This is a genomic window from Nonomuraea sp. NPDC050663, assembly GCF_044456985.1.
Lineage (GTDB): Bacteria > Actinomycetota > Actinomycetes > Streptosporangiales > Streptosporangiaceae > Nonomuraea.
On record NZ_JBITGL010000013.1, the window covers coordinates 1 to 56490 of the forward strand.

The window sequence follows — 56490 nt, forward strand, 5'->3', positions numbered from 1 at the left end:
AGGGCTTTCTGGTTCAGGGGTAGATGTCGCAATCCACACCGAACCCGGAAGCCCTTCCTCATGCCAAAACGATCATCCCCTGTACTCAACCTCTGGGTCAGTACACCTAGCCACTGGAGCGAGGGGACCTGGCAGCCGGAGCTACGCCATGAACTCCCCCACCAGCTCGGCGAACTCCTCCGGGCTCACCACCCGCACCTGAAGCTCCTCGGCCTTGGCCCGCTTCGACCCTGCCTTCTCCCCCGCCACCAGCAGCGAGGTCTTGGCCGAGACGCTGGACGACGCCTTGCCCCCGGCCCGCTCGATCAGCTCGTTGACCTGGTTGCGCGACAGCTCCTCCAGTGGCCCCGACATCGCGCCGGTGACCACCACGGACATGCCCGTCAGCGGCAACTCCGGCGCCGACGTCGCGGACCCGGACGGGTCGACGCCGGGCTCGGTCATGTTGACCCCTGCCGCGACCAGCTTGTCGATGAGCGGCGCCAGCTCGGCGAGCTCGGCGACGACGACCGGCGCCTTCTCGGGGCCGATGCCCTCGACCTGCTGGATGGCCAGGGCGTCGGCGGCGCGGATGGCCTGCATGGTGCCGAAGTGGCGGGCGATGCGGCGGCTCATGGAGCGTCCGGTGCCGCGCACGCCGAGGGCGCAGAAGACGCGGCTGAGCGGCTGGGCCTTGGCGCGCTCGAAGGCGGCCAGCAGGTTGTCGGTGCTGACCGCGCCCATGCGCTCCAGGCCGAGAAGCTGGTCGCGGGTGAGGTAGAAGAGGTCGGCGAAGTCGGCGATCATCCCGGCGTCGAGCAGTTGCTTGATGCGGTTGTCGGCCAGGCCCTCGATGTCGAGCTGGTCGCGTCCGGCGGCGTAGCTGATGGAGGCGATGGCGCGGCAGGCGCGCCCGCGCACGCAGCGCCAGCGCTCCTGCGACATGTCGATGGCGTCACCGCAGGAAGGACAGACGGAAGGGATCGGGATGGGCTGCTCGTCGCCGGTGCGCAGGTGAACCACCGGCGCCTCGACACGCGGGATCACGTCGCCCGCCTTGTAGACGGTGACGGAGTCGCCGAGCATCAGGCCGCGCCGGGTGATGTCGGCGACGTTGTGGAGGGTGGCGTAGGTGACGACGCTGCCGTCGAGCTCGACCGGCTCCAGCACGGCGCGCGGCGCGATGATGCCAGTGCGGCCGGTGTTCCACTCGACGCCGACCAGCTTGGTGATCTTCTCGGTGGCAGGCAGCTTGTAGGCGACCGCCCAGCGCGGGGCGCGTGAGCTGAAGCCCGCCACGGCCTGGTCGGCGGCGAGGTCGCACTTGACGACGATGCCGTCGATGCCGAACTCCAGCTCCGGCCGGGCCGCGGCGATCTCGTCGACGCGCTTCTGGACCTGCTCCAGGGTCTCGGCGACGATGCCGGCGACCGGGGTCACCTCGGTGGTCTGCACGCCCTGGCCGGACACCCAGGCCATGACCTCGCTGTGCGGCAGCTCGCGCAGCCGCGTGGCCAGCTCGGAGGAGTCGTCGGGCGCGGGCAGCGCGCCGTAGCCGAAGAAGGTCAGCTCGCAGACGTAGGGCCGCTCGCGGGTGCGCAGCGTGCCCGCGGCGGCGCTGCGCGGGTTGGCGAAGGTGGTGCCGTCGTGGGCCTGGCGCTTGGCGCACGCCTCGTCGAACTGGGCGGCCGTCATCATGACCTCGCCCCGCAGCTCGACGGTGACCGCGTCGGCCAGCCGGTCGGGCAAACCGACGATGGTGCCCATCGCGTGGCTGACGTCTTCGCCCGCGACGCCGTCGCCGCGGGTGACGAGCTGGACCAGCCGCCCGCGCCGGTAGCGGGCCGAGATGGCCAGGCCGTCGAGCTTGGGCTCCACGCTCCACGCGGTGACCGGACGGCCGATGCGCCGCTCCAGCGAGGCCGCCCAGTCGGCCAGTTGGTCAGCCCCGAAGACGTTGTCGAGGCTGAGCATCGGCACGGTGTGGGGCACATCGCCGACGACCGCGCCGCCCGCGACCTTGCCCGTCGGAGACTGCGGCAGGACCTGGTCGGGGTGCTCGCCCTCGTAGGCCTCGATGCCGCGCACCAGGCGGTCGTAGGAGTCGTCGTCGAGCGTCGAGGTGCCGTCGGCGTAGTAGGCCGCCGCGGAGTCGAGGGCGAGCTGAACCGCCTCGGCGTAGGCGGTCTCGTCGGCGATCACAGTGCTGGGAGGCGCGTCCGTCATAAGGCCATCATGCCTGGTGGCACCGACAATTCCGGATCACCGTACGGCTAGCGGCACAGGCAGAACGGGTGACCCACCGGGTCGAGGTAGACGCGCCATTCGTCGTCCTCGCTCGGCTGGACCTCGTGCTTGCGCGCACCGAGCTCCAGCGCCCGCTTCTCCGCCTCCTCCATGTCGTCGACCGCGAGGTCGAGGTGGAACTGCTGCGGGCGTTCGTCGTCCGGCCAGTCGGGCGGCCGGTACCCGGACACCTGCTGGAAGGCCAGGCGCATCGAGCCGTCGGACACCACGGCCCACTCGGCGTCGCCCTTCAGCTCCCAGCCGAGCAGTTCGGCGTAGAACCGGCCCAGGGCCAGGGTGTCCGGACAGTCGAGCACCGTGCTACGGAAACGGACGATTCCCGGCATGATTGACTCCTCTCATGGCTGTCAATTCCTTCATGGTCCCCCTCGGCACGCCCGCCCCCGACTTCCATCTGACGGCGATCGACGGCGGCAGTGTGAGCCTGTCCGATCTCAAGGGCTCACCGGCCACTTTGATCATCTTCCTGTCGAACCACTGCCCCTACGTCAAGCGCATCGAGAACGGCCTGGGACAGCTGGCGGCCGACTACGGCTCGCGTGTCTCAGTTGTCGCCATCTGCAGCAACGATCACGTCCGCTACCCCGACGACGACGCCACACACCTGGCGGAGCAGGCTCGGCGGGCCGGGTTCGGCTTCTCGTACCTCCTGGACGACACCCAGGAGGTGGCCAAGGCCTACCGGGCGGCGTGCACGCCCGACTTCTTCCTCTACGACGCCGACCTCAGGCTCGCCTACCGCGGCGAGTTCGACGACGCGCGGCCGTCCAACGACGTGCCGGTGACCGGAGCGTCCCTGCGCGCGGCGATCGACGCGCTACTGGAGGGCCGTCCCGTCGAGGGGCCGCAGAACCCGTCACTCGGTTGCGGCATCAAGTGGAAGCCGGGCAACGAGCCCGCCTGACAACGCCAGGACCAGTTCCGACGGCTCGGCGCCCTGCCACTCGGCGACCAGGCGCCTGCCCCGCTCGTCCGGTTCGAAGGGGTCGCGGCCCAGCGGCCCGAACCTGCCGGCGTCCTCCAGCTGCTGGACGAGCGGGTCGTCCTCGGGCAGGCTCTCGGCGTAGCAGGCCGCGTCCAGCAGGGCCAGTGCGCGGCGCGCGTTGCGGCCCTCGTCGTTCGGCTCGACCCGGTCGAGGCTGCGCCGTGCCTGTCCGCGCAGGTAGTCGGCCAGCAGTTGGGTCCTACTGATACTCACGGCAACATATCTTCACTCAAAGTGACGCGGGATGGCGGGCGGATGGGAAAGATGGAACCCGGAAACCAGCAGGAAACCGGCATGCTGGATGATTTAGCCATGACCGCTTTCGACGACCTGCTGGCCGCCAACGCGGACTACGCGCGCGACTTCCTCGACTCGGGCCTTCCTGGCAAGGCCGCACGGGGCCTGGCCGTGGTCACCTGCATGGACTCCCGCATCGACCCCCTCGGCCTCCTCGGGCTCAAGCCCGGCGACGCCAAGATCCTGCGCAACGCCGGCGCCAGGGTCACCGACGACGTGCTGCGCACGCTCGTGCTGGCCGTCTACCTGCTCGGCGTCGAGCGGGTGCTGGTGATGCCGCACACCGACTGCGGCATGGCCAAGGTCTCCGACTCCGACGTGTACGAGCTGACCCAGAGCCACGGGGTCGACACGCGGAGCCTGGAGTTCCACACCGTGCCCGACCAGAACGCCGCGCTGCTGCACGACCTCACCCGCATCCGCACCAGCCCCTTCCTGCCGAAGGACATGCCGGTCGGCGGCGCTATCTACGACGTGCGCTCCGGGAAGCTGCTTCCGGTCGACGTCTGATCGGCCGGATCGGCCGGGAGCCTCAGCACGAAGCAGGCTCCCGGCCCCTGCTCGGCGACCTCCAGGGTGCCGCCGTGGGCGTGGGCGATGCGGCGGGCGATCGGCAGGCCGAGTCCGGTGCCGCTCCTGTCGCGGCTGCGGGAGGCCGCCAGCCTGACGAAGCGCTGGAAGATCCGTTCCCTGTCCTCGGGCGCGATCCCGATGCCGTCGTCGGAGACGGTCAGGACGGCCTGGCCGTCCTGTTGCCCCACCATGACGGTGATCACGCTCCGGGCGTGACGCTCGGCGTTGTCGAGCAGGTTGTTCAGCAGCCGGGCCAGTTGCACGTCGTCCCCGTCGACCACGGCCTCGGACAGGACGCGCCGCACCTCCACCCGCCGCTGCCGGGACGCCAGCTCCCGGCGGACCAGGGCTGACAGCTCGACCGCCTCCCGGGCCCCGCCGTCCTCCGCGTCGAGCCGGGCCAGGTGCAGCAGGTCGGCGACGATCGCGTGCAGGCGGGTGAGGCCGGCCCGCATCGCCTCGCCCGAGGTCACCCAGTCGACGTCCTCGGGGTGGTCCAGGGCGTCCTCCAGCTCCAGTTGCATGGCGGCGATCGGGGTGCGCAGGTCGTGGGAGACGTCGGCGGTGAACCGGCGCTGCTGCTCGACCGCCTCCTCCAGCCGGTCGAGGGTCTCGTTGACCGTCGTGGCCAGCCGTCCGACCTCGTCGCGGCCGCCCTCGGGCACCCGGCGGGACAGATCGGTCACGGTGATCTCGGCCAGGTCGCGGCGGATCGCCTCGACACCGCGCAGCCGCCGTCCCATCCACCACCAGACGATCGCGCCGCTGACCGCGGCGACCAGGGCCGTCCACACGGCCAGCGCCGCGACGAGCGGGCCGCTGATGTACGGCGGGGGCACGGGCGAGAAGGTGTAGAGGCTCACCGTACGGCCCGCGAAGGGGATGCGCTGCGCGTCGACCTCCAGGGCGGACGCGGGGTGGAACGCCGAGGGCGCCAGCTCGAAGGTACGGGTCTGGGCCGTGGGCCGCCCTCTGCCGGGGACACCGGAGAAGGGGGCCTTGCCACGCAGTTCGGGACTGGCGGCGAGCACCCGCCCCGAGTCGTCGACGATCTGGGCGAACGACCGGTATTCGCGCAGCCGCAGGTCGAGTGAGCGGCCGTGGTTGATCCTTTCGAGCACGGACGTCGAGGCGCGCACGCCGTCGCGTACGGCCTCCGCCACCATCTCGTGACGCGCGCCCTGGACGAAGACCGCGCACAGGACCACGCCGGCGACGGCCATGACCGCCGCCGCCAGGATGGCCGCCTGAGCTCTGATACTTCGTTTCACAGACGCAGGATGCCCGAGGGGAGAGCCGATTCCAGTCATCCGAATATCTACTTACTGCTACGACTAAAGTCGGATCCCGCTGGAAAAATGATCACTATGGCGACGGGGAGACGGTGGTGGCCACGGCCGCTCGACGTACTGCTGTCCGCCGGATGCGTCATGTTCAGCCTGGTCGAGACCCTCAATCCGAGCGCTGACGCTCTCATCGGGGGGGGCTGGGGCCTCTTCCTCGTCGCGGCGGCTGCTGTCGTGCTGCTCTTCCGGCGGCGTTGGCCGCTCACCGTCGCCGTGATCGCCAGTGCCGTCTACGCCGTGGCCTACGGGCCGCCGATCCTCATCCTCGGCCTGTTCTCCGCCGGGCGTTACACCGGCTCCGTGCCCAAGGTGTCGGCGATCGCGGCGTTCGCGATCATCCTCGACCTGGCGGTGTGGAGCACCTACCCCTCGATCGTGCCGCTGTCAGCGGAGGTGCTGTACACGGTCACCTTCGTGGTCGCGGCCGCCGCCGGGGGAATCGTCTCGTGGCGCTACGTGGCCGCCACCCACGAGCGGGAGCAGGCGCTGCGGGCCGAGCGGGAACGCATGGTCGCCCTCGCCAGGGGAGAGGAGCGCGAGCGCATGGCCGAGGAGGTGCGCGACGTGGTCGCCCACAAGGTGAGCCTCATGGTCGTGGACGCCGGAGCGCTCGAGGTGTCGGCTGCCAGGGGCGCCGGCTGGGTCACCCAGATGGCCGTCCGGATCAGGCACACCGGCCAGGACGCGCTGGCGGAGCTGCGCCAGTTCGCGGGCACGCTCGACGCGGGACCCGCGCCGCTCTCGCCCCAGCTGGGCATCGGCGACATCGAGGCGACCGTGGAGCGGCTGCGCGAGTCGGGCCTGAGCGTCGGCCTCCGCACGGCCGGCGAGCCGCGGACCGTGCCGGCCATGGTCGAGCGCGCCGCCTACCGCGTCGCCGCGGAGGGGTGCTCCGTCATCCTGATCAATCAGCCCCAGGCCCACGTCGAGGTCGTCCTCTCGTACGAGCAGGACCACCTCGTCGTCGCGGTCACCCACACCAATCCCAGGCCGCGGCCCCGGCGCGACGGGGCCTGGCTGGCCGCACTCGCCGAACGGGTGTCTCTCGTCGGCGGCACGTTCCGGACCGTCCGCCGGCCGGACAACGGCCTCGGCATCGAGGCGACCTTTCCGTACAGGAGGACTCCGTCATGATCCGCTTGCTGCTCGTGGACGACGAGGCGCTGGTCCGTCACGGGTTGCGCACCATCCTGGAGTCCGATCCCGACATCGTGGTCGTGGACGAGGCGACCAACGGGGTGGAAGCCGTCGAGATGACCGCCCGCCACCGGCCCGACGTCGTGCTCACCGACATCCGCATGCCCAAGGCGGACGGCCTGGCCACGACCCGCGAACTGACCGGGCTGCCGAATCCACCCAAGGTGATCGTGCTGACCACTTTCGACCTCGACGAGTACATCTACGACGCGCTCAAGGCGGGAGCGGTCGGTTTCCTCCTGAAAGACACGCCGCCCGCCGATCTCATTCAGGGGGTCAAAACCGTCGCGGCGGGCAATGCGATGCTCTCGCCCTGCGTGACGATGCGCGTCATCAACGAATTCGCCGACCAGTCGGTCACCGACGTCCCGGAGGACATCCGCCGGCGTTTCGACACCCTCACCGAACGGGAGCGCGAGGTGCTGCGGCTCGTCACCCGAGGCCTGGCCAACGGCGACATCGCCCAGGAGCTCTACATGAGCGAGGCGACCGTGAAAACGCACGTCAGCCACGTCCTGTACAAACTCGGCGTGGGAAACCGGGTGCAGGCCGCCATTTGGTCCTACCGCCTCGGCGTGTGACTACGACTTTCGAATGAGGCGGGAATACCCGGTCGGCCGAGCGATTCGGCGGCGACCGGGTGATTGGCTTTTCCCATGCTCTTCAGAAAAGCCACCCCATCGACGGGAATCACGGTGACGTACGGCTCGGTCGTCGCGCTCAACGACGTCACCGCCGATGTCCGCGACCGCGAGCTGACCGCGGTCATCGGCAACGGATCGGCGGGGAAGAGCACGTTCCTGCGGTGCCTGGCCGGGCTCGAGTCCCCTGGCAGCAGGCCCGACAGGAACACGATCCTGGTGACGGGAACGCAGAGCCTTCCTCCCGGGCGCACCGTCGCCGAGTGCCTGCCCGGCACCGACGATCCGGCGTGGCGCGAGCGCGTCCTCGCGATCGCGGGCCTGGACGGTGAGCAGGACAGGACGGCTGGCTCGCTCGACGAGACCGACCGCCGCTCTCTCGAGATCGCCCGTGCCCTGTGCACGCGCCCCGGCCTGCTGGCCGTGGACCTGCCCGGATCCCCCGAGCTCTTCGCCCTGCTGGCGCGCTACGTGCGGGAGCTGGGCTGCACGATCGTCTTCGCCGCCCGCGAGGCGGCAGCCGCTCGCCCCGCCGACCGCGCGATCCTCCTGGATCTGGGTGACCAGGTGGGCGATCTCGCCCGCCCCACTCCCCGCGCGGTCGCCCGGCGCCTGGAGCGCGCCTCCCGCACCCCGAGCGTCTCCTGGATGAAGGCGCCCGTGATGATGCCCACCTGAGATCGGGACATGCCGGTCGGGAGTACCCGATAACCACTGGCTGTACATATATGATCACTTAGTGCTCGCAGCCCTCTTGATCACGCTCGACCTGCTCGTCGTCGCCCACCGCGGCGCCTCCGCCGTGGCCCCCGAGAACACGATGGCCGCCTTCCGGGCGGCTGGTACGGCAGGCGCCGACATGTACGAGCTGGACGTGCGCCAGACCAAGGACGGCCAGCTCGTCGTGGTGCACGACTCCACCCTGGCCCGCACCACCAACGTCGAGCGCCTCTACCCCGATCGGGCGCCGTGGCGGGTCAGCGACTTCACGCTCGCGGAGATCAAGCAGCTCGACGCGGGCAGCTGGTTCGGCGCCGGCTTCACCGGCCAGCGGGTGCCCACGGTGCGCGAGGCGATCGCGGCCTCGTCCGACGGTCCCGGGCTGGTGCTGGAGGTCAAGAACCCGACGACGGCCATGGACACGCCGCTGACCCAACTGCTGAACGAGCTGCCCTCCGACACCATCGTGCTCAGCTACGACTGGGCGTTCCTGCGGCGACTGCAGACCCATGCCCAGCGCGCGACGCTCGGCCCGGTGAGCCTGGCCCGGCTGCCCGCCGTGGCGGCCTTCGCCGACCTCGTCGTGGTGCGGCACGACTCGATCACCCCGGCGTTCGTCAAGCGGGCTCACAAGCTGGGGCTCAAGGTGATCAGCACGACGGTCGACCGGCCCGCCATCATGCGCCGCATGCTCGCCTCGGGCGTGGACGGCATGCTCACCAACCGGCCGCGGGTCGCCCGCAACGTGGCGGATATGAAACCCGAGTTCGAGGAGCTGCGCAACGTCATCGGCGACATGCTCGGCCGCTGACCCGCGCTCACGGGGTCAGCAGCCTCCACGCTCCCGGCACCACGGTCCAGGTGCGGCGGTTGATCTTCGCTCCGAGCTCGCCGTCCGCGTTGACCGGCACCGCCTGGCCCGAGATCGACACCTTCCTGCCGCGCAGCGCCCGGACCTCCCCCAGCCGGGTGTGCTCGCCCCTGCGCAGCCGTACGCCGAACGCCAGCCGCTGCAGAGGGCCGACCGCGAACGACACGACCACGTCCACCAGCCCGTCGCCCGGTTCGGCGCGCGGGGCCAGCGGCGTGCCGCCGCCGATGGTCCGGCCGTTGCCCAGGCCCACCATCAGCACCCTGCGCGTGCCGTCGGCGACGCACTCGCCGTCGACCGTCACCCGCAGCCGCCACCCGCGCGCCCGCACCCCCGCCACCAACGCGCCCACCCGGTAGGCGAGCCGGGACAGCACCGGCTTGAGCGCCTGGGCGCGCAGCGACGCCTCGGCGCCCACGCCCACGTGGACGGCGTTGACGACCACGCCGTCCCGGTCGTCGACCAGCAGGTCCATCGGACGCTCCTGCCCTTCGAGCACGGCCTTGACGGCGTTGTCCGGCGTGATGCCCGCCGTACGCGCCAGGTCGTTGCCGGTGCCCATGGGGATCAGCCCGATCGGCCGCGCGCCCAGCTCGCCCCGCTCGTGCAGGGTGCGCACCACGTGATGGAGGCTGCCGTCACCGCCCATGACGACAGGGATGTGATCGGGGTAACCGCCGACCTCCCCGGCGACCACCACCTCGGCGTGCGCGCGCAGCTCGCGCAGGATCTCCTCCTGCGCCTCGTCGTCCACGCCTCCGGCGGCCCGATTGCAGATGACCAGCAGCTTCATGCCCTCTGTGCTGCCCGCGCCGGACGGTTTCAGCCGTCGAGGTAGCGCAGGATCGCCAGCACGCGGCGGCTGTAGCCCGGCTCGCGCGGCAGGTCGAGCTTGTCGGTGATGGCGTTGACGTGCTTCTCCACCGTGCTCAGCGAGATGTGCAGGCGCTCGGCGACGGCCGCGTTGACGAACCCCTGGGCCAGCAGGTCGAGCACCTGGCTCTCGCGGGGACTCAGCGTGGCCAGCGGGTCGGTGTTGGTGGTCCTGGCCAGGAGCTGGCGCACCACCTCCGGGTCGACCACCGTGCCGCCCGCCCGCACCCGCTCCAGCGCGCGCAGGAACTCGGCCACCTCAGAGACCCGGTCCTTCAGCAGGTAGCCGACGCCGCCCGGACTGCCCCCGAGCAGGGCGGCGGCGTAGGTCTTCTCCACGTACTGCGACAGCAGCAGCACGCCCACCCCGGGATGGCTCTCCCGGATCTCCAGCGCCGCCCGCACACCCTCGTCGCGGTGGGAGGGCGGCATGCGCACGTCGACCACCGCCACGTCGGGCCGCTGCCGCCCGACCTCGGCCAGCAGCGCGGGCGCGTCGCCGACGGCCGCCACGACCTCGTGACCGGCGTCGTGCAGCAGCCTGACCAGGCCCTCGCGGAGCAGGACGGAGTCGTCGGCGAGGATCAGGCGCACGGGAGCCTCGCGGTGATCTCGGTCGGCCCGCCGTCCGGGCTGCGCACCGCGAACGTGCCGTCGAGCGCCAGCACCCTCCTGGCCAGCCCGGCCAGCCCGCCGCCCGCTGGGTCGGCCCCGCCGCGGCCGTTGTCGGAGACGCTCACGCTCACGGTCCGTCCCTCCTGTTCCAGGACCACCAGGATGTCATCGGCGCCGGAGTGCTTGACCGCGTTGGTGATCGCCTCGCGCACGACGAAGTAGATCGCGGTCTCGGCTTCCGAGGGAAGCCTGCCGGTGAGGCCGTGGTGGATCGTCACCGGGACCTGGGAACGTTCCGCGGCTCCCGCGAGCGCCGCTTCGAGTCCGAGCTCGTCGAGGGCGGTCGGGTAGATGCGCCACGCGACGCTGCGCAGCTCGTCCAGGAGGCGCCGGGACTCGCCGTAGGCCTCCTCGACGAGCTCTGCCGTACGGCGGAGCGTACGGTCACCGTCCAGGGCGTTCTCGGCGCCGAGTTCGTGCCTGGCGCGTCCCAGCAACATCGCCAGCGCCACGCCGCGCTGCTGCACGCCGTCGTGCAGGTCCCGCTCGATGCGGCGGCGCTCGTCGTCGACCGCCCGCACGATGCCCGCCCGGGTGCTGGTCAGCTCGGCGATCCTGAGCCGCATGAGCTCCACCTCGCCGGGCCCGAGGAAACGCCCGGCCAGCCATCGCTCGGCCGCGCCCACCACGGTCGCGCCGAGCACGACGAGCGCGATCAGCAGGCCCGCCGTCGTGAAGCCGACGGCCGCACCGCTGGTGACCACGCGGACGCCGGGCAGCATCACCCGGACGGGTTCCGACGTTCCCCTGACGAGGTCCCACACCCCTCCGGCCAGCAGCAACCCGGTGAGGAACACCGCCGCCGCGAAGCCGTACCCGGCGACCACTCCCAGCAGCCCGCGCACGGCCAGGTAGCCGTAGCCGGCGCGCCCCTGCCCCGCCTCGTGGTCGAACCACCGCCGCAGCCTCCGGCGCTCGGCGGCCAGCAGCCGGGCCAGCCCCCGCCCGGCCAGCCGCTCCACGGCGCCGCCGCCTCCCGGCAGGCGCGAGGTCAGCAGCGTCACCGGCCAGGCCACGCAGACGAAGGCGAGCTCGACAAGGCCGAGGAGCAGGCCCGAGACGACCCCGCCCACCCGGCGCATGACGATATTTCCTGACACGGGCGAGCAGTCTAGGCGTCGCGCCGGCGTAGCACGGCCAGCCCGGCGACCAGCGCCACCCCCGCCCACCCGACCAGCCACGCCAGCCCCTCACCCGCGGAGTACGGGATCGGCCCGCCGGTCAGGTTGTCGGCGCTGCCCATGAAGGCCAGCCCGGCGAACATCGGCAGCCGCATCGAGATCTCCAGCGCCACCGGCACCCCGGTCATGGCCAGCAGCAACGGCAGGCCCATGAGCATCATGAACACCACGGTCAGCGTGCCCGCCGACCCGCGCAGCGCCGCCCCCGCCCCGACGGTCATCACGCCGACCAGGGCGAAGAACACCCCGGTGGTGACCAGGTCGTGCACCAGCGCCCCCGGCTCCAGCCGGACCAGCCCTCCGAACACCTCGGTCGACAACACCACGTAGTTGACGGCGGTCGCGACCGCGCCGCTCACCACCCCCACCACGAACAGCACCGGCGCCACCACCAGCGCCTTGGCCGCCAGCACCCGCCCGCGCAGCGGCGTCGCCTGCAGCGTGGAGCGGATCGAGCCGGAAGAGTACTCCGAGGTGATCACCAGCATGGCCAGCGCGACCAGCGCGAACTGCACGAACGAGGTCGCCGACACCACCGGGCCGCTGGCCTCCACCACCTCGCGCTGCTCGGTGACCGCCGAGCCGCCCAGCGTCAGGGCCGTGAGCACCATCGACACCATCGTGGCCGCCAGGCACCACCAGGTGGAGCGCACCGACCACACCTTCACCCACTCGGACGCCACCGTGTTCCTCATGACCGCACCCCGTACTCCACGCTCGACTCCGTCAGCTCCCGGTAGGCCTGCTCCAGCGACGCCTCCCTGGTGCGCAACTCGTGCAGCCGCACCCCCGCCTCGTGCGCCAGGTCCCCCACCCGCTCGACGGCGATGCCGGTCACCTGCAGCTCGTTCTCGCCCGTCCTGGTGACCTCGCCTCCCGCCGCCGCCAGCCGTACGGCCAGCTCACCGGCGTGCGGCGTGCGCACCACGACGGCGGTCAGCGAGCTGCGCGCGATGACGTCGGGCAGCGGCGCGTCCATGATCAGCCGGCCCTTGCCGATCACCACCAGGTGGTCGGCGGTCAGCTGCATCTCGCTCATCAGGTGGCTGGAGACGAAGACGGTCCGCCCCTCGTCGGCGAGCGAGCGCATCAGCTGCCGCACCCACCGCACCCCGTCGGGGTCGAGCCCGTTGACCGGCTCGTCGAACATCAGCACCTCGGGATCGCCCAGGAGCGCCGCCGCGATGCCCAGCCGCTGGCTCATGCCCAGCGACAACGCGCCGGCCCGCTTGCCCGCCGCCGACTCCATCCCGACCATCTCCAGCACCTGCGCCACCCGCCCCGCCGCGATGCCGTTGCTGCGCGCCAGCGCGCGCAGGTGCGCCCGCCCGCTGCGTCCCGGATGCATCGCCCGCGCGTCCAGCAACGCGCCGACCGTGCGCAGCGGCTCCTTCAACCGGTGGTACGGCACGCCGCCGACCAGCGCGACGCCGCTCGTGGGCCGGTCGAGGCCGAGAATCAGCCGCATCGTCGTGGACTTGCCCGCCCCGTTCGGCCCGAGGAACCCGGTGACCGTGCCCGGCTTGATCTCCAGCGTCAGGTCGTCGACGGCGGCGCGGTCGCCGTACCTCTTGGTGAGAGCTTTGAGACTGATCACGAATGGCCACGCTAGAAGGCGGCCGGAGCGTCCACCATGGGGTGAAACCGCCGACTCTGATGGCGGAAAACCGTAATCGGAGGAGCCATGCCGACTCGGAGCTCATGGTTCGTCGGACCCCTCATCCTGCTGATCCGCCTGACCGGCGGGCTCTGGGCGATCTTCGGCGTGGCCTACGTGATCAACGGGTTCACGCAGGTCGGCGGCCACGTCACGGTGACCGTCAAACCGCTCGGCAACCAGGTCGTGATGCCCGAGCTCGCCCTTCCGGCCGGGGTGTCGCTCGAACCGCCCTCGGATCGGGTCGACCTCGTGGCGTGGGGGTCGACGCCGGCCGAGCAGTTCCTGACCCGGGCCGACACGCTCGTGATCGGACTGTGCGCCGTGGCCGGCGCCCTGCTGCTGCGATGGCTGCTCGACTCGATCCGCGAAGGGACCCCGTTCCGCGACGGCAACGCGCGGATCGTGCGGCAGCTCGCCGGGCTGCTCGCCCTGTCCGCCCTGGCGGGCGCCGCCTTCCCGATGGCGGCGGCCATGCTGGTGCTCAGCCGGATCGGGGCGACGGACAGCTTTCACGCCGACACGCCCTTCCCATACGCGGCCGTGGCGCTCGCCCTCATCATGCTCGTGCTGGCGCGGGTCTTCGAGGCCGGGGCGACATTCGTCCAAGACGGAGCTCCAGCCCCGGGTGCATGATCGTTTGTATGAGGGAGTACGACGTACGGCAAGCGCACGACCTGCACGTGACCCACGACGGCCCGGGGCAGGGGCCACCCCTGCTGCTCATCCACGGTTCCGGCGCCTCGGGCGCCTTCTGGCAGCCGATGATCCAGGCCCTGTCCGCCCGGCACCACGTCATCCGCGTCGACCTGCCCGGCTGCGGCCACTCCCCTCCCGCCCGTTCGTACGACGTGCCCCACCAGGCGGCGCGCGTGGCGGCAGTGCTCGACGACCTCGGCCTGAGCGACGTCACCGTAACCGGCCACTCCAGCGGCGGCTACGTCGCCACCTCGCTGGCCGAACAACGCCAGGACCTGGTGCGCTCGCTCGCGCTCATCAGCACGGGACCGAGCCCCGCCGCCCTGCTCCCCCAGCCGTTGCTGCTCAGGCTCCTCCTGACGCCGCCGTTCGGGCGCCTCGTCTGGTCACGGCGCTCCGACACGATGATCCGCAAGGGCGTCGAAGTGACCGCCGCGCGGCCCGTCCACCTGCCCGACGACCTCGTCGCCGACGTGCGCGGCATCACCTACCGGGCCTTCCGCGGGGTGATGGACGGCAACACCGCCTACATCACCGAGCGCGACGTCCCCGGACGGCTGGCCGCCCTCGGCATCCCCACACTCGTGATCTTCGGCGCCGCCGACCCGCGATGGGAACCCTCCTCTGCCAGGCAGTACGAGGCCGTACCCGGCGCCCGCATCGACCTGCTGCCCGGCGTCGGCCACCTGCCGATGATGGAGGCGCCCGGCCTGACCGGCGAGCTGCTCCTCGACTTCGTGACATAGAGTAGTCATGTGCTGGTAGCCGGCTCGCCGCCCGACTGGGCGCTGGTGGACATCACCGTCCCGCGCTCCTCGATCAGGCTGCCAGGGGTCGCCATGGCGGGCTTCCACCACCGCGCCCCAGCCCGCGTCGACCTGGCCATGGTCGCCCACCCATCGATCACGGTGCTCATCGACCTCAGCGAGGGCGCGGGCACCGTGTACGACACGCGGGACCGGCATGAGCGCGGCAGCGTCGTCGTCGGCCTCCTGCCCGGCGACCTGCGCGCCGGCGGGCAGGGGGCGGGCGAGTGCTTGCAGATCCGCCTGGAGCCGGTCGCCGCCGCGGCGGTGCTCGGCGGCGGCTCGGCCGAGCTCAGCGGCGAGCTCGTGCCGCTGGCGGAGCTGTGGGGGCCGGAAGCGGCCCACACGGAGGAGCGGCTGCGAGCCGCCTCCTCATGGGACGAGCGGTTCACCATCGCCGCGGCACTCCTGGCGCGCCGCCTGGCCGACCGTGACGCCGTCGACGCGCCCGTCGCCCACGTGTGGCGCCGGCTGGCGGGCAGCCGGGGGCGTGCGCGCGTCGAAGGGCTGGCGGACGAGATCGGGTGGAGCCGCAAACGGCTCTGGGCACGGTTCCGAGCGCAGCTCGGGATCGGGCCCAAGCGGGCGGCACGGCTCGTACGGTTCGACCACGCGGCCCACCTCCTCGCATCGGGGCGCCCGGCGGCGGAGGTGGCGGCCGAGAGCGGGTACGCGGACCAGTCGCACCTCAGCCGTGAGGCGCGGGTCTTCGCGGGACTGACACCCGCGGGGGTGGCGGCGGCGCCATGGCTGGCGATCGACGACGTCGCCTGGCCTCGGGTGGCGGGCGTGCCTGCCCCTGGGGGCGTGTGATCGCGCCCTCGCGCGACATACCCGACGCACTACGACCCCGCGCCTCCGGCATGCAACGACCGATCCACGCACTCCCGGCATGCAACGACCCGCCGCGAGCCCCGCGCAAGCTGAAGGCCACGCGCCGCCACAAGCGAAGTCGACGGTCAGGCGTCGATGTGGTCCCGGTCGACCTCGGCCGCGCTGTTCACGATGAACTCACGCCGAGGCGCGACGTCGCTCCCCATGAGCAGGCTGAAGATACGCTCGGCCGACTCCGCGTCCTCGATGCGCACCCGGCGCAGGATGCGGTGGCGCGGGTCCATGGTGGTCTCGGCCAGCTGGTCGGCGTCCATCTCGCCCAGGCCCTTGTAGCGCTGCACCGGGTCCTTCCAGCGCTTGCCGCGACGCTCCAGGTCGCGCAGGACCTTGTGGAGCTCCGCGTCGGAGTAGCAGTAGACGTACTTGTCCTGCCCCTTGCCCGGGTTGGTGAGCTCGATGCGGTGCAGCGGCGGGACGGCGGCGAAGACGCGGCCGGCCTCGACGAGGGGGCGCATGTAGCGGTGGAAGAGGGTGAGCAGCAGGCAGCGGATGTGAGCGCCGTCGACGTCGGCGTCGGCCATCAGGATGATCTTGCCGTAGCGGGCGGCCTCGAGGTCGAAAGAACGGCCCGAGCCGGCGCCGACGACCTGGATGATCGCGGCGCACTCGGTGTTCTTGAGCATGTCGGCGACGGACGCCTTCTGCACGTTGAGGATCTTGCCGCGGATGGGCAGCAGCGCCTGGAACTCCGAGTCGCGGGCGAGCTTTGCGGTGCCGAGGGCGGAGTCTCCCTCGACGATGAACAGCTCGCTGCGGTCGACGTCGTCGCTGCGGCAGTCGACCAGTTTCGCCGGCAGGGCGGAGTTTTCGAGGGCGCTCTTGCGCCGCTGGTTGTCGCGGTGTTCGCGGGCGGCGATGCGGGCCTTGGCGGCGGCGACGATCTTTTCGAGCACGCCGCGCAGCGGCTGCTTGAAGCCGCGCGGCGGGTTGGCGTAGAGCGCCTTGAGCTCGCGCGAGAGCACGTGGGAGACGATGCGGGTGGCCGCGGAGGTGCCGAGCACTTCCTTGGTCTGGCCTTCGAACTGGGGCTCGGGCACGCGGACCGTGACGACGGCGGTGAGGCCCTCGAGGATGTCTTCCTTGTTGACCGGGTCGTCGCCGTTCTTGAGCAGGCGGGTCTCGCGCAGCTGCTCGTTGATCGTCTTGACCAGGCCGCGCTCGAAGCCGGTGATGTGGGTGCCGCCCTTGGGGGTGGCGATCACGTTGACGAAGGAGCGGACCGTGGTGTCGTAGCCCTTGCCCCAGCGCAGCGCCACGTCGACGGTGAGCTCGCGCTCGACCTCGGTGGGGGTCATGTGGCCCTGGTCGTCGAGGACCGGGACGGTCTCGTGGAAGTGGCCCAGGCCCTGCAGCCGCAGGACGTCGCAGACGGCCTCGTCGCGGGCCAGGAAGTCGGTGAACTCCGAGATGCCGCCGTCGAAGCGGAACTCCTCGACCGTCTCGCCCTGGATGAGGACGAGGGTCAGGCCGGGAACCAGGAAGGCGGTCTGGCGCAGCCGTACGTGGATCTCGTCGACCGAGACCTCGGCGTCGGGCAGGAAGATCTGGCGGTCGGCCCAGAAACGCACGCGCGTGCCGGTGACGCCGCGCTTGGCCCGCCCGCCGTCGTGCAGGCCGGACTTCTTCTTGAACTTGGCCGAGGGGCCTTCGCCGTCGAAGACGCCGGGCACGCCGCGGCGAAAACTGATGAGGTGGACCTTGCCACCGCGGTCGACCTCGACGTCGAGCCGGGACGACAGGGCGTTGACGACCGAGGCGCCGACGCCGTGGAGACCGCCGGAGGCGGTGTAGGAGCCCGTGCCGAACTTCCCGCCCGCGTGGAGCTTGGTGTAGACGAGCTCGACGCCCGCCAGGCCGCTCTTGGGCTCGACGTCGACCGGGATGCCACGGCCGTTGTCGCGGACCTCGATGGACCCGTCGGCGTGCAGTTCCACTTCGATGCGCGTGCAGTAGCCCGCCAGTGCTTCGTCGACGCCGTTGTCGACGATCTCCCACAGACAGTGCATGAGGCCACGGCTGTCGGTGGACCCGATGTACATGCCCGGGCGCTTGCGCACCGCCTCGAGCCCTTCGAGCACCGACAGGTGACGAGCTGTGTAACCCGCCTCCACCACCGTCACATCGGCCCCTTCCAACACGGCATCGAACACCTGTGCGTAGCCTACCGTTCTTCCCGCCCGGGCGGATACAAGCTTGCCACGGCGACACGTTTGCCATGACAGAGAGCTTGATCATCATTACTTTTGGCCACATTCCGCTCTCGGCGTAGCGGAGGTGCGGTTGGGAACGTTCGCATCCGGTTAGATGTTGTCCCAAGTGACTGACGCCAGATCCTCGCTCCGGCGAGGGTGACCCGAAAGGCGATACGTGACTGGAGCACTCGCCCCCGTTAAGCCGCTGACGGCACTCGACCGTTGTGACCGCTGTGGCGCCCAGGCCTACATCCGTGCGACTCTGCCCATAGGTGGAGAGCTTCTGTTCTGCGCCCACCACGGTCGTCAGCACATAGCAGCCCTCCGCGACAAGGGAGCGGAGATCCTCGACGAATCCGCCAAACTCAGCAAGACCTCGGCCACCGCGGCCGAGGGCGAGCGCTGATCGTATAACTGCACATTGCGCCGCAGGCGGGTGACGCCGCCGGCGGCGAGTCATAGCCATACGGACACGGCGGTCCCGACCCTCGGGGCCGCCGTGTTCGCCTATGAGTCGCGGGCATGGATACGACGCGTGGCGATGGCACGTGGCCACGGGACTTGGTCGCGGGACTTCGTCGCGGGACTTCGTCGCGGGACTTCGTCGCGAGGCCCAAGCCGCGTCGGCATGATCGCGGGATCTGCGCCGCGCGCCCGCATGGTCGCGGCGTCTCGCCACGCCCGCATGATCGCTTCACCTGACCCGCCGCATAGCCGTGCCGCATAGCCGCGCCCGCATGATCGCTTCGCCTGACCCACGGCATAGCCGCGCCGCCTCACCCCACCTGGCCATTCCAGCGTCGGCTCCTCAGGGCCTCGCCATCGGCCGGTGGTGCCCTATGCCAGGCGAGTCCGTCCCTGAGTGGGCTGGTCCGCGAGCACGCGGTAGTGGTATCCGCCCTCCGGCTCGAACCCCTCCGCGCGGTACAGCGTCTGCGCGGCCGTGTTCCGCTCCACCACCACCAGGTACGCCCGCGGCACCCCCGCGTGCGCCCGCAGCCCCCTGAGCACCGCCCGTGCGAGCCCCCTCCGCCTGGCCTGAGGCAGCGTGGCCATGCCGTAGATCCCCAGCACGCCTCCGCCCTGCACCACCCCGCGCCCCACCGCGAGAGCCACGCCGTCCTCCTCGTAGGCGGCGTAAATGCTGGGCACTCCCCGCAGGATCTTCGCCACGACGGGCAGTTGCGACGGATACCTCCCATCGACCGCCCACCAGCTCTCCATCCACCCGTCCCACGGGTGGTCGGAGATCTTCAGGCTGTACGGCGAAGCGCCTGGCTCCCCCGTCGCCCACATCCCCATCGTCGGTTCCACCAGCGCGTATCCGCGGGCCGCCAGGAAGTCGTCCAGCGCCCCACCTCCGAGCGAGAAGACACAGGGCAACCCTCTGGACGTGTAAAAGGCCTCAGCGGCCAGCACAGCCTCTTCCAGGTCGTCCGGCATCCCCCGGACGAGCACCGAGTTGGCCCGCTTGGTCACGCCCTCAGCCGCCCGGAACGTCCACGGGCCGTGGTCAAGCCTCTCCAATGCGGGCCACGCTTCGTCCACAAGCAGACTCAGATCCATCCGCGCACCCTACTAAGCTCTGCGACGTGCTCATTCTGCTGCCCCCATCCGAAGGAAAGGCCCAGGCCGGGAACGGTCCCGCGCTCGGCGAGTTGTCGTTCTCCAAGCTGGAGCGGCACCGCAGGCGGGTGATCAGCGCCCTGGTCAAGGCCTCCAAGCGCCGCGACGCGCTGGAGGTGCTGGGGCTCAGCCAGGGGCAGAAGGACGAGCTCGCGAAGAACGTCGTCCTCAAGGAGGCCGCCACGCTGCCCGCCGCCGAGCTGTACACGGGGGTGCTCTACGACAACCTCGGGCTGGGCACGCTGAGCCCCGGGGCGGCGCGGCGGGCGGAGGAGCAGGTGCTGATCTTCTCCGGGCTCTGGGGGATCGTACAGGTCACCGACCGGATCCCGCCCTACCGTCTGTCGATGGGCGTCAACCTGCCGCCGCTGGGCGGGCTGGCGTCGTTCTGGCGGCCGGCGATCACCGCCGAGCTCGATCGGCTTCCGGGGCTGGTGGTCGACATGCGGTCCAGCACGTATGCGGGGGCGTGGAAGCACCAGGGGGTGGCCGTGCGGGTGTTCAGCAACGGGAAGGTCGTCAGCCACATGGCCAAGGCCACCCGGGGCGAGATCGCCCGCGCGCTGCTCGAGTCGGGCGAGGATCCCGCCACTCCGGAGGCGCTGGTGAAGCTCCTCGGCGAGCTCGGCTATGCCGTACGGCTGGACGCGAGCTCGACGAAGGTGGACGTGGAGACAGGCTGAACGGGCCGGGGCGTCCGTAGACCACGGAAAGCCGCCACCCGTCTCGAAGGCCGCCACCCGTCGAAGGCCGCCACCCGTCAAAGGCCGCGGCCCGTCGAAGGCCGCGGCCGTCGAAGGCCGCGGCCGTCGAAGGCGGCCCGTCGAAGGCGGCCGCGCACCAAAGGCGGCCGCCCGCCGCCCGCCAAACGTCGCCGCCCGCCGACAGCGACAGCGACAGCGACAGCGACAGCGACAGCGACAGCGACAGCGACAGCGACAGCGACAGCGACAGCGACAGCGACAGCGACAGCCCACCAAACCCGCAGCCCCCTGAAACAGCAAACCGCTGGAGCCCCCCGAAGGGGACCCCAGCGGCAGCGCGCTTCCTGCTCTCCTAGTCCAGGTAGTCCCGCAGGACCTGGGACCGGGACGGGTGGCGAAGCTTGGACATCGTCTTCGACTCGATCTGCCGGATCCGCTCACGGGTGACCCCGTAAACCTTGCCGATCTCGTCGAGCGTCTTGGGCTGTCCGTCGGTGAGCCCGAACCGCATCGACACGACGCCCGCCTCGCGCTCCGACAACGTGTCGAGAACGGAGTGCAACTGCTCCTGCAACAGTGTGAAGGAGACGGCGTCGGCCGGGACGATGGCCTCGGAGTCTTCGATGAGGTCACCGAACTCCGAGTCGCCTTCCTCACCCAGCGGGGTGTGGAGGGAGATGGGCTCGCGGCCGTACTTCTGGACTTCGACGACCTTCTCGGGCGTCATGTCGAGCTCGCGGGCCAGTTCTTCAGGCGTGGGCTCGCGGCCGAGGTCCTGCAGCATCTGCCGCTGGACGCGGGCCAGCTTGTTGATCACTTCGACCATGTGGACCGGGATGCGGATGGTCCGCGCCTGGTCGGCCATGGCCCGGGTGATCGCCTGGCGGATCCACCACGTGGCGTAGGTGGAGAACTTGTAGCCCTTGGTGTAGTCGAACTTCTCGACGGCGCGGATCAGACCGAGGTTGCCCTCCTGGATCAGGTCCAGGAACAGCATGCCGCGGCCGGTGTAGCGCTTGGCCAGCGAGACCACGAGGCGGAGGTTGGCCTCCAGCAGGTGGTTCTTGGCCCGGCGGCCGTCTTCGGCGATCCACTCGAGCTCGGCGCGCACGTCGACCGGCAGGTTGTCGGCCTCGCCGCTGCCCAGCTGCTCCTCGGCGAACAGGCCCGCCTCGATGCGCTTGGCCAGTTCGACCTCCTGCTCGGCGTTGAGCAGGGGGACCTTGCCGATCTGCTTCAGGTAGTCCTTCACCGGGTCGGCGGTGGCGCCGGCGGCGGCCACCTGGGCGACCGGGGCGTCATCGTCGTCGTCGGAGAGGATGAGCACCTCGTCGTCGGACTTCTCGTCGGCGGCGACGGGGGCCTCGACCTTGGGCTCGGCCTCCTCCTCCGTCTCCTCTTCGGTCTCGGTCTCGTCCTCGACGACGACCTCGTCCTCGACCTCGAGGTCTTCGAGGTCTTCGAGGTCGACCTCGCCCTCGATGTCGAGATCCTCGTCGTCTTCGTCGGAGTCCTTGCCGGCGGCCTTGGGAGCGGCGGCCGCGTTCTTGTCGGCGGGGACCGTCACGGCCTCCGCCTTGGGCGCCGCAGCCTTCTTGGCAGGCACGGCCTTCTTCGGCTTCTTGGCAGGCTCCGCCACTTCGTCAGCCCTGGCCTCCTCAGGCACGACCGCTGTCACGGTCTCGGGCTGCTGCTCCTTGGCGGCCGCTGCGATCTTGGTCTTGACGGGGGCGGCGGTGCGACGCTTTGCTGGTCCACGAGACTTCTTCGGCGGCGCCGAGTCAGCGGCGGTCAACCGGACGATGACGCCTTCCTTGCTGAGGGTCCGCAGGACCCCGGCGGCTTGCGACATCGGGATGTCGGCCTCTTCGAAGGCCTTTCTGACATCCTCAGACTCGAGGTAACCCTGCGAGCGCCCACGCTCGAGCAGTCGCTGAATGACGGGCTCGTTCAGCTCATTTGGCTTCGAGCGAGTCGAACTTGCAGGCGACACGAACACCTCTCGAACGAACGCGTGGCGACAATGGACCCAAGTGCCCGCTGGGGGGCTTGCCTCTCTACAGAGAACGCCGTGCGGAGTGCGACGGACCATCCAGCATTCTGGCACGGCTCAGCGCTCCATACGGCCACCTCCCGGCGGTTGACCTCCACCCTAGGCCGACCGGAACAGTAGTGCGTACGGAAGCGGGTCACTGATACCCGAAAGCAACCGTTATGACTGTTTCATTCAGTCACTCTTCGTCGCAGGCGGGACGTGAATTGCTAGCGCGGTCACATCATCGTCCTGCTCGTAACCGGACAACATTCGGTCAACCAGGAAATCCAACAGCATGTGCGGAGATGTCACGACTTCCGGGGGCGCTTCGCCGACAACCGCGCATAGCTCCGCGAGTCCCGCATCCAGCCCACGCTTGCGGTTTTCGACCAGTCCGTCGGAGTAGAGCACCGCCGTGTGACCCGGCGGCACGACGAACCTGAACTGCCGGCGCGAGGTCGGCCAGCCCAGAGGAGTGCCCGGCTCGGCCTCGCACAGCACCGCGGTGCCCTGGGGCGAGACCAGGACGGGCGGCGGGTGACCGGCCAGCGCCAGGGTGCCCTCGCCGGTGCCCGGCTCGACCACCATGTACGCCAACGTCGTGACCTGCTCCTCTTCCTCGGTCGCCTCGAAGACCCGGTCGAGACCGGTCAGCACCGAGGCGGGCGGAGGGTTGGTCAGCGCCAGCGCCCGCATGGCGTTGCGGATGCGGCCCATGCCGGCCGCCGCCTTGACGCCCTTGCCCATGACGTCGCCCACGACCGCCGCGACCCGCCCGTCCTGCAGGACGAACGCGTCGTACCAGTCGCCGCCGACCTGGACGTGGCGGGAGCCGCTCCTGAAGCGCTGGGCCAGCAGCAGGCCCTTGACGACCGGCAGCCGGTCGGGCAGGAGCGAGCGCTGCAGCGTCTCAGCGGTCTTGTGCTCGCGCTCGAAGAGCGTGGCCCGCTCCACGGCCAGGGCGCACTGCCCGGCCAGCGCCTCCAGGAAGACGCCGTCCTCCTGGGAGATCTTCTGCGGGCGCGTGAAGGAGAACCGCAGCGCGCCCAGCGCCCGGCCCGCGGCCAGCAGCGGCAGGCCCACCCAGGCCCGCTCATCGCTGTGGGCGAGGTAGTTGGTCAGGACCTCCTCGTCGCCGCCCGCCTCCAGCAGCTGCGCCTTCAGCGATTCCGGCGACTCGGCGAAGACCGGGCGGCGGCTGTTGACCGCCATGGTCATCACGCTGGAGTGCGACAGCGGGATCTCCTCGCCCGGCGCGCCTGGCGACTCGGGGATGCCCTCCTCGTTGACGAGCTTCAGCGAGGCACGCTCCAGGTCGAGCAGCGCCACCGCGGAGCGGTCGGCCGCCAGAGCGGTGCGCCCGACGTCGATGATGACCTGGACGACCTGCTCGACCGTCAGCGCCTCGGCGAGCTGGGCCGTGGCGCCCTGCAGGCGTGCCGTGCGCAGCGCGGCGGCGCCGAGCTGGTCGGTCAGCCGCCCGCGCATCTCCTCGGCTTCCTTCTGCGGCGTGACGTCGGAGTTGGCGCCGACCCACTCGACCACCCGGCCGTGCCGGATGATCGGCACCGCGCGCACCTCGAAGTAGCGGTAGCCGCTGGCCCGGGTGCGCACCCGGTAGTTCCACTCGAACATGGTCCGGCCGCGCAGCGCCTCGCGCCACGCCTCGTCCGTCTGCCGTCGTTCGTCTGGATGAACAGCGTCAAGCCAGCCGTGTGCCAGATATTCTTCCAAGCCCTGCCCGGTGATCGCCCGCCACTGCGGGGCGTCCTCGATCACCGCTCCGGTGGGCGAGGTGATCCACACGAGCTGCGACTGCGCCTCGACCAGCGAGCGGTAACGCTCCTCGCTGCGGCGCAGCTCCTCCTCGGTCTGGCGGCTCTCGGTGACGTCGGCGCCCACCAGCGCGACCGCCTCGAGCTCGCCCTCGGCGGAGTGCACCGGCGAGAACGACAGCGACCAGTGGCGGGTGTCGCCGTCGGACGAGCGCACGCGGACGCGGCCCTCGGTCACCGGAGCGTCAGTCTCGATCACGGCCTGGACGGCATGCGTGATCAGCTGGCTGAGGTCGGCAGCCAGCAGCTCGGTCGGCTGCTTGCCCAGCAGCCGTTCGGCGGGCACGCCGACGACGTCGGTGAACACGTCGTTCACGCGACGCACCTTGCCGTCGGCGTCGAAGAAGGCGAAGGCGAACTCCGCCTCCGACAACAGGCCCTTGAACAGGGCGGAGTCTGAGATGTCCACACCCGACTCCCGGGGACGTGGGACGGAGGTCTCGGCGCTCATGGTCGGCACCTCCGTCGCGTGCCAGGGTCTCCCACGCGGCACATCTCCAAAACCTTGTATCGGTGTAGCGCAGCTCCGGGCGACCGGATTCTGCAGTACATCATCGGTGATAGGCCGCCGCGGACGGAAGCCCCGGCCCAAATCCCGTCAACAGAAGCTGTCAAATCTGCCTACTTCGCGGCTTTCTTGGCAGCTTGCTTGGTCTCCCTGACCCTGACGAGGCTGTCGCCGTCGACCACGTCGGCCACCGAACGGAACGATCCCTGCTCGCCGTACGGCCCCGCCGCCTCGCGCCAGCCCTCGGGCTGGACCCCCAGCTGCTTGCCGAGCAGGGCCACGAAGATCTGGGCCTTCTGCTTGCCGTAGCCGGGGAGCGCGAGCAGCCGCTTCAGCAGCTCCTTGCCGTCGCCCACGCCCTCCCAGACCGCCTCGGCCCGGCCGTCGTGGTGCTCGACCAGGTAGGCGGCGAGCTCCTGGACCCGCCCCGCCATCGACTTGGGGTAGCGGTGCACCGCGGGCTTGTCGGCCATCAGCGCGGCGAACTTCTCCGGGTCGTAGGAGGCGATCTCCTCAGCGGTCAGATCGTGTCCGAGCCGCTGCGAGATGACGTACGGCCCGGCGAAGGCCTGCTCCATGGCGATCTGCTGATCGAGGAGCATGCCGACGAGTAGGGCGAGCGGGCTGCGGCCGAGCAGGTCGTCGGCCTCGGCCCGCTGGGCGAGCTGGATTCGCATGAGGTCAGCTTCCCACGAAAGGCCTGCCGAAGGTCGCCGGTGCAGCGAAGACAGACGTCACAGAGCCTTGACACTCGCCGGATAACCGATGGAATGGGAGCGCAAGTCACCCTCGCGACGGTTTACTACTAGGCCTGCAGAGGAATCTGACACCTATGCTCGCTCTGGCCACGCGCTTCCTGCGGGAACCGGTCAGTCTCAGGCTGGCCGAGGAGTTCCTGACCGTACCCGTCGACACCATCGACCGCTGTGTCGCCGACGTGTGCGCCTGCGCGGATCACCTCGGCATCGAGGCGACCGCCGACATCATCGAACGGATCGCCCGAGAGCATTTGCTGGCGATTGTGAACTCCGCACCACCTCCGCGGGCGGGCCGATAGCATCGTCACGGCACGGTTCCGCCTAAATTGCGAGAGAGTGAGGGCGTGCGCCGAAACCGAACCAACCCTGACGAAGTCTTCCAGGAGATGCTGCAGGCGGCGCGCGAACTGCTGGCCGTACGCAGCCCGCTCGATGCCGAGCTGATGGTCTCCGACATGGTCGGCGCCTGGTGGGGACGCCGGGTCAAGGGCGGAGACGTCGAGCAGGTGCTCGGCGAGGGTCTCGTCGACTACGCGGCCAAGGCGGGCACGCCGGCCTCGCTGACGCTGCTCATCTGCCTGGCCTACCTCGGCACCGCGCGCCAGGGCGCCAAGGCCGAGGGCGCCGCGTTGGCCATGATGGAGTCGGGCGTGGCCCGGCCCGGCTGGGCCGACCGCGTCGGCGCGGTCAAGCCGACCGGCTGCTACGTGTCGCGCGACGCCTACGGCGACCAGGACACCGTGTTGTGCACCTTCGCCTACTCCGGCCAGGACCGCCACGCGCTGGTGCTGGTGGTCGACTACAACATGCGCGGCATGGCCCGCGACGCCTGGGTCTCCTCCGAGGTCGAGAAACTCCTGGAGCAGGCCCGCGCCGAGGCCGAGGCCAACCCGTTGCTCACCTTCCAGGAGATCGAGCCCCAGCAGGCCAGGGCGCTGCTCGACTCGGCGATGAGGTCCACCCGCGAGTCCAAGCCGCGTCCGCCCGTCAGCGACAGCTACAGCGCCTACCACGCCTTCGCCCGCTCGCGCCTGAAGGCGCTGCCGCCCGGACGCAAGCGCCCGGCGCCGCTGCACAGCGAGGCGCCCTACAGCCGCGAGCGGCGCGCCATGCTGGCCGCCGAGTTCCTCGCCTCCGACGAGGCCGAGCACCTGTCCGACCGCTCGGCCGCCTCGCGCTGCGCCGACCACATCATCGACTACGGCATCAGCCAGGACTTCGGCCGCCCGCTGCGGGTCAGCCCCGCCAAGTGCGAGACGTTCCTGCTCACCTGGCTGCCCGCCAAGGTCATGCTCTCGCCCGAGGAGCAGGAGGCCATGCCGCACGTGCTGTCGGCCTGGTCGCGCTTCGCCGCGCGCAAGAGCGCCCTGCCCGACCGAGGGCTCAAGGCCACGCTCGACGCGATCTGGGAGGCCATGGCGACCTTCCCGGAGGCCTACCGCGATCCGGCCGCGCTGGGGCTCGACAGGGCCCTGCTGGAGCGCCTGCTGCCCGACGGCGACCTGTCGGCGCTTGCCCGTCGCCTGTTCGCCTTCCCGCCGCTGCCGGGCGCCGACGATCTCAACCCGGCCGATCCCGCCGACCGCCGGCGCCTGCTGGCCGTCGACCACGGTGGCGAGCTCGACGAGCAGCATCTGGCCTGGCACGAAGAGATCGCCACCCGGTTGTGGGAGGGCGATCCGCCGGAGATGTGGGAGGCCGCCCAGCGCCTGCTCGACCTCGGCCACGACCGCGAGGAGGTGCTGCACGTGCTGATCGAGATCGTCGAGCGCATCGGCGGCGACCCCGAGGAACTGGCCACCGCTCTCGACGACATCGCGGAGATCCCCGATGAGTTCTGAGGCGTTCTACACGCCCCTCGCCCCCGGACGTTTCCTGGCCACCGAGCACGCCCAGGGTCCCTGGGACCCCTCGATGCAGCACCTGGGCCCGGTCACCGCGCTGATCGTGCACACGCTCGGCGGCTCCGAGCTGGAGCTCTCCCGGCTCGTCGTGGAGATCTTCGCCCCCGTGCCCGTCGCCGAGCTGGAGGTGGCCACCTCCGTCGTGCGCGACGGCAAGCGCGTGCAGTGCCTGGAGGCCACCGTCTCCTCCGGCGGCCGGCCGTACGCCCGCGCCACCGCCTGGCGCATCAGGACCGAGGAGACCCCGGCCACCCCGGTCGGCGGCCCGCCGCCCCTGCCCGAGACCTCCGCGTCGTCGTGGCTGACGACCTCGTTCGGGTACGGCAGGGCGATGGACTGGCGTTTCGTCAGCGGCTCCGCCGACGAGCCAGGGCCGGCCACGGCGTGGGGCAGGGCGCGCGTCCCGCTCGTGAAGGGCTTCGAGCCGACCCCGCTGGAGCGCCTGGCGTTGTTCGCCGACAGCGGCAACGGCATCAGCTTCGCCCTCGACTTCGACCGCTACCTGTTCGCCAACATCGACCTGACGATCTCGCTGTTCCGCATGCCGGTGGGCGAGTGGATCTGCATGGACTCCGCCACCGTCATCGGCCCCACGGGCCGCGGCCTGACCCGCACGACGCTCTCCGACTCGCTGGGTGAGGTCGGTACGGCGACGCAGACCCTCTTCGTGGGTCCAAGATAGTGCCATGGCGAGCGACACCTCCAGCTTGATCATCGATCTCAACGCCGACCTCGGCGAGGGTTTCGGCATCTGGCGGCTCGGCGACGACCTGGCCCTGCTCGACGTCGTCACCAGCGCCAACGTGGCGTGCGGCTTCCACGCGGGCGACCCCGTCACGATCCGGCGCACCTGCGCGGCCGCCATCGACCGCGGGGTGACCATCGGCGCCCAGGTGTCTTACCGCGATCTGGCCCACTTCGGGCGGCGCGAGATGGAGGTCGAGCCCGAGGAGCTGTGCGCCGAGGTGCTCTACCAGCTGGCGGCCGTCGACGGCATCGCCCGCGCCATGGGCGGGCGCGTGTCCTACGTCAAGCCGCACGGCGCGCTCTACAACCGCATCGTGCGCGACCCGGTGCAGGCCGCCGCCGTCATCGACGCGGTCGCCGACTACGACCCTTCGCTGCCGGTGCTGACGCTGCCCGGCTCGGCCGTGCACGCCGTCGCGGCGGCCGAGGGCGTGCCGACCGTGTGCGAGGCGTTCGCCGACCGCGCCTACACGCCGTCGGGCACACTCGTGCCGCGCCGCGAGGCGGGCTCGGTGATCCACGCGGTCGACGAGGTCGCCGCGCGGGCCGTGCGCATGGCCGTGGCCCAGACCGTGAAGTCGGCCGACGGCGGCGACGTGCCGGTGGCGGCGCGCTCGATCTGCGTGCACGGCGACACGCCCGACGCCGTACGGCTGGCCCAGGCCGTACGAGACTCGCTGCTCGAGGCCGGTGTGGTCCTGCAGGCCTTCGCATGACCGTTCCCGCCGAGGCGATCCGGGTCGCGGGAGAGCATGGGCTCCTGGTCGAGACCGGGTCGCTCGCCCTGTCGCACCGACTCGACGCGCTGCTGCGGGCCGACCGGCCGCCGGGTGTGGTGGAGGTCGTACCCGGCCCGGCGACCGTGCTCGTGGTCGCGCCCGGGGCCGACATGCCACGGTTGCGCGGCCACCTCGCCGCCCTGCTCGCCGCCACCCCGGGCGCGGAGGCGGTCGCCGCCGTCGCCGGCACCACGGCGCCGGATCCGCGCGACGCGGTACGGCGCAGCCCGGCGCCTGATCACGGCGGGCAGGCCGTCTCCCCGTCCGCCGAGACGGTCGTCATCCCCGTCACCTACGACGGCGAGGACCTGGAGTCGGTGGCCGAGGCGGCGGGCCTGACCCCCGACGAGGTCGTCGCCCGCCACACCTCCAGCGACCTGGTCGTCGGCTGGCTCGGCTTCGCGCCCGGCTTCGCCTACCTGACCGGCCTCGACCCCGTGCTGCACCTGCCCAGGCTCACCACCCCGCGCACCAGCGTCCCCGCGGGCTCGGTGGCCGTCGCCGGGCCGTACTCCGCGGTCTACCCGAGCGCCTCCCCCGGCGGATGGCGCCTGCTGGGCCGCACCGACGAGCGGGTCTGGGACGTGCGCGCCGACCCTCCGTCGCGCTTCCAGCCTGGCATGCGGGTGAGGTTCGAACGAGCATGATCGAGATCCTGAGTCCCGGGCCGTACGCCACGGTCCAGGACCTGGGCCGTCCGGGCTACGCCCACCTCGGCGTGCCCTGTTCCGGCGCCGCCGACGTGCCGAGCCTGCGCCTGGCCAACCGCCTCGTCGGCAACGCGGAAGGCGCGGCGGCGCTGGAGCTGACCTTCGGCGGCGCGCGGCTGCGTTTCGCCAGGGGCGCGTGGGTGGCGGTCACGGGAGCCGACTGCCCCGTGGGCCCGGTCGGCGGGATGAACGCCCCGTTCTGGGTGCCGGAAGGCACCGAGGTGCGATTCGGCACGCCGCGCGAGGGCCTGCGCACCTATGTGGCGGTCCGCGGTGGCGTGGCCGTGGAGCCGACGCTGGGCAGCCGCTCCACCGATTCCCTCGCGGGGCTCGGCCCCGCCCCGCTGTCGGCCGGGACCGTGCTGCCCGTCGGGGTGGCCCAGGGCGAGATCACCGTCGACGTGGCGCCCGTGGCGGCGCTCGGCCGGCGGGTGCTGCGGGTGCTGCTCGGTCCGCGCGACGACTGGTTCGCCAGGCCCGGGGATCTGTTCGCCGAGCCGTACGAGGTGACGCAGGACAGCAACCGGGTCGGCGTCCGCATGCGGGGACGCGAGCTGAAGCGGGTGCGCGAGGGCGAGTTGCCCAGCGAGGGCATGGTGGTGGGAGCGATCCAGGTGCCGCCGAGCGGCCAGCCGATCGTCTTCCTCGCCGACCACCCGCCGACGGGCGGCTATCCGGTGGTCGGCGTGGTGCGCGGCGCGGACCTACCCCTGCTCGCCCAGCTCAGGCCGGGCGAGCAGGTGCGCTTCAGCCCTTGATCACGCCTTCCTCGACGCCGCGGAAGAAGAAGCGCTGCAACGTCGCGAACACGATCACGATCGGGATGAAGGCGAAGACGGTGATCACGCTGAGCATGCCGCGCACGTCGGGTGAACTTCGGCTTCAGCGCCCAGGTTTGCGGCGATAGCTTCCCGGTGATGGAGCCGGAGGTGCTCGCTGAAGCCGCCTGCCGCGGTGGCGTTCGAGCTTGCTAAACCGTTCTAGTTATCGGGACTGTTTACCTGGCAATCTTCTGGTGTCAAGGGGGAAGAGTGGCGCGACCGACCATCGCCGACATCGCCCGGCGGGCCGGGGTCTCGAAGGGGGCGGTCTCCTTCGCGCTCAACGGGAGACCGGGCGTGAGCGAGGCGACCAGGCGATTGATCCTGCAGGTGGCCGAGGAGATGAACTGGCGGCCGCACAGCGCCGCGCGGGCCCTGGTGGGGGCCAAGGCCGAGGCCGTCGGCCTGGTCATCGCCCGGCCGGCGCGCACGATCGGGGTGGAGCCGTTCTTCGCCCAGTTGCTGTCAGGCCTGCAGGCCGAGCTGTCGTCGCGGGCCGTCGCCCTGCACCTGCTGGTGGTGGAGGACACGGCCGCCGAGATCGAGATCTACCGGCGCTGGGCCTCCGAGCACCGGGTCGACGGCTTCATCCTGGTCGACCTGCAGGTCCGCGACCCGCGCGTCGAGGTCGTGGAGGAGATCGGGCTGCCCGCCGTCGTGCTCGGCGGCCCCGGCAAGCACGGCTCCCTGTCCAGCGTGTGGGCCGACGACCGCGAGGCCATGCTCTCCATCGTCGACTACCTGGCCGCTCTCGGGCACACCCGCATCGCGCACGTCGCGGGCCTGCCGTCGTTCCGCCACACCCAGCGCCGCATCCGCGCGCTGCGCGACTCGGCCAAGCGGCTGCGCCTGGCCGAGGTGATCTCGGTGCCGACCGACTTCAGCGACTCCGAGGGCGCCGCCGCCACGCGCGCGCTGCTCTCGCGTGCCGTACGGCCCAGCGCGATCGTCTACGACAGCGACGTGATGGCGGTCGCCGGGCTCGGCGTGGCCACCGAGATGGGGGTGGCGGTGCCGCGCGCGGTGTCCATCGTGGCCTTCGACGACTCCGTGCTCGCCCGCATCGTGCACCCGCCGCTGACGGCCCTGTCGCGCGACACCTTCGCGCTGGGACGCCAGGTCGCGGCCACCCTGCTGGCGGCGATCGCCGAGCCGGGGGTGCCGCGCGACGTCAAGACGCAGACGCCGCGGCTGACGGTGAGGGAGAGCACGGCACCCTTGGCAGAGGGCGCTAAATCGATTTAGGTTCCGGCCCGAGGTCAATCGGAGGGCTGCCCCCTGTGAATCCCGTTCGCTTCGGCGCCAGCCGGAGAGGTCGCGCCCGGCAGCGACTTCCACACGAAAGGGTGCGGCTGCGCCAGGCGGGACCCGTGGCGATCGTCCCGGCGGCGCGAGCCGCCGACCTCGACCACCTGCGAGCCCGAGGAGTCAGGCGATGAGAGTGCCTGCCGCCGCCCGCATCCACGAGCTGGAGGCGTGGGGCCAGTAGGGTTGGCCCGTGTCGGCCATCCGCCTGCTGGTTCTCGGCTCCGTGCGCGCCAACCGGCGCGCCCACGGCTACCAGGTCCGTAGCGACCTGGAGAGCTGGGGCGCGCACGAGTGGTCCACCGCCAAACCGGGTTCGATCTATCACGCGCTCAAGCAGCTGGCCAAGCAGGGCATGCTGCGCGCCCACGAGGTCGCGCCGAGCGACGCGGGCGGGCCGCCGCGTGTGGAGTACGAACTGACCCCGGCCGGTGAGGCCGAGTTCCTGGAGCTGCTGCGCGATGCGTTGTCGCGGCACGACCAGAAGATCGACCTGCTCACGGCCGGCGTCGGCTTCATCGACGCGCTCCCCCGCGCCGAGGTGATCGAGCTGCTGCGCCGGCGGCTGACCGCCCTGGAGGGCTGGCGGGCCGAGGTCGACAAGCTCTGGACCGGGCAGGAGGACTGGGGGGCGATCGGCGAGGTGATGCGGTTGTGGGTGCACTTCTCCGACAGCGGCGCCGAATGGACCCGCGGGCTGATCGAGAGGCTCCAAGCTAGTCAAGTTTGACTAGTATGGCCGTATGGCCCACGAACGCATGATCCCGATGCTCCCCTGCCGCGACATCGACGAGCTCGCCGAGTTCTACCAGGCCCTCGGATTCACCCGCACCTTCCGCCAGACCCGGCCCAACCCCTACGTCTCACTCCGCAGGGAGGACATCGAGCTGCACTTCTTCGGCATGCCCGACGCCTTCGACCCGGCCGAGTCCTACGGCACCTGCGGGGTCTTCGTGCCGAGCACCTTCGAGCTGCACGCCGCGTTCGCCGCGGGCATGCGCGAGAAGTACGGCAAGCTGCTGGTCTCGGGCATCCCCCGGATGACCCGGCCGCGCAAGCGCAAGAACGTCAGCTACCAGCCGGGATTCACCCTGATCGACCCCGGCGGCAACTACGTGCGGTTCTTCCCGCTGAAGGAGCTGCCCGACGGCGCGGAGGACAAGAGCAAGCTCGCCGTGGCGATGGACAACGCGGTGGTCATGGGCGACTCCCACGGCGACCCGGCGCAGGCGGCGAAGATCCTCGACGGCGCCCTGCGGCGCACGGCACCCGACACTCCCGCCGCCGACCTGGTGGAGGCGCTGGCCTACCGGGCGGAGCTGGCGGTGACCCAGGAGGACCACGAGCGGGCGCGCGAGCTGCTCGAACAGCTCAGGCGGGTGACGCTGGACGACGCCGACCGGCTCCGCCTGGCCGACGCGCTGACGAACGTCGCCGACTTGGAGGCGATCCTGGCCCAGGCGCGGCCGTAAGCGGTCTTACAGCTCCACCTCGCCGCTGACGCAGGTGACGACGTCGCCGCCGACCCAGATCGTGCCGTCGGCGTCGGCGGTGATCGTCACCCGCCCGTCACGGCCCAGGACGGTGCCCTGGCGCACGGTGTAGGGCGCGCGGGCCCGGCCCTTGCCCAGCAGCCACTGGGCGATCGAGGCGTTGAGGCTCCCGGTCACCGGGTCCTCGCGCAGCTCCCTGCCGACCGGGAAGAACGCCCGCACCTCGAAGTCGGCCTGCGCGCCCTCGGCGTGGCGGCCCACCACGCCCAGGTCGAGGTGGGGCGCGACGACGCCCACCTTCTGGTCGACGAAGTGCGGCTCCAGGGCGAGCACCTGCTCGGCGTCGCCCAGCTCGACGGCCACCCAGCCGGGCCCGTTGTCGGCCCAGGTCATGTCGACGACCTGGGCCGGCTCGACGCCCAGGGCACGCACGACCTCGGCGGCCAGCTCGGGCTCCACCGGGCCCGAGCGCAGCAGCGGCGGCGCGGCGAAGGCGAGCGAGTGGCCGAAGCGGCGCACCTGGACCAGCCCGGCGCCGCACTCCTGGACGACCACGTCGGTGTGCTTGGGCATGCCACCGGCCAGCAGCCAGGCGTGGCAGCTGCCCAGCGTCGGGTGGCCGGCGAAGGGCAGCTCACCGGCGGGGGTGAAGATGCGCACCAGGTAGTCGGCCTCCGCGTGGCGCGGCGGCAGGAGGAAGGTGGTCTCCGACAGGTTCGTCCAGCGGGCGAAGCGCGCCATCTCGTCGGTGCTCAGGCCGGTGCCGTCGAGCACGACGGCCAGGGCGTTGCCGAAGTAGGGCCGGTCGGTGAAGACATCGACTTGCTGGAAGGGGCGCCTCATGCGAGGAGTCTGCCAGAACTGTTCCGTCATATCCGAATCACCGGGAACCGGCCATGATCCGTTCGAGGGCCTGCGTGGCTCCCGGCACCTCCTCGAACAGCTCCAGCGACCCGTCGGGCTCCCACACCCCGGCCACCCGCCCCTGGTAGACGACGACGGGCGAGATCCAGCCCGCGGCCCTGCTGACCTTGGCCTTCACCTCGGCGGGGATGAGCGCCGTGAGGTCGCGGGGCGCGCCGAGGATGTACTGGTCGAAGCCCGGCAGCAGGTGCACGTCGGCCGACGGCCGGGCGGCGGCGAGGTCGTCGAGGGTGGAGGTCAGCGCCAGCAGGCTCTGTCCTTCGACGTCGACCTCGGTGAGCTCGGGCCTGAGCGCGGCGAACCAGCCCTTGAGCACGGCCTTGCGGGAGACGCCGCCGAAGAGCCACTTGTCGAAGATCTCGGGCGAGGCAGGGCCGTGGGCGCCGAGGAACGCGCGGGCCACGCGTACGCCCGCCTCCTCGTGGGAGGGCAGCGCCCAGTCCTTCAGCCAGGTGTGCGGCGAGGTGAAGGTGACCTTGCCGTCGCGGGGCGGGCCGTAGCAGAGCTCGCCCAGCCGGGCCAGCGGCTTGAGCAGCGCTCCCCAGCCGGAGGTCAGCGCCTCGCGCAGGTGCTGGTCGCCGGTCACCTCGACCACGGCGTCGACGAGCTCCTCGCGGGTGAGCACGCTGTCGCGCAGCGCCTGCGGCACCGCCTCGATGATCGCCTCGATCTCCTTGGCGGTCACGCCGTGGCCGCGCTGCCAGGCGCCCTTCTCCCACGAGCGCAGGGTCGCCAGGGCCGCGCAGTAGTCGGCCAGCTCGTCGGCGGCCACCAGGTGGAGGGTGCCGCGCATGACCCAGGTCTTGACCAGGGTGCGCTGCTCCCACAGCAGCGGGTCGACGTCGGGGTCGGCGCCGCGCACGGCGATGGCGAGCCTGGCGGAGGAGGCCACCTGGGTCTGCACGCCGCACAACCGGCGGACGACGGCCAGCGTGTCGGGCGCGTCGGCGCCGGCGACGAACTGGCGGCGCAACCGCCACGACAGGACTTGGGGCCAGGTGAGCTGCATAGCCCATCAATAGCAGAGCGCCCCGACAGCTCCGCCGGGGCGCCCCATGTCAGGTGGTCAGCCGGTGAAGCCGATGTCCTGGTACTTCAGGTCGTAGAAGCCGCGTGCCCCGATGTTGGCCAGGGTCTCCTTGACCGCGATGTTCTGCGGGCGCTGGTAGAGGGTGATCACGTTGACCGCCTCCCAGATCAGCTTGTCGGCGTTGTTGGTCGCCGTGCGGGCGGCAGCCACGTCGAGCTCGGCGGTGGCCTTCTTCATGGCCGCGTCGATCTCCGGCGAGCCGATGCGGCCCAGGTTGGCGTTCCACTGCTTGGTGCCGCCGGAGTCCTTGGTGGCGTTGGCGTAGATGCCGTAGCCGGAGGAGACCGGGAACGGCGTGCCGATGTAGGAGAACGCCGTCATGTCGTAGTTGCCGGGAATGATGTACTTCGTGAAGAAGTCATCGCTGGGCACCGCCTGCAGGGTGACCTTCACCCCGATCTGGCCGAGCATGTTCTGCAGCAGCTCGCCCTCCGACTTGGTCAGCTGCAGGCCCGACGGCATGACGAAGCGCAGGTTGAGCTCCTTGCCGTCCTTCATCCTGGTCTGGCCGCTCAGCTTCCACCCCGCGGTGTCCAGGGCCTGGCCCGCCTTGGCGGCGTCGTAGACGCCCAGCGGCCCGGCGTTATCCTGGTAACCCTCCTGGGTGTTCATGAAGAAGTGGTTGTTCAGCAGCGTGATCGGCCAGTCCAGGCCCTGCAGGTCGGACTGGGCGATGGCCTGGCGGTTGATGCCCATCGCGATCGCCTGGCGCACGTTCGGGTCGGAGAGCATCGGAGACTCGCCGTTGATCGTGATGTGGCGGAAGTCGGGGCCGGCCGCCTGCCGTACCACCGCGCCCTGCGTGCCCTTGGCCCGCGCGTAGCCAGGCGCGGACGGGCCGACGTCGAAGGTGTCGATCTCGCCGTTGGTGAAGGCCCCGACCAGCGAGTCGCTCTCCATCGTCGGGAAGATGATGGTGTCGAGCTTGGCCTTGTCGCCCCACCAGGTGTCGTCACGGGTGATCGTGATCGTCTTGGCGGTCTTGTCGAACGAGCCGAACTTGAACGGGCCGGCGGTGACCGGGATCTTGCTCAGCCACTCGTTGTTGAAGGAGCCGGGCGAGGCGTTGGTCGCCTTCGGGTACAGCGGCCAGAACAGCGACTGCCAGTCACCGAAGTTCTGCTTGAAGGTGATGACGACCTCGAACTGGTCCTTGCCCTGCGCCACGCTCTCGATGTCCTGGTAGCCGGTGGTGCTGGCGACCTTGTAGTCGGCGTTGCCGCCGTTCAGCGCCTTCCACTGGGCCTCGTAGTCCTCCCAGGTGATGGGGTCGCCGTTGGACCACTTGGCCTTCGGGTTCAGGGTCAGCGTGACGACCTGCTTGGGGTCGCTCGCGGTCACCTTCCCGTCGGTCAGGTAGTCGGTGTTGGGCGAGATCGCGGCCTTCTCGTCGGAGCGGAAGGGCTGCGGCAGCAGGCCGTCGATGACCTTCTTGACCATGGCCAGGTTGCCGTCGACGTGGTTCATGTTCCACTGGGTCGGGAACTCGTTGAGGCCCCAGCGCAGCGTGCCGCCGTCCTTGACCTGGTCGCGGGCGATGGGGTTGATGTCGAAGGCCTTGGTCGCATCGGCGGATCCGCCGCCGCCCGCGTTCCCCCCGCCGCTGCCTCCACTGCCGCCTCCGCCGCCGCAGCCCGCCAGGGCCAGCGAGCCGGCCACGGCGAGGACCAGGAGCTTTCTCACAATTCCTCAGCTTTCTCGGCGTAGTGGCATGCCACGCCATGATCGGTGTCGAGCTGCCGGACGCCCGGTTCGTCCTCGACGCACCGCGAACGCTCGGATTCGGAAAGGGTCTTGAACAGGGGGCATCGGGTGCGGAAGCGGCACCCCGAGGGCGGGTTGGCCGGGCTGGGCAGGTCGCCCTCCAGCAGGACCCGGCTTCTGGAACGTTCCTTCACGGGGTCGGGCAGCGGGATAGCCGACAGCAGCGCCCGGGTGTAGGGGTGCAGGGGCCGGTCGTAGACCTGGTCCACCTGGCCGATCTCGGCGACCCTGCCCAGATACATGACCGCGACCCGGTCGGCCAGGTGGCGCACCACGGCCAGGTCGTGCGCCACGAACAGGTACGACAACGACAGCCTGCGCTTGAGCTCGTCGAGCAGGTTGATCACGCCCGCCTGGATCGACACGTCGAGCGCCGAGACCGGCTCGTCGAGCAGCACCAGCTTGGGCTCCAGCGCGAGCGCGCGGGCGATGCCGATGCGCTGGCGCTGGCCGCCGGAGAAGTCCTGCGGATAGCGCGCGGCGTAGCCGGTGTCGAGGCCGACCAGGTCGAGCAGCTGGTTGATGCGCGGGCGCACGTCCTTGACCCCGTGCGTGCGCAGCGGCTCGGCCAGGATGTCGTAGACCGTCATGCGCGGGTCGAGCGAGGCCAGCGGGTCCTGAAAGACCACCTGCATGTCACGCCGTACGGCGAAGCGATCCCTGGACGACAGCTTGGCCACCTCGCGGCCCAGCACGTTGATCGAGCCGCCCATCGGCTGCGAGAGCTGCAGGATCTCCATCAGCGCGGTCGTCTTGCCGCAGCCCGACTCGCCCACCAGCCCGAGCGTCTCGCCCTCGCGGATGGTGAAGCTGATGCCGTCGACGGCGAAGACCGTGCCCACGCGCCGCTTGAACACCGCGCCCTTCATCAGCGGGTAGTGCTTCTTGAGGTCGTCGACGGCCAGCACCGGCTGCCGCACCCGCGGCTCGCCGGGAGCGGCCTCGTCGCCGGCCTGCTTGGCGTGCTTGCCCTGCGAGATCGCGTAGACCTGGGCGGGGGTCAGCTGCTTGTCGGCGATCTCGGAGGCGCGGATGCAGGCGGCCCGGTGGTCGTCGCCGTCGACCGCCTCCAGCGGCGGCTCCCCCTCGTGGCAGGCGTCGATCACCATCGGGCAGCGCGGCGCGAACGGGCAGCCGGGCGGCAGGTTCGCCGGCGAGGGCGGATTGCCCTCGATCGGCACCAGCGGCTGCTTCTCGCCCATGTCGAGCCGGGGGATGGAGCCCAGCAGGCCCATGGTGTACGGCATGCGCATGCGGTAGTAGATGTCGTCGGTCGAGCCCACCTCGACCGGCCGCCCGGCGTACATGACGAGCACCCGGTCGGCCATGCCCGCGACCACGCCCAGGTCGTGGGTGATCATCACGATGGCCGCGCCGGTCTCCTTCTGCGCCTTCTTCAGCACGTCGAGGACCTGCGCCTGGATGGTCACGTCCAGGGCGGTCGTGGGCTCGTCGCAGATGATGACGTCGGGGTCGTTCGCGATCGCCATCGCGATCACCGCGCGCTGGCGCATGCCGCCGGAGAACTCGTGCGGGAACTGCCTGGCCCGCGCGCCCGGATTGGGGATGCCCACCAGGTCGAGCAGCTCGACCGCCCGGACGTCCGCGGCCTCCCTGGAGACCTTCTGGTGCAGCCTGACGGCCTCGGCGATCTGGTCGCCGACCCGGTAGACGGGGGTGAGCGCCGACAGCGGATCCTGGAAGACCATGGAGATGGTCTTGCCGCGGAAGTCGGTGAGGATCTTCTCCTTGGCGCCGAGGATCTCGGTGCCGTGCAGCCTGACGGAGCCCTCGACCGTGGCGTACTGCGGCAGCAGCCCCATGGCCGCCAGGGAGGTGACCGACTTGCCGGAGCCGGACTCCCCCACGATGCCCAGCACCTCGCCCGGCCGTACCTCGTAGGAGACGCCGCGGACCGCGTGCACGTCGCCGAAGCGCACGTTCAGGTCGGTGACCTGCAGTACCGGTTCCGTCATGCACGTCTCCGCGAGGTGGGATCGAAGGCGTCGCGCAGCGAGTCGCCGATGAGGTTGACCGCGAGCACGAGGACCACCAGCACCGCGGCGCCGAACCAGAACGTCCAGGGGGCGTAGGTGGCGGTCTTGGCGCCGTCGGCGATGAGGCTGCCGAGCGAGACGTCGGGCGGCTGGATGCCGAAGCCGAAGTAGGACAGCGTGGTCTCCGACAGGATGGCGGCGCCCACGTTGAGGGTGGCGTCCACGATCAGCAGCGACGACATGTTCGGGATGATGTGCCGAAAGATGATCTTCGAGCTGGAGACGCCCATGAACTCGGCCGCGCGGATGAACTCGCGCTCCTTCAGCGAGACGGTCATGCCGCGGATGATCCGCGAGGTGATCATCCACATGAACAGCGCCAGCATGATCACGAACAGCACCCACGCGCCGTCGGCGAACAGCGGCGACATGATCGCCAGGATCAGAAAGCTGGGCAGCACCAGCAGCAGGCTGACGATCCACATGAGGACGCGGTCGGTCCAGCCCAGGAAGTAGCCGGCGAAGGCGCCGACGACCGCCGCGATGGCGGTGCTGATCACGCCGACGAGCAGGCCGACGATGAGCGACTTCTGCATGCCGCGCAGGGTGATGGCGTAGACGTCGGCGCCGGTCTGCGTGGTGCCCCACCAGTGGGTGCCCGACGGCGCCTGCAGGAAGGCGTTGAAGTCCTTGTCGGTGTAGGACCAGTGGCCCAGCAGCGGGCCGAAGAAGGCCAGCACGAACATCAGGGCCAGCAGCACGAAGCCGATCTGGCCCTGGCGCATGCGGAAGAACCGCTGAGCCACCACGCGCAGGCGCGAGGGCGCCTTGGGCGACTCGGCCAGTTCGGCCATCTCCTCCTCTGCGATGCTCATGAGACCCTCACTCTCGGGTCCAGGGCCGCGGTCAGCAGGTCCGACAGCAGCGAGGCGAACAGCACCGACAGGGCGGTCAGGAAGGCGATGGCGGCGACCGTGTTGACGTCGTTGGTGTTGATCGAGTTGATCAGCTGCTCGCCCAGGCCGTGCCAGCCGAAGATCTTCTCCGTGATCGTCGCGCCGACCAGCAGGGAGCCGAAGGTGAAGGCGAAGTAGGTGGCCGCGGGGATCAGCGCCGTGCGCAGGGCGTGCTTGGTCAGCGCCGCCCGCCTGGTCATGCCCTTGGCGACGGCGGTGCGGATGAAGTCGGCCCCGAGCACGTCGAGCATCATGTTGCGCTGGTAACGGCTGAAGACCGCGACCAGCGGCAGCGCCAGCGACAACGTCGGCAGGATCAGGTGCTGGATCCGGTCGAGCAGCGAGGCGAAGAAGCCGCCCTGGAATCCCGCGGAGTATTCGCCGCTGACGTAGACGATCTGGGTGCCGACCACCCCGTTGAACCACACGCCCAGCAGGATCAGCACGTTGGCCAGCACGAACACCGGGATCGACAGGACGAGGAACGATCCCATCGTGGACAGGCGGTCGAACCAGCCGTACTGCTTGACCGCCGCGTAGGCCCCGACTGCGACGCCCAGGAAGCTGCCGAAGAACAGCCCGATGATGATCAGACGGAAGGTGACGCCGGCCCTGCGCTTGAGGTCCTCGTTGACCGACTCGCCCTGCCAGGTCTTGCCGAAGTCGCCGTGGATCACGCCGCTCGCCCACGTGACGTAGCGCTCCATCAGCGGCGTCTTGTTGTTCAGGTTGAGCTCGTCGAGCCGCGCGTCGATCACCGCGGGCGGCAGCGGGGGGTTACGGCCCTGATAGTTGGCACGCGGATCGAGTGCGCTGGCGGCCAGCATGTACGCCAGACTCGTCGCGACCACGGTCAGCACGAGATAGTTGACCAGCCGACGAATCAGGAACCCCGCCATCACACCTCCGCTCAGTAGTCATAGTGCTACACCATGTAACCACTGGGCTGTGACGGAGGTTCAAGGAGGGGTCTGCTTAGCGTCCTGATAGTTCGTCGACGGCGGCGCGCACATCCTGGCTGGTGATAGTGGTCAACTGCGCCGCGCTCGCGGTGCCTTCGATCGCCGCCAGCCGTACGTCTCGCCTCATCGAGGCGCGCTCGAACAACGAGCGGGCGAAGCGCCCGTTGCCCAGGCCGTCGATCAGGCCCTCGGCGCAGATCATGCGGAAGACCTCGTCGAGGTCGGCGCGGGCCTCCTCGTCGAAGACGTCGCCCGACTGCTCGGCCAGCCTGACGGCGATGCGCGACAACTCGGCCGGCGCGTAGGACGGGAAGCGCACCCGCTGGTTGAAGCGGCTGGCCAGGCCGGGATTGGTGGCCAGGAAGGCGTCGGTCTCGCGCTCGTAGCCTGCCAGCACGATCACCAGCCGGTCGCGGTCGTCCTCGGCCCGCTTGAGCAGGGTCTGGACGGCTTCGGCACCGAACGCGTCGCCGCCCGCGTAGCCGGGGTTGACCAGGCTGTAGGCCTCGTCGATGAAGAGCACGCCGCCCAGCGCCCGGTCGACCAGCTCGTTGGTCTTGATCGCGGTCGCGCCCAGGTGCTGGCCGACCAGGTCGGCGCGCTGGGCCTCGACCACGTCGGGCCTGGCCAGCAGGCCGAGCGCGGCGAAGATGCGGCCCAGGATGCGGGCGACGGTGGTCTTGCCGGTGCCCGGCGGGCCGACGAAGACGAAGTGGCGCATCTGCGCCGGCGCGGGCAGGCCGCGCTCGTGGCGCATGCGGGCCACCTTGAGCTGGGCGGCGATGGCGTGCACCTGGCGCTTGACCGGTTCGAGTCCCGCCATGGAGTCGAGGTCGGCCAGCGCCTCCTCCAGGCTCGGCGTCGCCTGGTAGCCGCGGAAGCGGGCGGTCAGCTCGTTGAAGGCCTTGGTCACGTCGGCGACCGTGGTGGTCACCAGGTCCTCGGTGCTCGGCGTGCCGCCCGCTCCGACCACCCGCACGTCGCGGGCCTGCGCCGCCGCCTCGACCAGGCTGCGGGCGAAGCGGGCGTTGCCCAGCTCGTCGGTCAGCCCGCGGCGTTGCACGTCCTCGAAGAGGCCGAGCAGGGCGGGCCTGGCCTCGGGGGTCAGGCGGTCGCCCCTGCGCCCCTGGAGCAGCTCGGTGATCTCCAGCAGCTCGTGCGGCGCGTAGGAGGGGAACCTCACCCGCGTCGCGAACCTGCTCGACAATCCGGGGTTGGACGCCAGGAAGCCGGACATCTCCTGCTCGTAGCCGGCCAGGATGACGATAAGCCGCTCGCGGTCGTCCTCGGCGCGCTTGAGCAGGGTCTGGACCGCCTCGGAGCCGAACCGGTCGGGCTGGCCGTCGGCCGAATTGATCAGGGAGTAGGCCTCGTCGATGAAGAGCACGCCGCCCAGCGCCCGGTCGACGAGCTCGTTGGTCTTGATCGCGGTCGCGCCGAGGAACTCCCCCACCAGGTCGGCGCGCTGCGCCTCGACCACGTAGGGGGTCTCCAGCAGGCCGAAGGCGTAGAAGATCTTGGCGACGGTGCGGGCGACGCTGGTCTTGCCGGTGCCGGGCGGCCCGACGAAGACGAAGTGACGCATCGGCCGTTCGGCCGTGTAACCGGCCTCGGCCCGCAGCCGGGAGGCCTCGATGGAGGCGGCGATCGAGCGCACCTGCTCCTTGACCGGCGCCAGCCCGATCATCGCGTCGAGCTCGCCGAGGGCGTCGGCCACCGAGATGGGCGAGGGCGGGGCGTTGCGGTCGGCGGGGACCTCGGGACGCCCGTCCCTGGCCCGCACGCGCACCTGGTCCTCCGCGGTCATCTCCGCCTTGACCCGCCTGGCCACGACGAAGCGGTAGATCAGGACCGCGATCGCCACGCCGTAGCTGACCGAGATCGCGGCCATGCCCATGACCGGCATCAGCGCGGCGGCCGCCACCCCGGCGGGCACCAGCGCCATCAGCGTGGTCAGCCACGGCGGCACCCAGCCGATCAGGTGGGCGCCGACGGCCACCAGCACGCCGAGCAGGCTCAGCAACATCAGCGGCCCGGGCGCCTGGGAGATCAGGACCACCGCGAAGCCCCACGGGATCAGCACCAGGACGGTGGCGGCGGCCCGCGGGAAGTTGAGCGTGAGGGCGAGGAAGCCCAGGACGATCGCCGCGGTGACGAACGTGCCCCACAACTCCCAGCCCAGCGCCGCGCCCAGGCCGACCGTGCCCACGAGGACCACGCCGAACAGCAGCCTGCGCAGTGCCGGAGGAAGCCTGAAGTATCGCGCTCGCACCTGTTCGAACAGTTCCCGCGCCGTTGCCCGCCCGGCTTCCCGAGTCCTGTCGGAGTCCCGCATCCACGCCTCCCCGGTCCGCCCCCGGTTATACCGTAAGGCGTCCCGGCAACCTAGGAGCGGGCGATGAACGCGGCGACGTGGCGGCCCAGATCGGCTCCGGAGTCCTCCTGGAGGAAATGACCTGCCCCGGCGATGACCGGGTGCTCGACACCCTGCGCGCCGCGCATGGTCCGCTTCAGGATCGGCGCCATGCCGCCGGTGATCGGGTCGCTGTCGGAGAAGGCCACCAGGAAGGGCCGGTCGAGCTCGGTGAGGACCTGCCAGGCCGCCCGGTTGGCGGGCGCCGCCGGGTCGTCGGGCGTGGTGGGGACCAGGCCGGGCATCGCCTTCGGGCCCGCCTTGAAGCTCTCGTCGGGGAAGGGCGCGTCGTAGGCGCGCAGCACGTCCTCGGAGAGGCGGGTCCTGCAGCCTGCCTGGACGAATCTGGCGATATCCAGATTTTTCGCGTTCTGTACGGCACCGCGGAACTGATGCCACGTCTCCGGCATCGGGATGTCCCCGGTCGGCAGCCCGGTGTTGGCCGCCACGATCCTGGCCACCCGCTCCGGATGCTCGGCCGCGACGCGCAACCCGATCAGCCCGCCCCAGTCCTGCCCCAGCACCGTCATCCCGTCGAGGCCCAGGTGGTCGAGGAGCAGGCTCCTGGTCCACTCCACGTGCCGGGCATAGCTGTGGTCGGCCGGGTCGGCGGGCTTGTCGGAGCGGCCGAACCCGATCAGGTCGGGCACGATCACCCGCAGCCCCTTCAGCTCCGCGATCACGTGACGGTAGAGGAAGGACCAGCTCGGCTCGCCGTGCAGCAACACCACCGGCTCGCCGGCGCCCTCGTCGACGTAGGCCATCCGCAGCCCGTCGCCCACCTCGGCGTAATGCGGCTCGTACGGGAAGCCGGGCAGACCGGAGAATCGCTCGTCCGGAGTACGGAGGATGCGCATAGAACAAGATTCTAGCGACGCTGGTGCCTCCCGGGGAACTCACTCACCAGCACCTGCTTGGGCGTCACCCGCAGCATGTCGCCCTCCGCGACGGCCACACCCCGCACCTCCACCCAGTAGCGCCTGCGCAACACGTCGGCCGCGAACACCGCCACCCTCGGATCCCTCTCGACCGCCTCCCACACCTCCTGGCCGGCGATCAGCCGCAGCTCACCCAGGGCGCTGATCGAACCGGTGACACCCACCACCCGTGGGCCCTGCGGCTCGCCGTACGCCAGGACCACGCCCCTGGCATATGCGAACGCCTGCCGTACCTGCGGGCCGAGCGTCACCGACGCGCGGGCCTCGCCGTCGAGCCGGTCCTCGCACATCAGCAACGACGGACGCCACGGACCCGGCGCCCCCCGCCACCAGGCCCGCGCCGCGCGCACCACGAAGACCAGCACCACCGCCGCCTTCGCGCCGAGCCCGATCCGCCACCCCCACACCCAGCCCGTCAGCCCGCCCGCCGCGCACCCCGCGCCCGCCACCACCAGCAGGCCGTACGCGACCGTCAGCCACCGGTCGCCCTGCGCGCCGTCGCCCTTCCTGACGGTCCTGATCAGGACGTACGGCACCGCGAGCGCCACCACGGCCGCCCGCGGATCCACGGTCACCGCGCCCGCGGTCAGCGCCAGCTGGGCCGACCAGGCCCTTCCCACCAGGATCCAGCGCGTCACCACGGCGTTGCGCCGCGCCATCCGCTCCTGCGGCACCAGGGCGAACTGCTCCAGCGCCCGGCCCGCGCGGCCACGCCACGTCTCGGCCAGCAGCCGCACCACCGCCAGCGCGGGCCAGCCCAGCACGACGATCCCCGCCAGACCCGCCCACAACGGATCCAGCACCGGGTCCAGGCCCGCCACCGGCAGGACCAGCCACGCCGCGAACGCCGCCACCGACAACACCGCCGACGCCACCGACGTGCCCAGCCACGGATCGCGAGCCACCATCGCGGGGACGTACGGCCAGACCGCCACCCTCCTGACCTGCCTGATCGTCACCGGCACCAGCGCCACCAGCACCGCGACCCCGGCCAGCCTCGCCTGCCCGCCCCGGTCGAACCCCAGCGCCGCCACGGCCACCGCCAGCGTCGTCACCGCCAGGAGCAGCCTGACCTGGCGGCTCCACACCTCCAGCGCGCGCCGGGTCCGTCCCGTAAGGCGCGGATCGACCGGCCAGGCCGGGTCGTGGTGCGCTCTGGAGCGCTCCCACCGCAGCAGCGCCAGGCCCAGGTTGATGCGCGCCTGGGCGTGACCGGGGGTGGGCGGCTGCCTGTCCGGAGCCCCTCGCCGGCTCCGGATGCCTCGCCAACCGCCCCACCCCCGACCGCCGCCCCCTGGGGGGCCTGGTGGTCCTCCGGAGAGGGCCGGGGGCACCCCTGAGGCCCCCGGCCCTCCCCTCGGGCCACCTGGCGGCACGCCCACCGGCCCAGCGGGCGCACCACCAGGCTGTCTCGGGATGCCGGACGATTCGGACCGTTCCGCCACGTCCTGCGGCGGCCGCGGATCGGGCTGCCGCGGATCAGGTGGGCGCGGGTCAGGCAGGCGCGGGTCGGGCGGGCGCGGGTCCAGGGGCTCGTAGTCGCCCGGTGCAGGGCGCTGGGCCGGGACGCCTGGCCACTGGACGCCGGGCGGATCGTCACTCGGCCACGCCCGCCGCCCCGCCCCGCCGACCGCCTCCCCGCGCCCCTCACCACGCACGGGGCCGTTGGAGCCCGCGCCACGCCCTTCACCACGCGCTGAGCCGCCGGAGCCCGCGCCACGGCCTTCACCACGCGCCGGGCCCCGGGCGCTCGGCCCGCCACGTGCGGTGCCGCCGGGGCCCGCGCCTCGCCCCTCACCACGCGCCGCGCCTTTGCGGGCGCCGGGGCGGGGGTCGGGTGTGGCGGGAAGGCCAGGTGGTCCCTGAGGGCCGGGCAGGTCGGGCCGCCCCGGGAAGCCCTGCGGGCCTGCCCGTCCCGAACCCCCCACGTCCCCCGACGCCAGCGCGAGTGCCGCCAGGTAGCCCTCCACCGCCTCCCGATGCTCTCCCCGCACCAGCGCCAGGTCCGCCAGCAGCACGCGCGGGTCCGGCTCCTCCGGGGCGAAGCGGGCCGCCAGGACGGCGTGGGCGAGTGCCTCCTCCCACTGCCCGGGCTGGTGCCGCAGCACGGAGGCCAGGCGCAGGCGGGCGGGCCACGAGCCGGGCGCCAGCCGTACGGCCTCGCGGGCGGGGGCGACGGCGTCGGCGCCGCGCCCGAGCCGGGTGAGGGCCAGGCTGACCAGCCGCTGGCCCCATTCGTTGAGCGGGTCCAGGTCGACGGCGGCGGTGGCGGCGCGGAGGGCCGCCTCGGGGCGGCCGGTGTTCAGGCTGATGACGGCCAGGTCGCACCAGGCACGCGGGTTGTCGGGCTCGTCGTCCTCCTCGGTCCCGTCAGCGCCCATGAATTCATGATCGCCCCGGGAGGAAACGATGCATAGATCCCGACATATCCCTGTATCTCTCTAGAGAGGTGGATCGCTCGATCCGGCTGTGCCGAGGGGTGGCTATCGCCTAAGCTGCCACGCAAGCCGGGGCCGCCAGGCCCACGACGCCTGGGCTGTCAGGCCCGGCATGACCGCCGAGCAGGAGGAGTGGCCGTGACCCTTGTGGCCGCACCGACGACCCGGCGTCCCCCGGTGGCGCACAGGAGCAGGTGGGCGGTGCTCGTCCTGCTCTGCACGAGCCTGCTGCTGATCACCGTCGACGCGACGGTGCTCCACATCGCCGTCCCGGCGCTGACCGCCGCGCTGCAGCCGTCGGCGGTCCAGCTGCTCTGGATCATCGACGTCTACTCCCTGGTCGTGGCACCGCTCCTGATCATGTTCGGCGCCCTGGGCGACCGCTACGGCAGGAAACCCCTGGTCCTGGCCGGTCTGGCGGTGTTCGGCGTCGCGTCGGCCGCCGCCGCGGCGGCTCCGAATGCCGGCCTGCTGATCCTGGCCAGGGCGCTGCTCGGCGTGGGCGGCGCGATGATCATGCCCGCCACGCTCTCGATCATCCGCCAGGTCTTCACCGACCGGCGCGAGCGCGCCATCGCCCTGGGCGTCTGGAGCGCGGTCGCCGCGGCGGGCGCGGCCGTCGGACCGCTGATCGGCGGCCTGCTGGTGGGCATCTGGTGGGGCGCGGTCTTCCTCATCAACGTGCCGATCCTGCTGGTGCTGCTCCCCGCCGCCGCGCGCCTGCTGCCCGACAGCACCCGGCAGCGCGTGCGGGCCTGGGACTCCCTGAGCGCCGTGTTGTCGGTGGCGGGCATCCTGGCCGTGGCGTTCGGGCTGAAGGAGGCCGGCTCCGGCCACCTGCTGCCGCTCTCCTTCTCCCTGTCGATCGCCGCGCTGGGCGTGGCGCTGCTGGTGTGGTTCGTGCGCCGCCAGCAGAGCAGGCCGGAGCCGCTGCTCGACCTGAGCCTGTTCCGCAGCCGGTCCTTCGCCACCGGCGTGGCGGGCGTGCTGCTGGGCGTCTTCGCGCTGGTGGGGCTGCAGCTGATGCTGGCCCAGTATCTCCAGCTCGTCCTCGGCGACAGCCCCTCCCAGGCCGCGGTGCGCATGCTGCCGCTGGTGCTGGCGGCGATCTCGGGCGGCCTCATCGCCGCCCACCTGCTGCCCAGGCTGGGCATGCGCGCCACCATGAGCGGCGGGCTCGGCCTGGTGGCGCTCTCGCTGACCCCGACTCTCGGGTGGGGCGTCGAGGGCCACCCGGTGATGCTGGCGCTCTGCTTCATCGGCATCGGCTTCGGCGTGCAGGTCGCCCTGCTGGCCGCCTCCGACACGATCATGTCGTCGGTTCCCGAGCCGAAGGCCGGGGGCGCCGCCGCCATCGAGGAGACCGCCTACGAGCTGGGCGCCGGCATGGGAGTGGCGGTGCTCGGCACGATCACCACGATCTCCTACGCCCCGGCGCTGCATCCCGTCCCCGGCGTGAAGCCCACCGACATGGACCAGGCCAGGCAGTCGCTGGCCAGCGCCAAGGCCGTCGCCGACCAGGTCGGCGGCACGCCGGGCCACGCGTTGATGGAGGCCGCCCGATGGGCCTTCGTCAACGCCCTGCACACCACCGTGGTGGTGAGCGTCGTCCTGTTGAGCGCCACAGCCGTGGCCGTCGCCATGCTGCTCAGGCGTGATTGAAACAGTCATATAAGGGCAAAAGATGACCGTGAAGCAGGCCCTCCACGACATCGCCGCGCTCGTCGCCCGATTAGGGGTCGGCGGGATCTTCTTCGCGAACGGCTGGCTCAAGCTGGAAGAAGGTCTGCGCGCCACCGGCCGGCGTTTCGCCGAGCAGGGCGCGCCCGTCCCCGACATCTGGGCGACCGTCACCATGATGACGGAGCTCATCGGCGGTGCGTTACTGATAGCAGGACTGGTCGTCTCGGTGACCGGTCTGGTGCTCTTCGTCGAAGCCCTGGCGGTCTTCTTGATCGCCCGTCCGCTCAATCCCGTCGACATCAACGAGATCATCCTGCTCGGGGTCGCCGCGCTGCTGCTGGCGGTCGTGGGCGCCGGACGGGTCTCGGTCGACCACATGGTGGTGATCCGGCGGAGGGAATCGGCCGCCGAGGCGGAGTTCGCGGCCGACCGCGACGCCGACGCCGTCATCGACTCCCTGCGCGAGCCCGACGATCCGCGCCGCGCCTCCCCGCAGGAGCAGCCGACCGAGGAGTCGCCGCCGACCGTGGAGTCGCCGCGGCCGCCCAGGCAGCGGCGCACCGGTGAGAGCCGCAAGCCCGACGAGTTCCGCTCGGAGGATCCGGGGCTGGAGGACACCGCACCGCATCCTCTGCCGGCCGACAAGCCCGCCCCTGGCGACACCCTGGTGGCCGGGCGCAAGAAGCCGTCGACCAGGACCAGGACCAAGACGGACGAGTGAGCGAGGGCAACAAAAAAGGCGGAGAGAAACTCCCTGCCACTTTCAAGCTATAGCGCACCCCGGGGCTTGCGGCAAGCCCCCCGTCATGTCGCAGGATGGACGGCCGAGGCCACAACCTGCGACAACGGGAGGTTCGGGCGGTGCGTGTACTGCTGTCGACATTCGGATCACGCGGGGACGTCGAGCCGCTGGCGGCGCTCGCGGTGCGATTGAATGAGGCCGGCGCGGAGGTGCGGATCTTCGCCCCGCCGGACGAGGAGATCGAGCGGCTGCTGGCCGGCGCTGGCGTGCCGCAGACGCCGTTCGGCCCCTCGGTCCGCTCGCTGGTGACCGGGGCCAGGCCGCCGTCGCCCGACACGGCGTTCCGGCTCGCGCGCGACCTGGTCGCCGAGCGTTTCGCCATGCTCGGCGAGGCGGCCGAGGGCTGTGACGCGGTGGTGGCGACCGGCCTGATGCCGATCGGCGCCCGGTCGGTCGCCGAGAAGCTGGGCGTGCCGTACGTGTGCGCGGCCTTCACGCCCATCGGGCTGCCGTCGCCGCACCATCCGCCGGGCCGCAGGCCGGGCCCTCCGCCGCCGCCCGAGGTGACGGGCAACAAGGAGCTGTGGGAGTTCGACGCGCAGCGGGTCGCCGAGATGTACGGCGAGGCGCACAACGAGCAGCGCTCGGCGATCGGTCTGCCGCCTATCGGCGACCACCGCGACCACGCTCTCACCGGCCGGCCGTGGCTGGCGGCCGATCCCACCCTGTGCCCGTGGCAGGAGCAGCCCGGTCACGACGTCGTGCAGACCGGGACGTGGATCCTGCGCGACGAGCGCCCCCTCCCTGCCGAGCTGGAGGCCTTCCTGGAAGCCGGGGCGCCACCGGTGTACGTCGGATTCGGCAGCATGGCTGTGCGTGACGCGCCCGACGTCGCCCGGGTGGCGGCCGCCGCGGTACGCGCGCACGGCCGCCGCGTGGTCCTCGCCAGCGGCTGGGCGGGTCTGGCACTCGACGGCGAGGAGGGCGACTGCCTGGTCGTGGGCGAGGTCAACCATCAGGCGCTGTTCCCCCGGGTGGCCGCCGTCGTGCATCACGGCGGCGCGGGCACCACGGCCGCGGCCGCCCTGGCGGGGGCTCCCCAGGTGGTGGTCCCCCAGGTGGCCGACCAGCCGTACTGGGCGGGCAGGGTGGCGGCGCTGGGCATCGGCGCCGCCCACGACGGGCCCGTCCCGACGGTGGAGTCGCTGTCGGCCGCGCTCGGGGGGGCGCTGACGCCGGAGACCGCGGTCCGCGCCAAGGTCGTGGCGGGAGGCTTCCTGACCGACGGGGCGCGGACGGCGGCGACGCTGTTGCTGGAGACGATCAGTCGGGGACGGCCGCCAGGTGGCGCCGGGAGCGCGGGCGGATGAGCCCCTGCGTGACGGCGATGGCCAGCAGCACGATCAGCGCGCCGACCGGCTGGTTCCACGACAGGCTCTCGTCCAGGAACACCACCCCTGAGACGGTGGCGAAGACCGGCAGCAGGTAGGTGACGGTGGAGGTCGTGGTCACTCCCGCGCGGGCCTGGACCCAGTAGAGCAGCAGGTAGGCCAGCCCCGTGCCCAGGCCGCCGAGGGCGAGCAGGCTCCACCACACGGGGGCGGGGACGCTCAGGTCGACCAGCGGCACGCCCGCGACGAGGGTGATCACGGCCAGCTGCACGGTGCCGCTGACAAGCTGGCCGGTGGCGAGCACCATGGGTGGTTCCGACCGGCGGCCGGTCAGGAAGCGTCCCATGTAGGCGCCACCGACGCCGTAGCTGAGCGCGGCGCCGAAGCAGGCGAGGCTGCCGGCGAGCTGCCCGCCCTGGAGCGGCTGCCAGACGCCGAGGACGACCATGACTCCGGCGAAGCCGAGGCCGAGTCCGGTCATGCGGGTGGCGGTGGCCTTCTCCGAGCCGAGCAGGAGGGTGAAGGCGAGGGTGCAGAGCGGGGTGGTGGCGTTCCAGATGGCGGCGACCACGGACGACACGTACTGCTCGCCGTACGCGAACAGGGTGAAGGGCACGGTCGTGGCGACGACGGAGACCACCTGGAAGTGGCCCCACAGCCGGGGGTCGCGGGGCAGCGAGAGGCGGCCGGCGAGCAGGACGACGAGCAGGACGCTCGCGCCGATCAGCATGCGGCCGAAGGAGACCTGGAGGGGGTGGAGGGCGCCGACGGCGATCTTGATGAAGAAGAAGCTGTTGCCCCAGATGGCCGCCAGCACGAGGAACGCCGGCAGCCATCGCCCGACATGTGAGATTTGCACGGGTCAGGAGCGTAGCGACCCATGGGTCCTCACCCGTAGGGAGATCTCCCTATTTCACGGGCACGGTCAGCTCTGCTCGGCCGTGAGGCGGGCGATCACCCGCATCTTGTTCATCGCGTCCAGCGCCGCGACCTTGTACGACTCGGCCAGGGTCGGATAGTTGAACACCGCGTTGACCAGGTAGTCGACGGTGCCGCCGCATCCCATCACCGTCTGGCCGATGTGGACGAGCTCGGTGGCCCCGGTGCCGAAGACGTGGACGCCGAGCAGGCGCCGGTCCTCCGAGGAGACCAGGAGCTTGAGCATGCCGTAGGAGTCGCCGATGATCTGGCCGCGGGCCAGCTCGCGGTAGCGGGAGATGCCCACCTCGAAGGGGATCTTGTCACGGGTGAGGTCGTCCTCCGACTTCCCGACGAAGCTGATCTCCGGGATCGTGTAGATGCCGATCGGCGGCAGGTCGCCCAGGCCCTCGACGGGTTCGCCGCAGGCGTGCTGGGCGGCGAGCCTGCCCTGTTCCATGGAGGTGGCGGCCAGGGCCGGGAAGCCGATGACGTCGCCGACGGCGTAGATGTGGGGCACGGTGGTGGCGTAGTTGGCGTCGACCGTGATGCGGCCCCGGGTGTCGGCCTCCAGGCCCGCGGCCTCCAGGCAGAGCTCGGCCGTCTTGCCCTGGCGGCCGGCGGAGTACATGACGCAGTCGGCGGGGATCTTCTTGCCGCTCTCCAGGATCGTCAGCGCCACGCTCCCCCGGCGTTCGACGGCGGCCACGTTCTCGCCGAAGCGGAAGGTGACGGCCAGGTCGCGCAGGTGGTACTTCAGCGCCTCGACGATCTCCAGGTCGCAGAACTCCAGCATGCGCTCGCGCCGCTCGACGACGGTGACCTTGGTGCCGAGGGCGGCGAACATGGAGGCGTACTCGATGCCGATGACGCCCGCGCCCACCACCACGAGCGTCTCGGGCACGCGGTCGAGGTGCAGGATCGCGTCGGAGTCGATGATGGTCCTGTCGTCGAAGTCGACGCTGTCCGGCCGGGCGGGCGAGGTGCCGGTCGCGATGATGATCTTCTCGGCGGTGACCTTGCGTTCCTCGTCCTCCTCGGAGGTGATGCCGATCGTGTGGGCGTCGAGGAACCGCCCGGTGCCCTGCAGTACGGTGACCCGGTTGCGGCCGAGCTGGCTGCGGATGACCTGGATCTCGCGCCCGATCACGTGCTGGGTGCGCATGCCCAGGTCGGCGACGGTGATCTCTTCCTTGACCCGGTAGCTGGCGCCGTAGAGCTCACGCTGGTTGAGGCCGGTCAGGTAGAGCACGGCCTCGCGCAGCGTCTTGGAGGGGATGGTGCCGGTGTTGATGCACACGCCGCCGAGCATGTGCCGTTTCTCGACGATGGCGACCCGCCTGCCGAGCTTGGCCGCGGCGATGGCCGCTTTCTGCCCGCCGGGGCCAGAACCGAGGACTAGGACGTCGAAGTCGGTCACATCGTCAGTGTGCTATGCCGATGCCTGGGCGGGAACCCTGTCGACGATCGCGTTCGAGCCGGCCTCGCGCGCGCAGTGGGCGCAGCAGTACCAGGTCCGGTCCACCTCCACCCCGTGCCCGATGACCTTGGCTCCGCAGTGTTCGCAGATCGGCGCCATGGCCTGGATCGCGCACTGGAAGGAGTCGAAGGTGTGCACGACGCCCTGGGCGTGCACCTCGAAGCTCATGTCGTAGTCGTTTCCGCAGGTCTCGCAGGCAGCCATCATGTCCTCCCTTTCGACACGGGCATACCCTCGCGAAACCAGCGAATGCCCAGGGGCAGGGCAAACAATCCCAGCAGGGCCATGGCGTACGGCAGGCCGACGGCGGTGGTGAGGCCGGCGACCAGCAGCGGGCTGATGACGAATCCCGCGTAGGAGACGGTCGAGACGGCCGAGACCATGGTGCCGCGGTGGTCGCCCTCGGCGGCCTTGCTGAGCAGCGCGGGAACCACCGGCCCGAGCGCCAGCCCGGTCACGGCGAAGCCCGCGATCGACAACCACGGCACCGGGGCGAGCGCGGCCAGCACGATGCCGCCGCCCCCGCCGATGAACGACAGCAGGTACAGCGGACGCATGCCTAGCCGGGGCATGGCCTGCACCGCGAGCCGCCCGACGGTCAGGCAGAGCATGTAAGCGGCGGGCGCCGTGCTCGCCAGCAGGACCGGCGCGTGGCGCTCGTGCTCCAGCAGGAGGACCGACCACTGCTCGACGGAGTTCTCGATGATGAGCGTGCATCCGGCGATGCCCCCGAGGAGGAGGGCGGCGTGCCAGGCCTTGCCGCCGCCCGCCTTCTCCGCGGCGGGCACCGGGCCGTCGCGCATCGGCAGCCGGGCGAGCGAGAGCGCCGACAGGATGATGACGGCCGCGATCACGCCGAGGGTCTCCTGGAGGCCGAGGCCCAGCTCGCGGGCGAGCCCGGTGGCGGGCGCCGCGACGATCACCGCCACCGGGAAGGCGGCGTGCACCGGCTGGAACAGGCGCCTGCCGCTCTCCCGCTCGGCGCGCCCGATGGTGAGGTTGAGCGCCACGTCGAGCGCGCCGCTGGTGACACCGATGATCACAAGGATCACGCCCAGCCCGAAGGGCGTCTCGACCGTGCCGATGGCCAGGACGGCCAGGGCGAAGCCGACGGTCGAGATCGCCAGAGCCGTGCGCTCCCTGCCCCTGGCCAGCCGCCCGGTGAGCGCCATCGCCGGGATCGCTCCGAGCGGCACGGCGGTCAGGGCGAGGCCGAGTCCGGCGGTCGTGGTGCCGAGATCCGCCTTCACGAGCGGAAGCAGGGCGGACCACGACCCCCAGAAGACCCCCCAGGCGGCGCAGACCAGGATTAAGGGCATGGGGTCGATCATGCCTTACGGGACTGGGCCTGCCCCCGCTTGGTCCAGCTTCCGTCCGGCTTGATGTATCGCTTGGCGAACCACTTCTTGAACTGGCGCAGCGCGGTCAGCGAGTCGTCGGCGTACTTGATCTTGTTCGGGTCGTAGAGCCCCAGCCTCCGGTAGGCGAGCAGCTGGCCGTGGGCGGTGAGCTCGGTGCGCGCCGCCGGCGTGTGACCGTTGACGAGCCCCAGCCACGCGACGCCCTTGCGGGTCAGCTTGCCGGCGGCGTCGATGATGCCGTAGTGGCAGAAGAAGCGGTTCTGCTTGCGCGCGACCGCCGGGTCGGAGGGGTATTCGATCCTGTTGTGGTCGAGGCGGCAGCCGGCCGCCGTGGCCGGGGTGGCGAGCACCGCCCCGCCCGTGAGCAACGTACTGGTGATCGCCATGAGGGCGAGAGCCTTTCGCATGGGGTCACCGTCGCATCCGCCCGCGGCGGTGAGCCCGCAGCCACTCCACGGCTGTGTAACAAAAGACAGTAATCGTAGAAATACGTTGAGCGAGCATCGCAGCCCTGATTAAGTAGCCACCATTCGCCAGCTACACGGCAAGGGGGGCAAGACCCATGAGGCGTATCAGGATCGTCAAGACGCCCGTCAAGCAGCGACCGACCCGCGATACTGCCCTTGACCTGCGCACGCCGTCAGGTCGACGCCTGCCGTACTAGGGTTAACGCTGACCTTACGGCAACTGGGGTAGATAGACTCTTAGTAACAAAAGCATCACGTCGGGGGGCTGGGCATGGAGAGGCTTGTGGTGGTGCCACCACGTGTCGCGCGGCACAAGGTTCGCGACATCCAGGCGGAAGAGCGCACCGCGACCTCCCAGCCCGATCCCAAGGTCGTCGATCTGAGCGCCTACAGCGGGCGCAACGTGATCCCCTTCCCCGACGGGCCGACGCCCGCCGCCTGAGGTCGTCCCTCGGTACGGCAGGCGTACGGCACGCGCGATCAGGCCTGGTAGAGCTTCTTGTTGTAGACCTCGGCCGAATAGTAGTGCTCGAGAGCCTCCAGCGATTCGCCGGTCGGCTGCAGCTCATTGGTCAGCTTGGCGTGCGTGGGCAGGGTGTCGCCCCACGTCTCGGGCTTCCAGATCGACGAGCGGATCATGGCCTTGCCGCAGTGCAGGAAGATCTGCTCGATCTCCACCACCAGCGCCAGGTGCGGGCGGTGGCCCTTGACGATCAGCTCGTCGAAGAAGAAGGCGTCGCGCACGAGGCGGGCGCGCCCGTTGATGCGCAGCGTCTCGTTGCGCCCGGGGATCATGTAGATGAGCCCGACGTGCGGGTTGGAGAGCACGTTGAGCCAGCCGTCGGCGCGCCTGTTGCCGGGGCGGTCGGGGATGGCGATCGTCGTGTCGTCGATCACGTAGGTGAAGCCCGCCGGGTCGCCCTTGGGCGAGACGTCGCAGTTGCCGTCGGCGTCCGACGTGGCGATGAGGCAGAACGGGGCGTTGGCCAGCCACTCGCGGTCACGCGGGTGGAGCTTCACACGCTCCTTGGCGGCGGCGCGGGGCATGACCTCGCCCAGGAGGTCTCGGAGTTCTTCTGCGGATTCAATCTCCACCCAGGTCATGAAAATCCTCTTCTGTAGGGGTATTCCCATTGTCGAGGAAAGCGGTGCGCTTACCAGCACCGGGTGGCCGCCATCACTCCCAGCAACGCGTCGCGCTCGGCCGTGAACACCGTGACTGGCATGCCTTCCCGATCCGCCCGCTCGTGCAGCATGACCAGCTCGGTGGCGGCCTGCTGGTAGTCGGCCATCGCCCTGCCGTACCCCTTGCCCTTGGCCCAGACGCGCGCCCGGCGGCGGGCGGGCAGCGAGCCGAGCATGGCCTGGTCCTGTGGCGAGACCAGCCCGGTGCCCTGGTAGCCGGGCAGGTGGCGACCCATGCGCGCGACCAGGGCCCGGCGCTCGCGCACGGTCACCGTCACCAGCCCGACGATGGCCAGCAGGAGCACCCCGTAGACGACGGCCAGGCCGGGCAGGGAACCGAGCGTGGCCATCGCGTTCCACGCGCCGTGCAGCAGGATCGCGGCCAGGTAGCCGAGCGGGATCGCCGCCCACCGCATCGGCGTGCGCCGGGTCGCGGCGTAGGCCACGCCGATCCCGATCATCGAGGTGTAGATCGGGTGGCCCAGCGGGGCGATGATCCCGCGCACGATGAACAGGCCGAACGCGCCCTCCGTGCCGTTCTCGGTGTAGGCGGTCAGGTAGTAGCCCACGTTCTCCACCGCCGCGAAGCCGAGCCCGGACATCGAGGCGTAGATGATGCCGTCGGTCAGCCCGTGCACCTCGCGGCGGTGGCGCAGCATGAGC

At 71.0% G+C, this 56490-nt stretch carries 54 protein-coding genes (1 of these 54 only partly in view); 24 read left to right on the plus strand and 30 right to left on the minus strand.

The window, feature by feature from the left end; translation table 11 throughout:
• Positions 1-141 precede the first annotated feature (141 nt).
• Positions 142-2205: an NAD-dependent DNA ligase LigA gene (ligA, locus tag ACIBH1_RS33060; protein WP_397317914.1), complete on the minus strand. Its 2064-nt coding sequence runs from the start codon at positions 2203-2205 to the stop codon at positions 142-144.
• Positions 2206-2252: 47 nt separating this feature from the next.
• A complete protein-coding gene (locus ACIBH1_RS33065) occupies positions 2253-2612 on the minus strand; it encodes a VOC family protein (RefSeq protein WP_397317916.1) in 360 nt (119 codons plus the stop codon).
• 14 nt (positions 2613-2626) lie between these two features.
• On the opposite strand from ACIBH1_RS33065, the gene ACIBH1_RS33070 reads away from it, so the two are divergent.
• Positions 2627-3190 carry a thioredoxin family protein gene (locus tag ACIBH1_RS33070; RefSeq protein ID WP_397317917.1) on the plus strand — a complete coding sequence of 188 codons (564 nt, stop codon included), beginning with the start codon at positions 2627-2629 and terminating at the stop codon, positions 3188-3190.
• Here ACIBH1_RS33070 and ACIBH1_RS33075 read toward each other — a convergent pair.
• A complete protein-coding gene (locus tag ACIBH1_RS33075; RefSeq protein ID WP_397317918.1) occupies positions 3143-3484 on the minus strand; it encodes a hypothetical protein in 342 nt (113 codons plus the stop codon). The genes ACIBH1_RS33070 and ACIBH1_RS33075 overlap by 48 nt on opposite strands.
• Positions 3485-3583: 99 nt before the next feature.
• On the opposite strand from ACIBH1_RS33075, the gene ACIBH1_RS33080 reads away from it, so the two are divergent.
• Positions 3584-4078: a beta-class carbonic anhydrase gene (locus tag ACIBH1_RS33080; protein ID WP_397317919.1), complete on the plus strand. Its 495-nt coding sequence runs from the start codon at positions 3584-3586 to the stop codon at positions 4076-4078.
• Here the strand turns inward: ACIBH1_RS33080 and ACIBH1_RS33085 are convergent.
• Positions 4036-5412, minus strand: a complete 1377-nt coding sequence (locus ACIBH1_RS33085) for a sensor histidine kinase (RefSeq protein WP_397317920.1) — start codon at positions 5410-5412, stop codon at positions 4036-4038. The genes ACIBH1_RS33080 and ACIBH1_RS33085 overlap by 43 nt on opposite strands.
• A gap of 96 nt (positions 5413-5508) precedes the next feature.
• On the opposite strand from ACIBH1_RS33085, the gene ACIBH1_RS33090 reads away from it, so the two are divergent.
• From ACIBH1_RS33090 to ACIBH1_RS33105, 4 genes are all read left to right on the plus strand, one after another.
• Positions 5509-6621, plus strand: a complete 1113-nt coding sequence (locus ACIBH1_RS33090) for a sensor histidine kinase (RefSeq protein ID WP_397317921.1) — start codon at positions 5509-5511, stop codon at positions 6619-6621.
• Positions 6618-7265 (plus strand): response regulator, encoded by a 648-nt coding sequence (locus ACIBH1_RS33095; RefSeq protein ID WP_397317923.1) that lies wholly within the window; start codon positions 6618-6620, stop codon positions 7263-7265. The genes ACIBH1_RS33090 and ACIBH1_RS33095 overlap by 4 nt, the downstream gene beginning before the upstream one ends.
• A 75-nt stretch (positions 7266-7340) precedes the next feature.
• Positions 7341-8003, plus strand: a complete 663-nt coding sequence (locus ACIBH1_RS33100) for an ATP-binding cassette domain-containing protein (protein WP_397317924.1) — start codon at positions 7341-7343, stop codon at positions 8001-8003.
• 61 nt (positions 8004-8064) lie between these two features.
• The gene (locus ACIBH1_RS33105; RefSeq protein WP_397317926.1) at positions 8065-8856 is read left to right on the plus strand and encodes a glycerophosphodiester phosphodiesterase; all 792 of its coding nucleotides are present in this window, start codon (positions 8065-8067) and stop codon (positions 8854-8856) included.
• 7 nt (positions 8857-8863) lie between these two features.
• Here ACIBH1_RS33105 and ACIBH1_RS33110 read toward each other — a convergent pair whose 3' ends face one another.
• From ACIBH1_RS33110 to ACIBH1_RS33130, 5 genes are read right to left on the minus strand one after another with little or no spacing between them, the layout of a single operon-like run.
• Positions 8864-9709, minus strand: a complete 846-nt coding sequence (locus ACIBH1_RS33110) for a diacylglycerol/lipid kinase family protein (protein ID WP_397317927.1) — start codon at positions 9707-9709, stop codon at positions 8864-8866.
• A gap of 29 nt (positions 9710-9738) precedes the next feature.
• Positions 9739-10383, minus strand: coding sequence for a response regulator (locus ACIBH1_RS33115; protein ID WP_397317928.1), 645 nt, complete (start codon positions 10381-10383; stop codon positions 9739-9741).
• Positions 10374-11564: a sensor histidine kinase gene (locus ACIBH1_RS33120; protein WP_397317930.1), complete on the minus strand. Its 1191-nt coding sequence runs from the start codon at positions 11562-11564 to the stop codon at positions 10374-10376. Before ACIBH1_RS33120 ends, ACIBH1_RS33115 begins: the two co-directional genes overlap by 10 nt.
• A gap of 11 nt (positions 11565-11575) precedes the next feature.
• A complete protein-coding gene (locus tag ACIBH1_RS33125; RefSeq protein ID WP_397317931.1) occupies positions 11576-12340 on the minus strand; it encodes an ABC transporter permease in 765 nt (254 codons plus the stop codon).
• On the minus strand, positions 12337-13242 hold the full coding sequence (locus ACIBH1_RS33130) for an ATP-binding cassette domain-containing protein (RefSeq protein WP_397317932.1): 906 nt from the start codon (positions 13240-13242) through the stop codon (positions 12337-12339). Before ACIBH1_RS33130 ends, ACIBH1_RS33125 begins: the two co-directional genes overlap by 4 nt.
• A gap of 87 nt (positions 13243-13329) precedes the next feature.
• On the opposite strand from ACIBH1_RS33130, the gene ACIBH1_RS33135 reads away from it, so the two are divergent.
• Genes ACIBH1_RS33135 through ACIBH1_RS33145 form a run of 3 tightly spaced genes read left to right on the plus strand, consistent with a single transcriptional unit; the run spans position 13330 to position 15620 of the window.
• Positions 13330-13938 carry a DUF2975 domain-containing protein gene (locus ACIBH1_RS33135; protein WP_397317933.1) on the plus strand — a complete coding sequence of 203 codons (609 nt, stop codon included), beginning with the start codon at positions 13330-13332 and terminating at the stop codon, positions 13936-13938.
• Between the two features lie 8 nt (positions 13939-13946).
• On the plus strand, positions 13947-14747 hold the full coding sequence (locus ACIBH1_RS33140) for an alpha/beta fold hydrolase (protein WP_397317934.1): 801 nt from the start codon (positions 13947-13949) through the stop codon (positions 14745-14747).
• A 9-nt stretch (positions 14748-14756) separates the two neighbouring features.
• A complete protein-coding gene (locus ACIBH1_RS33145) occupies positions 14757-15620 on the plus strand; it encodes a helix-turn-helix domain-containing protein (protein ID WP_397317935.1) in 864 nt (287 codons plus the stop codon).
• A gap of 146 nt (positions 15621-15766) precedes the next feature.
• Here the strand turns inward: ACIBH1_RS33145 and ACIBH1_RS33150 are convergent, their stop codons facing one another.
• A complete protein-coding gene (locus ACIBH1_RS33150; RefSeq protein ID WP_397318128.1) occupies positions 15767-17821 on the minus strand; it encodes a type IIA DNA topoisomerase subunit B in 2055 nt (684 codons plus the stop codon).
• A gap of 247 nt (positions 17822-18068) precedes the next feature.
• Here ACIBH1_RS33150 and ACIBH1_RS33155 point away from each other — a divergent pair, with 247 nt between their 5' ends.
• A complete protein-coding gene (locus tag ACIBH1_RS33155; protein ID WP_312894994.1) occupies positions 18069-18299 on the plus strand; it encodes a hypothetical protein in 231 nt (76 codons plus the stop codon).
• 431 nt (positions 18300-18730) lie between these two features.
• Here the strand turns inward: ACIBH1_RS33155 and ACIBH1_RS33160 are convergent, their stop codons facing one another.
• Positions 18731-19459: a GNAT family N-acetyltransferase gene (locus tag ACIBH1_RS33160; RefSeq protein ID WP_397317936.1), complete on the minus strand. Its 729-nt coding sequence runs from the start codon at positions 19457-19459 to the stop codon at positions 18731-18733.
• Between the two features lie 26 nt (positions 19460-19485).
• On the opposite strand from ACIBH1_RS33160, the gene ACIBH1_RS33165 reads away from it, so the two are divergent.
• The gene (locus ACIBH1_RS33165; RefSeq protein ID WP_397317937.1) at positions 19486-20202 is read left to right on the plus strand and encodes a YaaA family protein; all 717 of its coding nucleotides are present in this window, start codon (positions 19486-19488) and stop codon (positions 20200-20202) included.
• 373 nt (positions 20203-20575) lie between these two features.
• Here the strand turns inward: ACIBH1_RS33165 and ACIBH1_RS33170 are convergent, their stop codons facing one another.
• From ACIBH1_RS33170 to ACIBH1_RS33180, 3 genes are all read right to left on the minus strand, one after another.
• A complete protein-coding gene (locus ACIBH1_RS33170) occupies positions 20576-22216 on the minus strand; it encodes an RNA polymerase sigma factor (protein ID WP_397317938.1) in 1641 nt (546 codons plus the stop codon).
• Between the two features lie 234 nt (positions 22217-22450).
• A complete protein-coding gene (locus ACIBH1_RS33175) occupies positions 22451-24544 on the minus strand; it encodes a SpoIIE family protein phosphatase (RefSeq protein WP_397317939.1) in 2094 nt (697 codons plus the stop codon).
• 170 nt (positions 24545-24714) lie between these two features.
• Positions 24715-25278: an HhH-GPD-type base excision DNA repair protein gene (locus ACIBH1_RS33180; RefSeq protein WP_181615436.1), complete on the minus strand. Its 564-nt coding sequence runs from the start codon at positions 25276-25278 to the stop codon at positions 24715-24717.
• Between the two features lie 155 nt (positions 25279-25433).
• Between ACIBH1_RS33180 and ACIBH1_RS33185 the strand changes: the two genes are divergently transcribed.
• The 9 genes from ACIBH1_RS33185 to ACIBH1_RS33225 all read left to right on the plus strand — a co-directional run bounded on the left by ACIBH1_RS33185 (position 25434) and on the right by ACIBH1_RS33225 (position 33097).
• On the plus strand, positions 25434-25658 hold the full coding sequence (locus ACIBH1_RS33185; protein WP_181615437.1) for a hypothetical protein: 225 nt from the start codon (positions 25434-25436) through the stop codon (positions 25656-25658).
• Positions 25659-25745: 87 nt separating this feature from the next.
• Positions 25746-27200, plus strand: a complete 1455-nt coding sequence (locus tag ACIBH1_RS33190) for a hypothetical protein (protein WP_397318129.1) — start codon at positions 25746-25748, stop codon at positions 27198-27200.
• Complete coding sequence (locus ACIBH1_RS33195; RefSeq protein ID WP_397317940.1) at positions 27190-27945, plus strand: thioesterase family protein; 756 nt, start codon at positions 27190-27192, stop codon at positions 27943-27945. Before ACIBH1_RS33190 ends, ACIBH1_RS33195 begins: the two co-directional genes overlap by 11 nt.
• A gap of 25 nt (positions 27946-27970) precedes the next feature.
• On the plus strand, positions 27971-28726 hold the full coding sequence (locus tag ACIBH1_RS33200) for a LamB/YcsF family protein (protein WP_397318130.1): 756 nt from the start codon (positions 27971-27973) through the stop codon (positions 28724-28726).
• Complete coding sequence (locus tag ACIBH1_RS33205) at positions 28723-29436, plus strand: allophanate hydrolase subunit 1 (RefSeq protein ID WP_397317941.1); 714 nt, start codon at positions 28723-28725, stop codon at positions 29434-29436. Before ACIBH1_RS33200 ends, ACIBH1_RS33205 begins: the two co-directional genes overlap by 4 nt.
• On the plus strand, positions 29433-30257 hold the full coding sequence (locus ACIBH1_RS33210; protein WP_397317942.1) for a biotin-dependent carboxyltransferase family protein: 825 nt from the start codon (positions 29433-29435) through the stop codon (positions 30255-30257). Before ACIBH1_RS33205 ends, ACIBH1_RS33210 begins: the two co-directional genes overlap by 4 nt.
• A gap of 273 nt (positions 30258-30530) precedes the next feature.
• Positions 30531-31565, plus strand: coding sequence for a LacI family DNA-binding transcriptional regulator (locus ACIBH1_RS33215; protein ID WP_397317943.1), 1035 nt, complete (start codon positions 30531-30533; stop codon positions 31563-31565).
• A 253-nt stretch (positions 31566-31818) separates the two neighbouring features.
• Positions 31819-32355, plus strand: a complete 537-nt coding sequence (locus ACIBH1_RS33220) for a PadR family transcriptional regulator (RefSeq protein WP_397317944.1) — start codon at positions 31819-31821, stop codon at positions 32353-32355.
• 13 nt (positions 32356-32368) lie between these two features.
• Positions 32369-33097, plus strand: coding sequence for a VOC family protein (locus tag ACIBH1_RS33225; protein ID WP_397317945.1), 729 nt, complete (start codon positions 32369-32371; stop codon positions 33095-33097).
• A 6-nt stretch (positions 33098-33103) separates the two neighbouring features.
• On the opposite strand, the gene ACIBH1_RS33230 is transcribed toward ACIBH1_RS33225, so the two are convergent.
• The 9 genes from ACIBH1_RS33230 to ACIBH1_RS33270 form a co-directional block, all read right to left on the minus strand.
• Positions 33104-33961 carry a PhzF family phenazine biosynthesis protein gene (locus tag ACIBH1_RS33230; protein WP_397317946.1) on the minus strand — a complete coding sequence of 286 codons (858 nt, stop codon included), beginning with the start codon at positions 33959-33961 and terminating at the stop codon, positions 33104-33106.
• A gap of 37 nt (positions 33962-33998) precedes the next feature.
• Positions 33999-35051: a winged helix DNA-binding domain-containing protein gene (locus ACIBH1_RS33235; protein ID WP_397317947.1), complete on the minus strand. Its 1053-nt coding sequence runs from the start codon at positions 35049-35051 to the stop codon at positions 33999-34001.
• A gap of 57 nt (positions 35052-35108) precedes the next feature.
• A complete protein-coding gene (locus ACIBH1_RS33240) occupies positions 35109-36815 on the minus strand; it encodes an ABC transporter family substrate-binding protein (RefSeq protein ID WP_397317948.1) in 1707 nt (568 codons plus the stop codon).
• Positions 36812-38872: a dipeptide ABC transporter ATP-binding protein gene (locus ACIBH1_RS33245; protein ID WP_397317949.1), complete on the minus strand. Its 2061-nt coding sequence runs from the start codon at positions 38870-38872 to the stop codon at positions 36812-36814. The genes ACIBH1_RS33240 and ACIBH1_RS33245 overlap by 4 nt, the downstream gene beginning before the upstream one ends.
• Positions 38869-39768 carry an ABC transporter permease gene (locus ACIBH1_RS33250; protein WP_397317950.1) on the minus strand — a complete coding sequence of 300 codons (900 nt, stop codon included), beginning with the start codon at positions 39766-39768 and terminating at the stop codon, positions 38869-38871. Before ACIBH1_RS33250 ends, ACIBH1_RS33245 begins: the two co-directional genes overlap by 4 nt.
• Positions 39765-40748, minus strand: a complete 984-nt coding sequence (locus ACIBH1_RS33255) for an ABC transporter permease (protein WP_397317951.1) — start codon at positions 40746-40748, stop codon at positions 39765-39767. The genes ACIBH1_RS33250 and ACIBH1_RS33255 overlap by 4 nt, the downstream gene beginning before the upstream one ends.
• A gap of 76 nt (positions 40749-40824) precedes the next feature.
• Positions 40825-43146 (minus strand): AAA family ATPase, encoded by a 2322-nt coding sequence (locus tag ACIBH1_RS33260; RefSeq protein ID WP_397317952.1) that lies wholly within the window; start codon positions 43144-43146, stop codon positions 40825-40827.
• Between the two features lie 50 nt (positions 43147-43196).
• Entirely contained in the window at positions 43197-44081 is an 885-nt protein-coding gene (locus ACIBH1_RS33265) for a haloalkane dehalogenase (protein WP_397317953.1), read from the minus strand.
• An 11-nt stretch (positions 44082-44092) separates the two neighbouring features.
• A complete protein-coding gene (locus ACIBH1_RS33270; RefSeq protein WP_397317954.1) occupies positions 44093-46543 on the minus strand; it encodes a BTAD domain-containing putative transcriptional regulator in 2451 nt (816 codons plus the stop codon).
• A 195-nt stretch (positions 46544-46738) separates the two neighbouring features.
• On the opposite strand from ACIBH1_RS33270, the gene ACIBH1_RS33275 reads away from it, so the two are divergent.
• From ACIBH1_RS33275 to ACIBH1_RS33285, 3 genes are all read left to right on the plus strand, one after another.
• Positions 46739-48262, plus strand: a complete 1524-nt coding sequence (locus tag ACIBH1_RS33275) for an MFS transporter (protein WP_397317955.1) — start codon at positions 46739-46741, stop codon at positions 48260-48262.
• Between the two features lie 22 nt (positions 48263-48284).
• Positions 48285-49004: a DoxX family membrane protein gene (locus ACIBH1_RS33280; protein WP_397317956.1), complete on the plus strand. Its 720-nt coding sequence runs from the start codon at positions 48285-48287 to the stop codon at positions 49002-49004.
• Positions 49005-49144: 140 nt separating this feature from the next.
• On the plus strand, positions 49145-50395 hold the full coding sequence (locus ACIBH1_RS33285; RefSeq protein WP_397317957.1) for a glycosyltransferase: 1251 nt from the start codon (positions 49145-49147) through the stop codon (positions 50393-50395).
• On the opposite strand, the gene ACIBH1_RS33290 is transcribed toward ACIBH1_RS33285, so the two are convergent.
• From ACIBH1_RS33290 to ACIBH1_RS33310, 5 genes are all read right to left on the minus strand, one after another.
• Complete coding sequence (locus tag ACIBH1_RS33290; RefSeq protein ID WP_397317958.1) at positions 50349-51275, minus strand: DMT family transporter; 927 nt, start codon at positions 51273-51275, stop codon at positions 50349-50351. The two genes, ACIBH1_RS33285 and ACIBH1_RS33290, sit on opposite strands and share 47 nt — an antisense overlap.
• Before the next feature lie 66 nt (positions 51276-51341).
• Positions 51342-52754, minus strand: a complete 1413-nt coding sequence (gene sthA, locus ACIBH1_RS33295; protein WP_397317959.1) for a Si-specific NAD(P)(+) transhydrogenase — start codon at positions 52752-52754, stop codon at positions 51342-51344.
• A 12-nt stretch (positions 52755-52766) separates the two neighbouring features.
• Positions 52767-53018, minus strand: coding sequence for a hypothetical protein (locus ACIBH1_RS33300; protein WP_181615460.1), 252 nt, complete (start codon positions 53016-53018; stop codon positions 52767-52769).
• On the minus strand, positions 53018-54133 hold the full coding sequence (locus ACIBH1_RS33305; RefSeq protein ID WP_397317960.1) for an MFS transporter: 1116 nt from the start codon (positions 54131-54133) through the stop codon (positions 53018-53020). Before ACIBH1_RS33305 ends, ACIBH1_RS33300 begins: the two co-directional genes overlap by 1 nt.
• An 8-nt stretch (positions 54134-54141) precedes the next feature.
• A complete protein-coding gene (locus ACIBH1_RS33310; protein WP_397317961.1) occupies positions 54142-54582 on the minus strand; it encodes a hypothetical protein in 441 nt (146 codons plus the stop codon).
• A 331-nt stretch (positions 54583-54913) separates the two neighbouring features.
• Here ACIBH1_RS33310 and ACIBH1_RS33315 point away from each other — a divergent pair, with 331 nt between their 5' ends.
• Positions 54914-55084 (plus strand): hypothetical protein, encoded by a 171-nt coding sequence (locus ACIBH1_RS33315; RefSeq protein ID WP_181615463.1) that lies wholly within the window; start codon positions 54914-54916, stop codon positions 55082-55084.
• A gap of 38 nt (positions 55085-55122) precedes the next feature.
• On the opposite strand, the gene ACIBH1_RS33320 is transcribed toward ACIBH1_RS33315, so the two are convergent.
• Together ACIBH1_RS33320 and ACIBH1_RS33325 are read right to left on the minus strand one after the other, a co-directional pair.
• Complete coding sequence (locus ACIBH1_RS33320) at positions 55123-55746, minus strand: pyridoxamine 5'-phosphate oxidase family protein (RefSeq protein ID WP_181615464.1); 624 nt, start codon at positions 55744-55746, stop codon at positions 55123-55125.
• Positions 55747-55796: 50 nt separating this feature from the next.
• Positions 55797-56490, minus strand: partial view of a PrsW family intramembrane metalloprotease gene (locus tag ACIBH1_RS33325; protein WP_397317962.1) — the 3' portion only. Its footprint extends 401 nt past the window's final position; the window shows 694 of its 1095 coding nt (coding positions 402-1095); its start codon lies off the right edge, out of view — the gene reads right to left on this strand; its stop codon occupies positions 55797-55799.

Coding starts and splice junctions, on each gene's coding strand:
- ligA (WP_397317914.1), bottom strand. CDS start 2,205: ATGACGGACGCGCCTCCCAGCACTGTGATCGCCGACGAGACCGCCTAC.
- ACIBH1_RS33065 (WP_397317916.1), bottom strand. CDS start 2,612: ATGCCGGGAATCGTCCGTTTCCGTAGCACGGTGCTCGACTGTCCGGAC.
- ACIBH1_RS33070 (WP_397317917.1), top strand. CDS start 2,627: ATGGCTGTCAATTCCTTCATGGTCCCCCTCGGCACGCCCGCCCCCGAC.
- ACIBH1_RS33080 (WP_397317919.1), top strand. CDS start 3,584: ATGACCGCTTTCGACGACCTGCTGGCCGCCAACGCGGACTACGCGCGC.
- ACIBH1_RS33090 (WP_397317921.1), top strand. CDS start 5,509: ATGGCGACGGGGAGACGGTGGTGGCCACGGCCGCTCGACGTACTGCTG.
- ACIBH1_RS33095 (WP_397317923.1), top strand. CDS start 6,618: ATGATCCGCTTGCTGCTCGTGGACGACGAGGCGCTGGTCCGTCACGGG.
- ACIBH1_RS33100 (WP_397317924.1), top strand. CDS start 7,341: ATGCTCTTCAGAAAAGCCACCCCATCGACGGGAATCACGGTGACGTAC.
- ACIBH1_RS33110 (WP_397317927.1), bottom strand. CDS start 9,709: ATGAAGCTGCTGGTCATCTGCAATCGGGCCGCCGGAGGCGTGGACGAC.
- ACIBH1_RS33125 (WP_397317931.1), bottom strand. CDS start 12,340: ATGAGGAACACGGTGGCGTCCGAGTGGGTGAAGGTGTGGTCGGTGCGC.
- ACIBH1_RS33135 (WP_397317933.1), top strand. CDS start 13,330: ATGCCGACTCGGAGCTCATGGTTCGTCGGACCCCTCATCCTGCTGATC.
- ACIBH1_RS33140 (WP_397317934.1), top strand. CDS start 13,947: ATGAGGGAGTACGACGTACGGCAAGCGCACGACCTGCACGTGACCCAC.
- ACIBH1_RS33160 (WP_397317936.1), bottom strand. CDS start 19,459: ATGGATCTGAGTCTGCTTGTGGACGAAGCGTGGCCCGCATTGGAGAGG.
- ACIBH1_RS33175 (WP_397317939.1), bottom strand. CDS start 24,544: ATGAGCGCCGAGACCTCCGTCCCACGTCCCCGGGAGTCGGGTGTGGAC.
- ACIBH1_RS33180 (WP_181615436.1), bottom strand. CDS start 25,278: ATGCGAATCCAGCTCGCCCAGCGGGCCGAGGCCGACGACCTGCTCGGC.
- ACIBH1_RS33185 (WP_181615437.1), top strand. CDS start 25,434: ATGCTCGCTCTGGCCACGCGCTTCCTGCGGGAACCGGTCAGTCTCAGG.
- ACIBH1_RS33190 (WP_397318129.1), top strand. CDS start 25,746: ATGCTGCAGGCGGCGCGCGAACTGCTGGCCGTACGCAGCCCGCTCGAT.
- ACIBH1_RS33195 (WP_397317940.1), top strand. CDS start 27,190: ATGAGTTCTGAGGCGTTCTACACGCCCCTCGCCCCCGGACGTTTCCTG.
- ACIBH1_RS33205 (WP_397317941.1), top strand. CDS start 28,723: ATGACCGTTCCCGCCGAGGCGATCCGGGTCGCGGGAGAGCATGGGCTC.
- ACIBH1_RS33210 (WP_397317942.1), top strand. CDS start 29,433: ATGATCGAGATCCTGAGTCCCGGGCCGTACGCCACGGTCCAGGACCTG.
- ACIBH1_RS33225 (WP_397317945.1), top strand. CDS start 32,369: ATGGCCCACGAACGCATGATCCCGATGCTCCCCTGCCGCGACATCGAC.
- ACIBH1_RS33230 (WP_397317946.1), bottom strand. CDS start 33,961: ATGAGGCGCCCCTTCCAGCAAGTCGATGTCTTCACCGACCGGCCCTAC.
- ACIBH1_RS33235 (WP_397317947.1), bottom strand. CDS start 35,051: ATGCAGCTCACCTGGCCCCAAGTCCTGTCGTGGCGGTTGCGCCGCCAG.
- ACIBH1_RS33245 (WP_397317949.1), bottom strand. CDS start 38,872: ATGACGGAACCGGTACTGCAGGTCACCGACCTGAACGTGCGCTTCGGC.
- ACIBH1_RS33250 (WP_397317950.1), bottom strand. CDS start 39,768: ATGAGCATCGCAGAGGAGGAGATGGCCGAACTGGCCGAGTCGCCCAAG.
- ACIBH1_RS33255 (WP_397317951.1), bottom strand. CDS start 40,748: ATGGCGGGGTTCCTGATTCGTCGGCTGGTCAACTATCTCGTGCTGACC.
- ACIBH1_RS33260 (WP_397317952.1), bottom strand. CDS start 43,146: ATGCGGGACTCCGACAGGACTCGGGAAGCCGGGCGGGCAACGGCGCGG.
- ACIBH1_RS33265 (WP_397317953.1), bottom strand. CDS start 44,081: ATGCGCATCCTCCGTACTCCGGACGAGCGATTCTCCGGTCTGCCCGGC.
- ACIBH1_RS33270 (WP_397317954.1), bottom strand. CDS start 46,543: ATGGGCGCTGACGGGACCGAGGAGGACGACGAGCCCGACAACCCGCGT.
- ACIBH1_RS33280 (WP_397317956.1), top strand. CDS start 48,285: ATGACCGTGAAGCAGGCCCTCCACGACATCGCCGCGCTCGTCGCCCGA.
- ACIBH1_RS33300 (WP_181615460.1), bottom strand. CDS start 53,018: ATGGCTGCCTGCGAGACCTGCGGAAACGACTACGACATGAGCTTCGAG.
- ACIBH1_RS33305 (WP_397317960.1), bottom strand. CDS start 54,133: ATGCCCTTAATCCTGGTCTGCGCCGCCTGGGGGGTCTTCTGGGGGTCG.
- ACIBH1_RS33310 (WP_397317961.1), bottom strand. CDS start 54,582: ATGCGAAAGGCTCTCGCCCTCATGGCGATCACCAGTACGTTGCTCACG.
- ACIBH1_RS33315 (WP_181615463.1), top strand. CDS start 54,914: ATGGAGAGGCTTGTGGTGGTGCCACCACGTGTCGCGCGGCACAAGGTT.
- ACIBH1_RS33320 (WP_181615464.1), bottom strand. CDS start 55,746: ATGACCTGGGTGGAGATTGAATCCGCAGAAGAACTCCGAGACCTCCTG.